Below are 56,163 nucleotides of genomic sequence, written 5' to 3'. Positions count from 1 at the left end.
TACCTGCGCGAACCCGGGCCGATGCCCGAAAGCTGGAGCGCCGGCGACGCCTTCGATGCCGGCGCGGTGGAGCTTGCCCGCCTGGGTCTGCTGCTGCCAGCGATGGTCGCGGTGCGCCTGGACGTCGATGACCACACTTTCGACGGTGCGGCCGAGGTGGCCCTGTGCGACCTGGCCGAAGGCGCAGCACATGCGGCCCACGACTACGAACTGGTGGCGCGTTCGCCGGTTCCGCTGCGCGACGTCGGCATGACCACCTTTGCAGTCTTCCGCGGCGGCGTGGCGCAGCGCGACCAGGTCGCGATCATCGTCGGCGAGCCGGACCTGTCGGCAGTGGTGCCGGTACGCGTGCATTCTTCGTGCCTGACCGGCGATCTGTTCGGTTCACTCAAGTGCGACTGCGGCGACCAGCTGCGGCGTGGCCTGCGCAAGCTGAAGGACCTGGGCGGTGGCGTGCTGCTGTACCTGGACCAAGAAGGCCGCGGCACCGGCATCGCCGCCAAGATGCGCGCCTATGGCTACCAGCACGACGGCCTGGATACCATCGACGCCGATGCGCAGCTGGGCTTCGGTGCCGACGAGCGGCGCTACGGCAGCGCGGTGGCGATGCTGCGTGGCCTGGGCATTTCGCGCGTGGCGCTGCTCAGCAACAACCCGACCAAGGCACAGCGCCTGCGCAATGCCGGTATCGAAGTGCTGGACTGCATTCCGGTCACCGGCGAGATCACTGCCGAGAACGAGAACTACCTGCGCACCAAGGCCGACCGTGCCGGCCACCTGCTGGATGTCGATGCGCTGATCCAGGCTGCCCAGTAACGCAGCCGACCTGCTACCGTCTGCGCGGTGCGGCCACGGCCGCTACCGCCCGCCCTGCTGCCTGACGGAGCCCGCGTGACCGACGCCACGATTCCTGCACCACCCGCCACCGACTGGCAGTCACTGCCGCAGCGCGCAGCCCGCCTGGCCGCACTGGAAGGTGCCTTTGGCGGCCTGTTCGTCCCGGGCCTGCCACTGGCGGCGGCGGCGTGGTTCTTCGATCTGCCCGGTGGCCTGTGGACCGCTGCAGCCGGGCTGCTGATGGGTGTGGCTTTTGGTGCGTGGCTGGGCCGTCGACGCCTGGTCCGCACCCGTTGGCGGCTGGACGCACAGGGTCTGGGCCTGCGCCGCGACCTCATGTGGCAGCTGGAGACGCGCATCCCGCTTTCGCGAGTGCAGCATCTCGATCTGCGCCGGGGCCCGCTGGAGCGCCGTGCCGGCCTGGCCACGCTGATCGTGCACACCGCCGGCACCCGCATGAGCGCGGTGACCGTGAGCGGCCTGGACGAGGCGGATGCCGAGCGCCTGCGCGACACCCTGTCCCACCAGCTCGACCAGGACGCCGACGCCCTGTGAGCCTGCCGCCGCCCCTGCCTGCACCGCCGCCCGCCGGTACCGAGGACCACCGCCTGCACCCGTGGTCGTGGCTGTTCGTGCTGCTGATGCAGCTGCGCCACTACTTCCTGCCACTGGTCGCGCTGCTGGTGTTCGGCCAGCGCGGCGACCGCGATCCGATGTGGGCGCAGCTGATTCCGCTGACGGCAATTGCCGCCCTGGTCCTGGTGTCGGTGCTGCAGTACCTCAGCTACCGCTACCGCATCGGCAGCGATGCGATCACCGTGCGCAGTGGCCTGTTGGCGCGCAACCGCCGCGAGATCCCGTTCGCCCGCATCCACAACGTGGAAGTGCGACAGAACCCGCTGCACCGCCTGTTCGGCGTGGCCGAGCTGCGCCTGGAATCGGCCGGCGGTGTGCGCCCTGAAGCGGAGATGCGGGTGCTGAAGCTGGACCAGGCACTGGCGCTGGAACGGCTGGTCCGCCAGCGCGGGCAGGCGCCGCAGGCCAACGACGCCGTCGATGCGCCGCCCGTTGCCGACGTCGACAGCGAACGCGTACTGCTGCGACTGTCCAGCTGGGACGTGGTGCGCATGGGACTGCTCTCCAACCGCGGCTGGGCACTGGCAGTCGCCGCGTTCGGCGTCCTGTTCCAGACAGTGCCGCGGCCGGTGATGGACGATGCCATCCAGCGCGGCGGCCGCGAGGCCTTCGGCTATGCCAGCCACCTGCATCCCGGCGTGACCGGCGCGTTGCTGCTAGCGGCGGCGGCCCTGCTGCTGGGCTGGCTGGCGCTGCGCGTGCTGTCAGTGGTGCTGACCCTGTTGCGTTACCACGGCTTCACCCTCGTCGAGCAGGACCGCCGCCTGACGGTGTCGGCCGGGATGCTCAGCCGCACCCGCAGCAGCGTGGCACGTCGCCGCATCCAGGCCTGGACGCTGCGCGAAGGCACCCTGCAGCGCTGGTTCGGGCTGCGCCAGCTGCGCATCGACAGTGCCGCCGGTGGCCCTTCGCGTGATGAGGACCGCGCCCTGCGCGAACTGGCGCCGCTGGCAACCCGCGAGCATTGCACGCAACTGGTGCAGCACCTGCTCCCCCAGCTGCACTGGCCACCGGCGCAATGGCAGTCCATCCCGCAGCGTGGCTGGTGGCGGCTGTGCCTGGGCGCGCTGCTGCTGGTGCCGCTGCTGGCCGCCGCCGCGTACTGGCGCTGGGGTCCGTGGGGCCTGGTCGTGCTGGCCTGGCTGCCGGTCGCGTTGTTGGTCGCACACCGGCAGATGGCACGCATGGGCTGGTATCTGGACGAGCACTATGTGGCCGTGCGCGGCGGCTGGTGGAAACGCTGGTGGCGCTGGGCCGAGCTGGACAAGGTGCAGGGCCTGCGCCTGCAGCGTTCACCGCTGGACAAGGTGCTGGGCACCAGCAGCCTGCAACTTGATACCGCCGGTGCGCATGGCGACGTGGCACTCACCCTGCACCATCTGCCGCAGGCACAGGCACAGCAGGCGATGGATCAACTGGCGGCCGCGCTGGCGCGGCGCAAACTGCGCTGGTGATGCGGGGTCTGATCCCGGCCTGAATCAGGTCGTGCCGGCCGCTGGCCGGCAACTGCACATCCCCCGGTTTGCCGGCCAGCGGCCGGCACTACCGCGAGCAGGGTCAGCGAGGCATCATCGCTGCGAGGGGCCCCAATAGCCCAGGTCCCTTCGGATCTGCAGATCGCGCACCCAGCTGCCGAGAGGCTTGCGGCGCAGCGCACCCATTTCACCGGACAGGAAATCCTCGGTGGCCGCGATTACCCGCTCGCTGGACAGGCCGTCGCGGTACGGATGGATGGCATCGGCGTAACGCACGATTTCCGCCTGCAGCGCGGCGTCCGGATGCAGCGCGCGCTGCAGCATCGCCGGCAGCTGTGCCGGGTCGTCGAAATCAATCATGTGCGGCTTCGGCACGCGGTTGCGGAAGGTCACCACCGGCTTGTGCTGGACGATGAACTCCGAAACGATCGACGAGGTGTCCGACACCAGCACATCGGCGGCGCGCTGCGCGGCCATCACCTGCTCCGGCTCGATGAAGCGGGCATTGGCACCGGCCAGCGCGCGGTAGCGCTCGAACAGTTCCGGCGGACATTTGGGATGCAGGGTCAGCAGCCAGTAACGTCCACCGGCAGCGATATCGGCGGCGATCTGCGCATGCAGGTGCGGTGCCGCACTCAGCCGCTCGGTGAAGGTGGAACCAAACAGGATCACCGGGCGATCGCCGGCCGGCGCGCGCAGTGCGGCGCTCTCGCCACCGTCATCGCGGAACAACGGGTCCAGCTTAGGCCAGCCGGTCTCGGCCACCGCGAAGTGGCCCTGCTGGGCCGCGATCTCGCGGAACGGTGTCGTGGTGGCCGGCCCCTGCGTGCAGTACAGGTCGAACATGCCGCGCACCCGGAAGTGGCCGCGCGCGCTGTCGCGCTTTTCCACGTTGAAGCCATGGAACAGCTGCACCTTGGCCCCCGAAAGGAAGGTCGGCACCCAGTTGGCCGCGCTGAACACCGCCCGCGGGCGCATTGCCAGGGCCTGCTTCAGGCCGACGTTGGCCACCCCCGGCAGGCTGCTGCCGGCCGCGCCGCCTTCGAACCAGGCCGCAACCTCCTGCCCGGACGCGTGCAACGCCTGCGCCAACGGGGCGAGAATAGGCAGCGCATAGCGCTCCGTCGCAAACAACAGGTACCCGGCCATCATGTCCTCCACGACCGCTCCCATCGAACGGCCTCGCATCTCGGCGTGCATTATCGCGTTCAACGAGGCCGGGCGCATCGGCGACTGCCTGGCCTCGCTGGCCTTCTGCGATGAGATCGTGGTGGTGGACTCGCAGTCCACCGATGCGACCGTGGCCATCGCCGAGGCTGCCGGTGCCCGCGTGCTGCAGCGTCGGTTCGAGGGCTTCCGCAGCCAGAAGGCGTTCTGCGTCGAGCAGGCCAGCCACGACTGGGTACTGTGCCTGGATGCCGACGAGCGCATCAGCCCCGAGCTGCGTGCGGCCATCGAACAGGCCCGTGACGGCGGCTTCGCCGGCCACGCCGGCTACCGCTTCGCCCGCCTGTCTGAGTACTTTGGCAGGTTCCTGCGCCACGGCAATGCCTACCCGGACCGGGTGATGCGCCTGTTCGACCGCCGCCAGGGCGGCTGGCGCGGCAAGCGCGAGATCCACGAGGCGGCCAGCGTCGACGGCAGCGTCGGCACCCTGCGCGGCGATCTCATCCACTATCCCTATCGATCGTTGCAGCAGCAGCTGGCCAAGACCGAGAAGTATGCGCGGATGATGGCCGAGCACGAGTTCGCGCGTGGCAAGCGCGCCACGCTGGGCAAGCTGGTGCTGGCGCCGGCCTGGCGGTTCTGGCGTGGCTTCCTGTTCCGCGGCGGCTTCCGCGACGGATGGCACGGCCTGGTCTATGCCTATGTGCGTGCCAACTACGTACGGCAGAAGACCATCATGCTGTGGATGCTGGGCAACGGCCAGGCGGTGGCCGATCCTCCAGCCCCTGAGGAACGGCCCTGAGCCGGCTGTGTCACACTTGCCGCGCGTTGCCTGAAGATCCCCCATGAAAATCCTGTACACCAACTTCCACTATGGCGACGGTGGCGGCCACACCACGTACATCGTGTCCCTGGCGCGCGCCCTGCATGGCCAGCACACGGTCCATGTCGCAGCCCCCGCCGACAGCCGCCTGCTGCGCACGGTGGCCGAGGAAGGAATCGCCACCCCGCTGCCGATGGCCTTTGGCAGCGGCCTGCCGACCTTGCCACGACAACTGGCCGAACAGCATGCGCTGCGCCGGCTGGTGCGGGACGAGGGCATCGACCTGGTTCACGTCAACGGTGCTCGTGATCACCGCTTCGTGATGCAGGGACTGCTCGGCATGCGCCGCCCGCCGATCATCCTGACCAAGCACAACAGCAAGCCCACCCGTACGCTTGGCAATGCCTTCAGGGCCCGCTGGGCCACCGACCGCGTGATTGCGGTTTCGGCACACACCGGGCGCCTGCTGGAGCAGGGCCCGTACCGGCGCTGCCCGATCGATGTGGTCCGCAACGGCGTCGACCTGGACCGCTTCGCGCCGCTGCCGGTCGACGCCGGCCAGGCAATGCGGCAGCAATGGACGCAGGATCCGGATGCGCTGCTGCTGGTCAGCAACGCCGGCACCGATGACTACAAGGGCTGGATCGACCTTGCGCAGGCCATTGCCCTGCTCCCCGACGCGATCCGGCCGCACGTACACATGGCGGTCGCAGGTCACCTGCCCAACGCGCAGCAACGCGCGCAGGTGCAGGCCCTCGGCGATGTCGCCGCGCAGGTCCACTTCACCGGACTGCTGGCCGATACGCGCCCACTGATCGCCGCCGGCGATGTCGGCTTCGTGCTGTCCAACGACATCGAGACAATTTCCTTCGCCTGCCGCGAAATGATGGCCAGCGCCAGGCCGATGCTGGTCAGCGACTACGCGGGGCTGCCGGAAAACATCGAGCAGGGAGTCGACGGCTGGGTCGTGCCCACCCGCAACGTGGCCGCCATCGCCGCACAGGTGCAGGCGATGTATGAACAACGCCAGGCGCTGCCGGCGATGGGCATGGCCGCCCGCCGCCATGCAGAGCGTGAGTTCGGCCTGCAGACCTTCGCCGGGGCGACCCTGGCCAGCTACGAAGCGGTGCTGGCCTCAGCCTGATCTGACCGGCGCGGCTCGGACAGGGCCAGCAGCAGGGCAACCCAGGCGGCATAGAACGAGGCGGTCCGCATGTCACGCAGCATCATTTCGGTAACCCCGAAGACGGCGAATGCCACGCAGATGCTCAACCCTGCCGCGGCATGCAACCGCGACCGTTCGTCGCCACGCCACAGGCGTGGCACGAACACCAGCGCCGGGGCCACGTACACCAGCACCAGGCCAAGTCCCCCCAGCACGCCGTAGGTGGCCAGGAAATACAGCAGGTCGTTGTGGGTCTCGCCGAAATCACGCGCGACCATCGCCGACACCTTTCCCTGTCCGGCAAGTCGTTCCAGTTCCTGGCGGAAGCGGTCGCCGCCACCGACACCGAACACCGGCTGCTCGCGGATCATGTAGCCAGCCGCGGTCCACAACTGAAGGCGGATGCAGACCGAGGTATCTGTCAGGTGGTCGGCACTGCAATCGCCATACTCGCTCACGCCCGCATCGATGCGATCGCGCAACGCACCATCATGGGTGGCGACGATGCCGACGCCGGCCGCGAGTACCAGGCCCAGCAGGATCTTCATCCGGCCAAGCCGGCGCCCCATCACCAGCAGGCCGATCAGCAGGAAGCAGGGAATCGCCAGCAGGCCACCGCGGGTCTGCGTCCACAGGAATGCGACCAGGCCAAGGATGCCGGTCAGCAGCTTCAGCGTGGCTTCGATGCGGGTGAAACGGGTCACCGGCAGGCCCAGCGACATCAGGCTCAGCACACCGAACAACAGGGTCAGGTCGCCGTAGGTCACCGCATTGAACTGCTGGGTGGCAGGCCGCACGCCGGTCTCCAGCGCCAACCAGCCAATGATGGCTGCTGCCGACCACACCGCGGGCAGGGTGCCAAGCATCGCCCGCGCAAGGATCCTGCGCGGCACCCGCAGCGCGGCGAACAGGATCAGCAGCATCGACAACAGGCGTGCGGCCTTTTCGACCTCCGATCCCTTCCAGATGCCATGCACGCCCAGGCTGATCAGCACGCCGACCAGCATCACGCCCATGCCGATGCCCATCCACGCATAGCGCCGGGCGGAACCGGGCAGCAGGCGCGGAGCGGCCGAGGGCACCAGCAGCAGGACGATCGACAGCAGGATCGCCAGGTAGAACCCCGCGCTGCCGCCCTCCATGGTGATCATCAGCAGCGTCGGCAACGCCCCCAGCACCACGGCGTAGGCGCCGGCCAGGAAGCCCGTCGTGCGGGAAGTAGGCAAGGAAAGCGGAGTCACGTGGTGCGGTCGGCAGGTCGATGGCGATAGACCGGCACGGTGCCGGGAGCGGCCCTCATTCTAGGACAGAGCAGGCCGCTGGTTGACGCAGACTGGCCATGTCCGTCGCTCATTCGTTCAGTCCGCATCCGGTGGCCCCTGCAGCCGGTACTCGCGCTCGAGCTCCTTCAGGTCAGGCACGCAGGCCCCGGACACCGCCCCGGCGGGAACCAGCCACCAGCGACGGCGGTTGGATATGCCGGCCATCTGCGCCTGCGAACGATCAATGCACTCCTGCATGGCATCGTCATTCACCAGCAACCAGCGATGCCGGGGGGACAAGCGCTGCCAGCGCACGGCCGCCTGCAGCTGTTCATGCCAGCGGTTCTCGAATCCAAAGGTCGCCGCGCGGCGGTCCGCCATCAGCAGATTCTGTTCCTTCCAGGCCACCAGCCCCAGTTCCGCGCCGGGCCCGAGACGCGCGCCGACGTCACGCATCAGACCACGCGCAGAGCTTGAATCATTCAGCAACGGGTAGCCGAACAGGCCGTAAAGCAACCAGGCCACGGCCAGGGTCGATAGCAGCGCCAGGTGGCTTCGACGCCAGCCGGTCACCACCAGGCTCAAGCCACCCCAGAGCCCCATCGCCAGGATCGTCCACGCCAATGCATCGGTCGCGCCCGGCGGCAATCCGCGTCCATGGGCAAGGTTCACCTCGAAGCGCGGATCACCCAGCAACGCGAGCGCCCCGACCAGGCTCAATCCCAGTGCCAGCAACGCGGCAAACCCTCCCAGCACGCGCTGCACATCGCGCCGCTTCAGCAGCCCGGGCAGCAGCGGCGCCAGCGCCAGGCAGAACATCGGCAGCGCCGGCAGGATGTAGACATCGCGCTTGCCCTGGGGAATCGAGAAGAACAGCACGACCAGCAACCACCAGGCCAGCGGCAGCAGGTAGCGAGGGTCACGTCGGCGCAGGCGCCTGCGCCATGCGGGAATCGCCCATGGCAGCACCAGGAACGCCGGGATCCACATCGACGGCATCACGCCGAAAAAGTACCACCACGGCTGGTGATGGTCCCAGGACTGCGTGTAGCGGCGGGCCGTCTGCCGCACCAGGATGTCGTTGATGTAGGCGCGGTACTCGTCCGACCCGGTGCCCAGCGCGGCCAGCAGCATCGGCGCCAGCCACAGCGATACCGCCAGCAGGAAGGCCAGCGGTGCCAGCCAGAAGCGGCCATCGCGCGCGTGCAGGGAAACACGGGGCCACTGCAGGGCTGCAGCGATGGCCGCCGGCACGATCATCAGCAGCGCCAGCATGCCCACGCCCTTGGTGATCACCCCGATACCGGCAAAGAACCAGCCCAGCCACCACCAGCGCCAGGCCGGGCCCAGCAGCAGGTGGCGCAGCAGGCCATAGTTGGCCAGGGTGATGAACAGCACCAGCAGCGGATCGATCTGCGCCTTCTTCGCCTGGAAGGTGAACTGCAGCGCGAACAGCAGTGCCCACCCCGCGCAGAGCCCGACCTGCCGCGTCCACAGCCGGCGCCCCAGATCGACCACGCACCACAGCGTGCCCAATGCGGCCAGCAGCGAGGGCAGCAGGAAGGCCACGCGCCAGTGGCCAACCAGGCCATACAGCGAGGCCTGCCACCACATCAGCATCGGCGGCTTGTCCGAATACAGCTCGGTACCGCGATGCGGGAACAACCAGTAACCGCTGTCGACCATCTGCCTGGCCACCAGCGCGAAGCGTGGTTCGTCAGAGGGCCACGGATCGCGGAGACCGAGCCCGGCCCCCAGCACCAGCAGGGCCACCACCACGAACAACCACGTCTGGCGCGACGCGTGGGTCTTCAGCATGGGACTCGAAACGGCAGCGGGGGTCAGGCTGCTTTTATCAGACGCGCGTAGAAGAAACCGTCAGCATCGTTGTCACCAGGCAGTCGCTGGCGTGCCACGCCTTCGCAATCCACGCCGAACGCATCGCCCAGCGGCTGCGCCACCGCGTCCGGATGCCACTTCAGGAACGCACGCACCTGATCGATGTTCTCGGCGCGCAGGATCGAACAGGTGGCGTACAGCAGCACGCCGCCCGGGCGCAGCATCGACCAGCAGGCTTCCAGCAGGCGCGCCTGCACGCCCACCAGTGCATCGACGTCCTCGGCGCGACGGTGGAACATCACATCCGGCTGGCGGCGGATCACGCCCGTGGCCGAACATGGCGCATCCAGCAGGATCGCGTCGAACGGCACGCCGTCCCACCACGAACCGGGATCGCTGGCATCGGCGACCAGGGTCTGCGCATGCTCGCCCACACCGGTGCGGGTGTAAGTGTCACGTGCCCGGGCCAGACGGCGCGCGTCGATATCCAGCGCCAGCAGGCGCAGGCTCGGGTCACGCTCCAGCAGATGCGCCGATTTGCCGCCCGGTGCCGCGCAGGCATCCAGCACGCGGGCACCGGTCGCGGGTGCCAACGCATCGGCCGCGCATTGCGCCGACAGGTCCTGCACCGACAGTGCACCATCGCCGAAGCCCGGCAGCTGGTTCACGGCAACGGAGGTCGCCAGGCGCAACGCATCGGCGCACAGTGCAGTGGCTTCAGCGGCAATGCCGGCCTCGGCCAGCGTCGCCAGGGCCTTGTCGCGACCGCCGTGCTGGCGGTTGGCACGCAGCCACAAGGGCGCGGGTTGCAGGCTGGCGCTGAAGATCGCTTCGGCCTGCGCCGGCCAGTCGCGCTCGATCGCATCAGCCAACCATTCCGGGAAGGCGTCGCGCGCAGGCTGTTCGGGGAACCCCTCGCGCTGGGCGCGGCGCAGGATCGCGTTGACCAGGCCTGCCTGGCGCTCACGGCCCAGCGCGCGCGCCGCATCGACCGTAGCCGAAAGCGCTGCGTGCGCAGGCAGTTCGAGCACGTCCAGCTGGGCGAAACCGACCATCAGCAGCGTGCGCAGGTCGGCATCGCGCGCCGACAGCGGCTTCTGCATCCAGGCCTGCAAGGCAGCGTCATAGGTGCTGCGACGGCGCAGCACAGCGAAACACAGGGCTTCCAGCAGCGCGCGGTCGCGGCTGTCGGCCAGCTTCGGCAGCGCCCAGGCCAGTTCGGCCTTCAGCGAACGGCCACGGGTGAACACCTGTGCCAGCACGCGTGCGGCCAGCATGCGCGTGGCCGCGCCCGGTGCCGCCTTGGCGACGGAGAAATCGTTCTGCTTGGACACCGCTTATGCCCCCACGCGCAGGTCGCGGCGAGCGTTGAGGTAATCGGCAGCGGTGATCGCCTTGCCGCCTTCACGCTGCAGCACGCGCAGGCGCAGCGCGCCCTGGCCACAGGCAATGTCGATGCCGTCGCGGCCGGCGGCCAGCACGGTGCCCGGCGCCTGGCCGTGGCCTGCCTCCAGTGCCACCGCGCCATGGATGCGCACGCGTTCGCCAGCCAGCGTTGCCTCGGCGATCGGCCACGGATTGAACGCGCGCACGGTACGCGCCAGCGCGTCGGCGTCCTGCGCCCAGTCCAGCCTGGCTTCGGCCTTGTCCAGCTTGTGCGCGTACGTCACGCCCTGTTCCGGCTGCGGTCGCGCGATCGGCTTGATGCCCGCGCGCAGCAGGCCCAGGCCATCGGACAACACCTGGGCACCAAGCTCGGCCAGCTTGTCGTGCAGCTGGCCGCCGGTATCGGTGGCGGCGATCGGCAGCTCCTGGTGCAGCAGCACCGGGCCGGTATCCAGGCCAGCCTCCATCTGCATCAGGCACACCCCGGTCTTCGCGTCACCAGCCTGGATCGCACGCTGGATCGGCGCAGCGCCGCGCCAGCGCGGCAGCAGCGAGGCATGCACGTTCCAGCAACCATGGGTCGGGATGGCCAGTACTGCCTTGGGCAGGATCAGGCCATAGGCCACCACCACCATCAGGTCCGGCTGCAGGTCGCGCAACTGCTGCTGGGCGGCCGCGTCCTTCAGCGACTCCGGCTGGTAGACCGGAATGCCACGGGCCACGGCTTCGAGCTTGACCGGCGAAGGCGCCAGGCCACGGCCTCGGCCGGCCGGGCGATCAGGCTGGGTATAGACGGCCACGACCTCATGGTGGCGCGCAGCCGCGCGCAGCGACGACACCGCGAATTCCGGCGTACCGGCAAAGACAATCCTCATGGCTACCCCACTTGCAGGATGGATTCGTGCAGGAAAGAAAACGGCGCCGTCGGCCGGCGCCGTAGAGCCCGCGCGAGCCGCGCAGGCACGGGCCACCCGAAGGGTGGCCCGGATTGGCGATCACGCCACGTGCTTGCGCTGCTTGGCCAGCTTCTTGCGCACCATCTCGCGCTTGAGCGGCGACAGATAGTCGATGAACAGCTTGCCGTCCAGGTGATCCATCTCGTGCTGGATGCAGGTGGCCAGCACGTCACCAGCCTCCATCTGCTGTTCCTGGCCGTTGCGGTCCAGGTACTTCACGGTGATGGTGTCGGCACGGGTCACGTCGGCGAAGATGCCCGGAACCGACAGGCAGCCCTCCTGGTACACCCGGCCCCCGTCCTTGGCGACGATTTCCGGATTGATGAACACATGCGGTTCATTCTTTTCTTCGCTGACGTCGATGACCATGAAGCGCTTGTGCACGTCCACCTGGGTGGCGGCCAGGCCGATGCCCGGGGCGTCGTACATGGTCAGGAACATGTTGTCGATCAGTTCCTGGAAGGCCGGCGTGGTGACTTCGGCAGCTTCGATCAACGCGGCCTTGGTACGCAGGCGCGGATCGGGGAACTCGAGAATGGGGAGAAGGGCCATGGCTGTTTCCGGATAGGGGGCCGGCACGCCGGCATACGTCGCAGATTCTAGCTCCAACGCTTGCCTTGCGCCCCGGTTTCTGGACTATAGTGCGCGGACCTGTTGGGGAATCAGGGCTTCACACCTATGTTGCTTCGTTTTCGTACGGTCGTCGCCGCGGCGATGCTGACCGTGGCTGCCTATGCTACCGCCGTGGAAGTGAATGGCGGGCACCCGGACACCTATGTGGTCCGAAAAGGGGATACGTTGTGGGATATCGCCGCACGTTTCCTGCAGAAGCCGTGGCTGTGGCCGGAGATCTGGCAGGCCAATCCGCAGATCGCCAATCCGCACCTGATCTATCCCGGTGACGTCCTGAGCCTGGCCTACCTGGACCGGGTGACCGTGGCGGCCCGGCCCGGCCCGCGCCAGGAGGCCCCGATCGACGCCATTCCGCTGGCCCAGGTCGAGCCGTTCCTGAAGCAGCTGAGCGTGGTCGACAGCATCGAGCAGCTGCCCTACGTGGCCGGCCTGGAAGAGGAACGCCTGCGCGCCACCAGCGGCCACGCCGTCTATGTGCGCCTGGCCGACGCCCAGGTGGGCCAGCGCTGGGCGGTTGTCCGCCCGACCGTGCGCTACGCCCAGCCCAAGCCGACCGAGGACCTGACCGCCAACGGCGACGTCACCCCGGGCAGCGGCAACCTGTGGCGCGCCTACAGCGCACCCAACCACCGCCGCGGCGTGCTCGGCTATGAGCTGGCCCAGGTCGCCACCGGCACCATCACCCATGTCGCCGGAGGCAAGGTCGAGGCGTCCACCCTGGTACTGGACAAGAACGAAGGCGGCCGCGAGGTGCGTGCCGGCGACCGCCTGGTGCCGATCGAGGCCAGGCCGTACGACCTGCAGTTCGTGCCCCATGTCCCCGCCGCAGGCGTCGAGGGCGTCGACGTACGCGTGCTGGCCGTCACCGACATGTTCACCGCCGGCGGCCCCCGCGACGTGATCGCGATCTCGGCTGGTCGCACGCAGGGCGTGGACAATGGAACCGTGTTCTCGCTGTGGCGCCCGGGCCGCCATGTGGCGCACCGCATGAAGTACCCGAACTCGTCGCGCACGGACGATTCGCTCAGCACCGGCGCCGGCCGGGTCTCGCTGCCGGACGAGTACGCGGCGCATGCCATGGTGTTCCGCACCTTCGACAATGTCAGCTACGCGCTGGTGATGCAGGGCGTGAAGCCGGTGCGCGTGGGGTACAACGCGCTGCACCCGGACGCGCGGTAGAGTCGACTGTTGGTCGACTGCTCTTCACCGCCCCCCGAAAGCGCCCGCGCTGCGCGCGGTAGTCGACTGACAGTCGACTCTACAGGGGCGGTCTCCGGCAAAACCTGACAGCCACATGCGAAGGCGCCCTAGGGCGCCTTTGTTGCATGCGCTCGATAGTGGGGGAATGACCAAGCAAGCTGATGAGGCGCTGCTGCGCCTGGTGATGGCAGGCGGCGCGCTGGCGCCACGGCGGACCCTGCTGCAGGCCGCGGGCAGCGCGGAGACCGCGATCGCGCAGGGCGCCGCGACCTGGCGCGCGCACGGTTGCACGCCAGAGCAGTGCGCTGCACTGGAACGCCCCGACGCCCGCGCCTGGACCGTGGCGCGGCACTGGCTGGAAGACGACGACCACCATCTGCTGTCCTTTGCCGATGCGGCCTTTCCGCCGCCCCTGCTGGACGTCCCGAACCCGCCACTGGCGCTGTTCGTGGCGGGCGATCCGAGCCTGGCCTGGCGCCCCTCGGTGGCGCTGGTCGGCAGCCGCTCGCCAACCCCGGGAGGACGCGCGCTGGCCGCGCGCTTTGCCGGCTGCTTCGTCGAGGCCGGACTGGCCGTAACCAGTGGCCTGGCGGCCGGCATCGACGCGGCCGCCCACCTGGCCACACTGGAGGCAGGCGGCTGCACCGTGGCGGTGATCGGAACCGGCCCTGATCGGGCCTATCCGGCCAGCCACCAACGGTTGCAGGGGCGGATCGCCGCCGAGGGCGCGGTGCTCAGCGAGTACCTGCCCGGCACACCGGCACGCCCGGGCCACTTCCCCGCGCGCAACCGCCTGGTGGCCGGGCTGGCGCTGGCGACGGTGGTGGTCGAGGCCGCGCAACGCTCCGGCGCCCTGATCACCGCACGGCTGGCTGCCGAGGCGGGCCGTGAAGTCTGTGCCCTGCCCGGCTCGGTACTCAACCCACGCGCAGCGGGCTGCCACCGGCTGATCCGTGAAGGGGCCGCACTGGTCGAGCGCCCCGAGGAAGTGCTGGAACTGCTGGCCCCCGCCCTTCGCCAGCAGCTGCCGGGCTTGCAATCACGGCTGGGCACCCCCACTGAACAGGCACCGCCGGCGCTCCTGCCGGCGCGCTGGGCCGACGACCCTGACTACCAGTGCTTGTGGCGGGCCCTGGACCACGACCCAAGCAGTATGGATTCACTGATCACACGCTGTGGATTGACGGCGCCCCAGGTGTCCTCCATGCTGCTGGCCATGGAACTGGCGGGAATCGTGGTGTGCGTACACGGCCGCTACTGTCGAACTCCCTAGTTTCTTCACCTCCACAGCGTCGCGCGACGCAGGCCGAGGGGCAATGAAAGAGAGCATCCTGGACGTACTGCTGTACCTGTTTGAACACTATTTCAGCGAAGACGCGGACCTGATCCGTGACCGCGATTCGCTCCAGAACGGCCTGATCCAGGCCGGTTTCAGCCCAACCGAGATCAACAAGGCGTTCGACTGGCTCGACGCCCTGGCCGCGCAGCGGCCGAGCGTGGCCCAGGCACGGGTCGACGGCCCCGTGCGCGTCTACCACGGCCCCGAGCTGGACAAGCTGGACGTGGAATGCCGCGGCTTCCTGCTGTACCTGGAACAGCACGGCATCCTCGACGCCGACCAGCGCGAACTGGTGCTGGACCGGGCGATGGCTCTGGACCAGGACGAACTGGACCTGGACGACCTGAAATGGGTCGTACTGATGGTGCTGTTCAACCAGCCTGGCTCCGAAGCGGCCTATGCCTGGATGGAGACGCAGATGTTCATGGACGAGCCAGAACCCCTGCACTGACCGTACACTTGGGGGCATAGCGCATTCAGGAGCGTCCCCGTGAGCGAGTGGTTCCATGCAGAAGGCAACCGGCAGCAAGGTCCGCTGCCGGCGGAACAATTGGTCGAGCTGTTCCGCAACAACCAGATCACCCTGGACACCTTGGTGTGGCGCGACGGACTGCCGCAATGGCAGCCGTTGCGCACCGTCGTGGACGAACTCGGCCTGATCGTGCCGGCGCTGGACGCCGCCGTACCGCCGGTCGAACCCGAACCGGAACCGGAACCCGTCGCACCGCCTCCGCCGCAGCCGCCGGTACTGCCGGCGTCCACGCCCTACGCCGCCAGTGCATCGGCCACCGTCCTGCCGGCACCGAAAAAGAAGCTGTCCGGCTGTGCGCTGACCGCCATCATCGGTGGTGCCCTGTTGCTGGTACTGGTCCCGATCGTGGCCATCCTGGCCGCCATCGCGCTGCCGGCCTACAACGACTACACCGTGCGCAGCAAAGTCGCCGGCGCCGTGGCCGCGCTGCAGCCGCTGAAGGACCAGGTGCAGCATTTCGCCGATGACGAAGGGCGCTGCCCGGGTGCCAATGACGCCGGCTTCCCGGCCCCGGGCGACTTCGCCAACGCGGGCCTGTCGGCGGTGAACATCGGCCGCTTCAACAACGGTCACTGCGGCATCGAAGCAACGCTGGCGGTACCAGGCAAGGGCATCGACGGCGACCTGCTGTGGCTGGAATACGATCGCGACAGCGGCCGGTGGGAATGCAGTGGCGAAAGCAACGACAAGTACCTGCCGCCGACGTGCCGCGGCTGAGCCACGCGCACGCCAGCACCTCCAAGGATGATTCAACAGGGAACATGCAATGACTGAGTGGTACTACGCCGAAGGACAGCAACGCCAGGGCCCGCTGCCGGTCCAGGAGATCCGCCAGCGCTTCCAGCGCGGCCAGTTGAACCTGGACACCCTGGTCTGGCGCGAGGGCATGACCCAGTGGGCTGCACTGCGCCAGGTGGTCGACGAGCTCGGCCTGCAGACGCTGGCCGATGCCACCACTGCCACCAGCAGCGGCGGGTTCGACCTGCGCAGCGACTATGCCGCCATCGACAGCGGTACCGCACCGCTGCCCGGCACCGGCGCGCTCAGCAGCTCGCCATACAGCGCTCCAGCCGCCGTCGGCAGCGGTGGCCACGCACAACCTGTGGTGGGCGGTGAAGTGGTCTACGCAGGCTTCTGGAAGCGCGTGGCGGCCTACATGATCGACTACTTCGTGCTGGTCATCCCCGGCAGCATCATCGGGGCCATCCTCGGTGCGATCCTGGGCGCCAGCATGGGCGCGGTGGGCAGTGGCGAATCGGCCATTGAGATCGTGGCCCAGCTGGCCAGCGCCCTGATCAACCTCTGCATCGGCATGGCGTACTACACCTGGTTCCATGCCTCGAAGGGCGGCGCCACGCTGGGCAAGATGGCGGTCGGCATCAAGGTCGTCCGCGGCAACGGCGAGCGCCTGACCAAGGCCCGCGCGTTCGGTCGTTACTGGGCCATGCTGCTGAGCAGCTTCACCCTCGGCATCGGCTTCCTGATGGCGGCCTTCACCGAGCGCAAGCAGGGCCTGCACGACATGATCTGCGACACTCTGGTGGTCGACCGCTGGGCCTACACCGACCAGCCCCACCTGCAGCGCCGCGAGCTGGGCACCGTCACCGTGCTGGTACTGGTGTTGACCGCAGTACTGTCGCTGGTGGGCCTGGCGCTGCTGGTGTTCGCGGTCGGCTTCATCGCCAAGATGGCCTCCTGAACGGCCATCCTCACGGCTGGCTGCTTGACACGGGCTGGCCGGGCGTGATTCCTCTAATAAGGTGAAACCTGAACGCCCGGCACATTACCGGGCGTTCAGTTTATGGATTTGCGCGTGGCCGCTTCACTAATGCGGCCATTTGCTCCACCCTAGCGGCCCCTTCCCCACGGTTCGCCCCACAGACCCTGCTGCCATGCCCAAGCACCTGCTCATCGTCGAATCGCCGGCCAAGGCCAAGACGATCAACAAATACCTCGGCAAGGACTACACCGTCCTGGCCTCGTATGGGCATGTGCGTGACCTGATTCCGAAGGAAGGCGCGGTCGACCCGGACAACGGGTTCGCCATGCACTATGACGTGATCGACAAGAACGAGAAGCACGTCGATGCGATCGCCAAGGCCGCCAAGGGCGCCGACGACATCCTGCTGGCGACCGACCCGGATCGCGAGGGTGAAGCGATCAGCTGGCATATCGCCGAGATCCTGAAGGAACGCGGGCTGGTCAAGGACAAGCCGATGCAGCGCGTGGTGTTCACCGAGATCACCCCGCGCGCCATCAAGGAAGCCATCAGCCAGCCGCGCGCGATCGCCAGCGACCTGGTCGATGCCCAGCAGGCGCGCCGCGCGCTGGATTACCTGGTCGGGTTCAACCTGTCGCCGGTGCTGTGGCGCAAGGTCCAGCGCGGCCTGTCCGCCGGCCGCGTGCAGAGCCCGGCGCTGCGCATGATCGTCGAGCGCGAGGAAGAGATCGAAGCCTTCATCGCCCGCGAGTACTGGTCGATCGCCGCCGAGTGCGCGCACCCGTCGCAGCACTTCAACGCCAAGCTGATCAAGCTGGACGGGCAGAAGTTCGAGCAGTTCACCATCACCGATGGCGACACCGCTGAAGCGGCGCGGATGCGCATCCAGCAGGCCGCGCAGGGCTCGCTGCACGTCACCGACGTGGCCAGCAAGGAGCGCAAGCGCCGCCCGGCGCCGCCGTTCACCACCTCCACCCTGCAGCAGGAAGCCTCGCGCAAGCTCGGCTTCACCACCCGCAAGACCATGCAGGTGGCGCAGAAGCTGTATGAAGGCGTGGCGATTGGTGACGAAGGCACCGTCGGCCTGATCTCGTACATGCGTACCGACTCGGTGAACCTGTCGCAGGATGCGCTGGCCGAGATCCGCGACGTGATCGCCCGTGATTACGGCATCGCCTCGCTGCCCGACCAGCCCAACACCTACCAGACCAAGTCGAAGAACGCCCAGGAGGCGCACGAAGCGGTGCGCCCGACCTCGGCCCTGCGCACCCCGGCCCAGGTCGCCCGCTTCCTCACCGACGACGAGCGCCGCCTGTACGAACTGATCTGGAAGCGTGCAGTGGCCTGCCAGATGATTCCGGCCACGCTCAACACGGTCAGCGTCGACCTGTCGGCCGGCAGCGAACACGTGTTCCGCGCCAGCGGCACCACCGTGGTCGTGCCCGGCTTCCTGGCCGTGTACGAGGAAGGCAAGGACAACAAGAGTGCCGAGGACGAGGACGAAGGCCGCAAGCTGCCGGCGATGAAGCCCGGCGACCGCGTGCCGCTGGAACGCATCCAGGCCGAACAGCATTTCACCCAGCCGCCACCGCGCTACACCGAAGCGGCGCTGGTGAAGGCGCTGGAAGAGTACGGCATCGGCCGTCCCTCGACCTACGCCTCGATCATCCAGACCCTGTTGTTCCGCAAGTACGTGGAAATGGAAGGGCGCAGCTTCCGCCCGTCCGATGTGGGCCGCGCGGTGTCCAAGTTCCTGTCCAGCCACTTCACCCAGTACGTGGATTACGACTTCACCGCCAAGCTTGAAGACGAGCTCGATGCCGTCTCGCGTGGCGAAGAAGACTGGATCCCGCTGATGTCGCGCTTCTGGGAACCGTTCAAGGAACTGGTCGAAGACAAGAAGGAATCGGTCGACCGCGCCGAGGCCAGTGGCGCGCGCGAGCTCGGCACCGACCCCAAGACCGGCAAGCCGGTCAGCGTGCGGTTGGGCCGTTTCGGGCCCTATGCCGCCATCGGCAGCACCGCCGAAGATGCCGAGGAGAAGCCGAAGTTCGCTTCGCTGCGCCCTGGCCAGTCGATGCACACCATTTCCCTGGAAGACGCGCTGGAGCTGTTCCTGATGCCGCGCGCACTGGGCGAGGACAACGGCGAGCCGGTCAGCGTCGGCATCGGCCGCTTCGGCCCGTTCGCCAAGCGCGGCAGCACCTATGCCTCGCTGAAGAAGGAGGACGACCCGTACACCATCGACCTGGCGCGCGCCGTGTTCCTGATCGAAGAGAAGGAAGAGATCGCGCGCAACCGGATCATCAAGGAGTTCGAGGGCAGCGACATCCAGGTGTTGAACGGCCGCTTCGGCCCGTACATCAGCGACGGCAGGATGAACGGCAAGATCCCCAAGGATCGCGAACCGGCGTCGCTGACCCTGGCTGAAGTGCAGCAGTTGATGGAAGAAACCGGCAAGCCGGTGCGCAAGGGCTTCGGTGCCAAGAAGGCCGCTGCGAAGAAAGCCCCGGCCAAGAAGGCGGCAGTGAAGAAGGAAGCGGCGCCGAAGAAGGCCGCTGCAAAGAAAGCGCCTGCCAAGAAGGCCGCGGCCAAGAAAGCAGTAAAGAAGGCCGCCGCGAAGAAGGCCCCGGCGAAGAAGGCCGTCAAGAAGGCCGCGAAGTAACTCCACGCCATACGTGGATGAGGGGTAGTGCCGGCCGCTGGCCGGCAGCCCCAGAAGCATCAGATGCCGGCCAGCGGCCGGCACTACCGGGTGCCAGGGTCCACCCCTTCTGCACGCATCAGGGGGATAATGAAGGCCCACGCCGGGCCGGTCGCCGCCATGAAAGAACTCACCCTGGACTCTGCTGTCGCCACGCTCCGCGCGGGCGGCGTGATCGCCTACCCGACCGAAGCGGTCTGGGGCCTGGGCTGTGACCCTTCGCACGAGGCGGCGGTGCACATGGTGCTGCGACTGAAACAGCGCCCTATCGAAAAAGGCATGATTCTGGTCGCGGCCGATCTGGCGCAGCTGGAAGGCTGGGTGCGCCTGCAGGCCCTGCCGGACGCACGCCAGCGCGCGGTGCTGGCCAGCTGGCCCGGCGCCAACACCTGGATCCTGCCGGCGGGACCCCGTGCCCAGCCGTGGGTCACCGGGGAGCACAGCGGCATCGCCGTGCGCATCAGCGCCCACCCGCTGGTGGCCGAACTCTGCCGTGCCTGGGGAGGCCCGCTGGTCTCCACCAGCGCCAACCTGGCCGGCGAACCACCGGCGCGCCGCCGCGAAGAACTGGATCCACGCCTGCTGCGCCTGCTTGATGGCATCCTGGATGGCGAAACCGGCGGCCTGGCCCAGCCCACCCCGATCCGCGACGCGCTCAGCGGCAACGTGCTGCGCTCCTGAGCGGCCGATTGCGCTGCCCCTGACAATCGCGCACCCTGCCGTCATGAACCTGCTGCGCACCGCTTTGGGCCTGTGCCTGCTGCTGCCATCGACGGCACCGGCAGCCGAGGATGTGCGGGTCTACCGCTGCGTCGCCAGCAACGGCGCCGTGGCCCTGCAGGACACGCCCTGCAACAGTGGCCGCCAGGAAGTCCGCGACCTGCAGCGCCCGCGCGATCCAGCGCCGCGGGTGGTGCGCAGCGATGCGGCCCCCGCACCGCCGGACGAATCTCCGGCGATGCGTGACCGCGAGGTCCGCCACGTCTACATCCAGCCGCCCCAGCCGCTGTACGAATGCGTGCGCGACGATGGCCAGCGCTATACCAGCGACAGCAACGAGGGCAATCCGCGTTGGGTGCCGTTGTGGACCAGCGTCTGGCTGCCACACGGGCATCGGGGCCCATCGTACCCGGGTCCACGCCCGGCCATCGGCACACCGATCGGTCCGCCCGTCGGCGAGGGTGCAAGTTACCGGCCGCCCACCGTCGGCGTAGGCGTGCAGGTCCCGGCCGGCAGCGTGCTGGTGCGCGACAGCTGCCACGCGCTGCCGCCACAGGAGGTCTGTGCGCGCCTGCGCGACCGCCGCTGGGAACTGGACCGTCGCTACAACAGCGCATTGCAGAGCGAGCGCACCGCCATCAACAACGAACAGCGTGGCATCGACGCGCGCCTGTCACGCGACTGCCAGCGTTGAGCGCAGCCTGTACGCTGTGAGCATGAACAGACTGATCTGGTTGCTTCTGGCACTGCTGCCCGGAAGCGCATTGGCCGAAGAGGGCGTGATCTACCGCTGTACCTCCAGCAGTAGTGACGTCCCTACCCTGCAGCGCACGCCGTGCCCCACCGGCAGCAAGCAGCAGGTGCTGCGCGTGCCCGGCCCGGCCAACCCGCAGCCGGCTGCCGCTGCACCTGTGGCTGCGGAACCTGCACCCGCCCCCGTCGAAACACCCGCGCCGGTGCCGGCCGGACCGGCCGTTGCCCCTGCGGCCCCAGCGAAACCACGACGCGCGGACGAAGGACGCACCATCATGGAAGCGGGAATGGTTGAACGCGAAGGTGCCAACCAGATTCTCGACAGTGCGACCCTGCGCCGTGATGCCGATGCCCGTGCCGAAGCAGGCAACGGTCCACCGAAGCCGCCGCTTCCCCCGATCTTCCAGTGCACCGACGGACAGGGCGGTGGTTATCTGCACGAGTACGAGGCATCACCTGGTCGCTGCGAACCGATGACGGTGCAGGGCCTGGGCGGGGTCACGCCGATGAACGCGGCCGGCTGCGAAGTCGTACGCGACCGCTGCGAGGAACTTCCCGAAGCACAGCGATGCGGCAGCTGGCAGCAGCGCTTCCGTGATGCCCGCGGCCGTGAACGCTTCGCCGCACCGGAAAACCGCGATACCGCGCGCGGTGAACGCGAGCGGCTGCAGGCGGTGTTGGAGGCCAGCAACTGCCCGGTACCGGGGTGACCGCCACCCGGTAGTGCCGGCCGCTGGCCGGCAACCACAGGATCTTCAGATGATTGCAGTTGCCGGCCAGCAGCCGGCACTACCCGCTGAAAGATCAGAACCCGTAACGCAGGAAGCCGCCATCCACCGCGATGCACTCACCGGTGACATAGCTGGCTGCCGGCAGGCACAGGAAGCCCACCGCGGCGGCCACTTCCTCCGGCTCGCCGATACGACGCATCGGCGTGCGGTTGATCACTTCCTCGTAGTAATCCGGGTCCGACAACGGACCGGAGGTCCGCCGCGTGCGGATGTACCACGGCGCCACTGCATTGACCCGGATGCCATCCTCGGCCCACTCGACGGCCAGGTTGCGGGTCATCTGGTGCATCGCGGCCTTGCTCATGCCGTAGACCACGCCGCTGCGCACATGGGTCAGGCCGGACACGCTGCCGACGTTGACGATCGACGACGATGCGTGGCGAGCCAGCAGCGGATGCGCGTAGCGCGACAGCTCGAACGCCGAGAACAGGTTGGTCTCGAAGATCTTCCGCCATTCGTCCTCTGAATACTCCGTGGCCGCCTTGGTGACGTTGCCGCCAGCGTTGTTGACCAGGATGTGCAGGCCATCACTGTGGTCTTCCACCCAGTCCAGGATCTGCCGGCGGTCCTCGTCGTCGGAGACATCGGCGGCCAGCGCGTGCACCTGCATCTGCGGATACACATCCAGCAGCTCGTCGCGCGCGGTCTCCAGCATGTCGATATCGCGCCCGACGATCATCAGGTCCGCGCCGAAGCCGGCCAGTTCGTGCGCGATGGCCAGGCCGATACCGGCGCTGGCACCGGTGATCAGGGCGGTCTGCCCGTCCAGGCGCCACCGTTGCTGGGTCATGTTTCCTCCGGGGCCGCGCCCGCTGCATTTCGATGCGGCAAGGATACGCGCTCACGGCGGCCCTCTGCCGAGGATGCGACACTGCACGTACGCCCACTGCGGAGAGCCGCCATGCGCATCCTGACCCTGTTCTCGTCCCTGCTGGCCGGCGTGCTGCTGGTGGCCTGCCAGCGGCCGCCGACGCCGGACCCGGAGAAGCCACCGGTGCCCAAAGCGATGTCGCGTGCGATGCAGGAACCGCTGGACCGCGCCAAGGGCGCGCAGAAAGCGGTGGAAGAGGCCGCCGCACGCGAACGCAAGGCCGAGGCCGACGCGACGCAGTGACCTGTGGGGTCAGAGCCCTTTGCGGGGCAAAGGGATCCGACCCCACCAACGAAAACGCCCGGCCAGGGCCGGGCGTTTTCATTCGTCACCGCTGCCGATCAGAACCCGCAGAAGCAGTAGGCCAGCGCCTTCACCGGCGTGCCGTTGCCCTTCTCGCGCGCCGCGTTCTCGACAAAGCGCAGCTGCGTATCCACTTCCGGCATCGTGCGCGCCAGCACCATCCGCGCCATGCCCGAGTCGGACAGCATCCAGGCGCCGGCGCGGCTGCCGGCGAAACCGCTGACGAACTGCGCGAACGGCGTCGCCGCCTTCTCGATGTAGCGCACGCGGTAGGCATCAGCCTTGCCCAGCTTGGCACGGCTGGCGGCATCGGCCACGGCATCCTTCAGGCCACCGAAGGCATCGACCAGGCCACGTTCCTTGGCCTGCGCACCGCTCCACACGCGGCCACGCGCCACTTCGTCGACGGCCTCGACCGGCTTCTTGCGGGCGTCGGCGACGCGACCGGTGAAGTCGGCGTAACCCTTGTTGATCACCGACTGGATGACCTGGCCCACGGCCGGATCCATCGGGCGGGTGACATCGAACGCACCCGCGAAACGGGTGGTGCCGACACCATCGGTGTGCACGCCGATCTTGTCCAGCGCGCGGCTGAAGTTCGGCACCATGCCGAAGATGCCGATCGAACCGGTGATGGTCGACGGATCGGCATAGATGCGATCGGCATTCATGCTGATCCAGTAGCCACCGGAGGCGGCCAGGTCGCCCATCGACACCACCACCGGCTTGCCGGCGGCCTGCAGGGCCACCACTTCGCGGCGGATCTGCTCGGAGGCGAACACTTCACCGCCCGGCGAATCCACGCGCAGCACCACCGCCTTCACGTTCTCGTCGTCACGCGCGGCACGCAGCAGCGCCGAGGTCGATTCGCCACCGATGCGGCCGGCCGGGAGATCGCCGCCGCTGATTTCGCCGGCGGCCACAACCACCGCTACCTGCGGACGGTTGTCCACCGGGTTGCGGCGCGCATCGAGCTGGCCCAGGTAGGTGCCGAAGTCGACGTTGCGGAAACCACCGTCGGCATCGTCGTCGGCCACGCCGCGCTCGATCATCAGATCCTCGAACTCCTCGCGGGTCTTCAGCGCGGTCACCAGCTTCTGCTGCAGGGCGAACTTGGCCAGGTCGCCACCGGCGGCAGCGATGCCTTCCGGCAGCGTGTCGATGCCGGCGGCCAGCTGTGCCGGGTCCAGGCGACGCGCCTTGGCGATGTCCGCCAGATAGCGCTGCCACACGTCGTTCATCCAGAACAGGTCGGCTTCCTTGGAGGCCGGCGAGGCCGCATCGAGCACGTACGGCTCGGCCGCGGACTTGTACTCGCCCACCTTGAACAGGTGCACGTCCACGCCCAGCTTGTCCTGCAGGCCGGTGCGGAAGTACTGGCGGTAGCGGCCCAGGCCCTCGAGCACCACCGACCCCATCGGATCCAGGTAGACCTCGTCGGCCTGTGCGGCCAGCAGGTACTGCGACTGGCCCATGCTCTCGCTGTAGGCCACCAGCTGCTTGCCGGAGGCACGCAGGTCCTGCAGCGCGGTGGCCACTTCACGCAGCGAAGCGAAGCCGGACGGCTGCAGCTTGTCCAGCTCCAGCACCACGCGCTCGATCTTCTTGTCTTCCTTGGCCGACTCGATCACCCGCAGCAGGTCGCGCAGCTGGATCTCTTCGGCGCCGTTGTCGCCCACCGCCTTGGCCAGTGCACGGCTGACCGGGTCGGCGCTGAACTGCTCGACCAGGCGACCTTCCGGGGCGATCACCAGGGTGGTGCGATCCTGCAGTGACTTGCTGGCACCGGCACCCATGCCCGCCGCGATGACGAACATCACCAGCAGCAGGAACAGCAGGCCGAAGAACAGCAGGTTGAGGATCAACCGGCGGGTGAAGTTCATGACGTCCCACAGCCCGATGAAGAAACTGGCGACGGGGTTGCGACGCGCCGGGGGCAGCGGGGGCACGGGTTGATTCATGGAACGCTCCGGATGGCTTCTTGCCGTGGTACCAGCATAGCCGGTGCCGCGTGATGCAGCATCGGACACAAGTCAGGGGATCGCCCGCCATGGGTCGGCATGGCGGGCGCAAAGGTCAGGACAACATCGACTGGCCGATGCGCAGGCTGCTGCGGCGCAGGCGCCAGCCCATCAGGATGGCAGCGGCGGTCAGGCCAACGATCAGGCCGATCCACATGCCCTGCGGGCCCATGCCCAGGCCCAGGCCGAGCCCGGCGCCGAGCGGCATGCCCAGGCCCCAGTACGCGAACATGGCGATGAACATCGGCACGCGGGTGTCTTTCAGGCCGCGCAGCGCGCCGGCCGACAGTACCTGGATGCCATCCGGGAACTGGAAGGTGGCCGCGTACAGCAGCAGCGTCGAGGCCAGGCCGGCCACCGCCAGGTCGTTGGTGTAGACACCGACGATGGCATCGTGGCCGAACAGCAGCACCGCCGCCGACAGCGTCTGCGTGCCCATGATGATCGCGTAGCCGGCCCAGGCCGCACGCCGTACGCCGAAGCCATCGCCACGGCCAACCGCATGGCCGACGCGCACGGTGGTGGCCTCGGCCACGCCCATCGGGATCATGAAGCACAGCTGCGCCACGTTGATCGCGATCTGGTGCGCGGCCGCTTCATTCGCACCCAGACGGCCGATCAGCAGCGCGGTGACGATGAACAGGCCGCCTTCCATCAGCACGGTAATGCCGATCGGCAGGCCGGTGCGCAGCAGCTCCCAGATTGCCTTCCAGCGCGGCCCCTCGAAGTGCGAGAACAGCTGCAGGTGGGCGAAGCGCTTGGTGAACCACAGGTAGGTGGCGAACGCGATGGCCTGCAGCCACATCATCACTGCCGAGGCGATGCCGAGGCCCTCGGCGCCCATTTCCGGGAAGCCGAGCTTGCCGTTGGCCAGCACGTAGCCCATCGGTGCCAGCACCAGCAGGCCGCCGAAGCCGAGCAGCATGGTCGGCAGCGTCCAGTGCATGCCCTCGCTGAGGTAGCGCATGCAGAAGTACAGGGTCAACGCCGGGCCACCCCAGCGCACCGCATGCAGGAACGCGGTGGCACCCGGCACGATGTCCGGCGCGATGCCGAAGGCCGGCAGCAGCGGCGGCACCACGGTGAGGAAGGTGAACATGATCAGGCCCAGGCCCAGCGCCAGCCACAGTGCCTGGCGGAACAGCGGGCCGATCTCGCGCTCGCGGCCGGCGCCATGCAGCTGCGACACCGAGGCGGTAAGCGAGATCAGGGTGCCGATCGGGATCAGCATCGGCAGCCACAGCAGCGCCGTGCCGATGGTCACCGCAGCCAGGGTCGCGGTGGCGTGGTGGCCGGCAATCACGTTGTCGACGAAGGAGATCAGACCGGTGGACACATGCCCGAGCACAAGCGGCAGGGCGAGCAGACCGGTGGCGCCGACTTCCTTGCTGAAGCGCGGCGTGGAGGTTGCAGTAGACATAAGGTGCTTGACGCGAACTACGGTTGCGCGCGAAGGGCACAGGCACCGGGTTGCGGCCGGTCATCTTACGCGCGCAGCGCGCGCATTCCCATGACATGGCGTGAATGCTGGGTTCCGGCAGGCCGCGGCATCACGCGTTGCGATCGCGTTACCGGGAAAACCGCCCGCCCTGTAGAGTCGACTGTCAGTCGACTTCCGCGCGCAGCGCGGGTTTTTCGCGGATCAGTATGAAGAGCAGTCGACCAACAGTCGACGCTACCCCTGGACGCTACGCCTTCCGGTTTACTGACCCGCCTGGCGCTTGAGCCAGGCGTCGCGCTCGGCGGCGGGCACGGCGAGGAACGCGCCTCGCACCGTGTCACGCTCCTGCGGTGGCGTGCGCTGCGCGACCAGGGTCAGCTGGGCCAGCTGCGCCGGGCTGAGCTGGCGCAGCACGGCCAGCGCGGCCTCGCGCTGTTCCGGTGGCACGAAGCCGAACAGGCCGTGCAGCTTGGGGAACTCCAGTCCCAGCTGCGGGCCCAGCCGCCAGCCCTCGCGGAAGGCCTGGTCCTGCGCCTGGAACTGCTCGCGCAGGCGCTGCTGCTGGTCCGCCGGCAGCGCATTGAACCGCGCCGCAGCCTGCCGGATGCGCTCCCGCTCGCTCTCCGGCAGGGCGCGCCAGGCCGCGTAGTCGGCACGGCGCTGACGCTGCTGCTGGGCGTCGAGCTGGGTGAACGCAGCGGGCGTCGTGTTTGTGGTGGCCGGAGCGGGAGCCGCCGGTGAACTGCCCGGCACTGGCGGCGGCAGCGGCACGCTCAAGGTCTGCGGCGCGGCGGACAGCGACAACGGCAGGGCCAGCAGCAGGCTGGCGAGCAGGGTCTTATTCATCGGCGGCAGCGGTTTCCAGCGTGGCGCTGGCGGGCTCGGGCCGGCTCGGCCTGGATTGCGATTCGTCCACCGGCAACGGGCCGCCGGCGGCGGTCCAGGCATACAGATCGGCATCGGCCACCAGCGGATAGTCGCGGTCGGCCAGCATCATGGCGTCGTCGGAGGCTTGGGCCGGGGTCGCATCCGGCGTGGCATTGACCTTGCTCGGCGGAAGAGCTTCCACCGTGACCGGGCCAGCTTCGCCCACTACCCCTTCCGGCAGTGGAGCGTCGCTACCGGATGAATGTCCTTGCCAGTAGCGCCAGCCCAGTGCCGCGGCCAACAGCACCGCGACCGTCACCAGCAGGATCACCGGGCCGCGCCAGCGCGGCCTGGCATTGGGACGCCGCCGCTTGCCCTGGGCGGCCGCACGATCATCGCGCTGCGGTGCGCGCCAGCCGGTCGCGGGAGCTTCATTGCTGGCGGCCGGCGCAGCCGGCTGCTGAAGCTGCTGCAGGCGCTTGGCCGGCAGGTCGCGGATGCGCAGCTGCACCTGTTCGGCCAGCTGGCGCCATGCCGACGCATCGGGCTGGCCGTGCGCATCACGGGGGCAGGCATCGGCCAGCAGGTGCTGGTAGCCCGCTTCGTCCTGGTCGAGCACGCGCATGGCGATACCCTCGTCCAGACTGCCGCCCACCCGCAGCAGGAGTGCCAAGCGCGGCAGCGGCCCCATTTCGCCCAGCGCGGCCAACGGCGGCAGCCACTGGCCGCCCACCGGCTCGCGCAGCGCCTGGCGCTGGCCCAGCAGGGTCCAGAAGCGGATCGGCCACTGCGCCATCGGCAGGTCGCTGGCGACCGCGGCGAAGGCGCGCATCACCGCCACCAGGGTCTGCTCGGCTCGCGCGGCATCGCCGCACTGCAGCTCAGCCACCACCAGGGCACGGCGCTCGACGCCGCGCAGGAACGCCGACAGCGCGCCGGCCGCGGTCGAGGAAACAGGGGCGGGCACAGCCGTCATCGGTCACTCCAAAGGTCTGCCGGCATGATAGCGGCAGCCCATCGGCACCCGTAGGACTTGCGCGCGCAGGCACTTCGTGCTGCAGGTTGTGCACAGCACCACGCCCGCCTCGGGGAAAACTGCGGCATCCAGCTGAATTCACTCTGTTTCAGCAATGTTTCACACTCAAGTTGTTGATTTTGAATGACTTTGAAGTGTGGCGATTTTTTGACCAACCCAAGCGTGAGCTCGTCGCCATCGGCCTCCTGCGTTCCCGTCGACCGGTAACGCACAACGTTATCCACAGAACATGTGGATAAGACTGAATCTCCAATGGACACCGATATTTAGGTGACATTTATGATTCGACGAGGGCCCCCCGGCAGTCTCTGGCCCCTGCCATCCGCGCGCGCATGGCCCGTTACACTGGCCCGATGCTTTCACCCATTCCGACCCTGCAGGTCGCCCTGCCCGTCCCGCTGCCGCGCCTGTTCGGCTACCTGTCACCAGAGGGCGATGGCCCCACGGTCGCGGTCGGCTGCCGCCTGAAGGTGCCGTTCGGCAACCGCGAGCTGGTCGGCGTGGTGGTGGGGCACGGCCAGACCGATGACGGCCAGGGACTGCGCCAGGCCTTGGCCTGGTGCGACCCGCAACCGCTGCTCCAGGGCGAGCTGTGGCACAGCCTGCAGTGGCTGGCGCGCTACACCCATGCGCCACTGGGCGAGGTGCTGAGCACCGCCCTGCCGGGCCCGCTGCGCCATGGCGACGCCCTGCCCGACACCCATCACTGGGGCTGGCAGCTGACCGCCGAAGGCCGCGCCCAGCGCGAAAAACTGCGCGCCGGCAGCCGCCCCCGGCAGCTGGCCGAGCTGCTGGCCGACGCCATCGTCGATGAGGACGTGCTGGGCGAACGCATGGACGACTGGCGCACCGCCGCGCGCAGCCTGGCCAAGCGCGAGCTGGCCGAACGCGTGGCGCTGCGCGTCGCTCCGCAGCACGCGCAGCCACTGCCTGGCCCCACCCTCAACACGGAGCAGGCAGAGGCCGTGGCGGCGATCAACGCAGTCGAGGGCTTCCAACCGTTCCTGCTGGATGGCGTAACCGGCAGCGGCAAGACCGAGGTCTACCTGCAGGCCATCATCCACTGCCTGGCCCAAGGCAAGCAGGCGCTGGTGCTGGTGCCGGAAATCGGCCTCACCCCGCAGACCCTGGCACGCTTCCGCGGCCGCCTCGGCATCGCCGTGCATGCACTGCATTCGGGGTTGAACGACAACGAGCGCGCCCGGGTCTGGGCGGCGGCTTCGCGCGGCGAGGCACGGGTGATCGTCGGCACCCGCTCGGCGGTGTTCACGCCGCTGCCGCAGGCCGGCCTGCTGATCGTCGACGAGGAGCATGACGGCAGCTACAAGCAGCAGGACGGCATCCGCTACCACGCACGCGATTTCGCTCTGGTCCGGGGCAAGGCGCTGGGCGTTCCGGTTCTGCTGGGCAGCGCTACGCCTTCACTGGAGACGCTGCACAACGCCTATGCCGGGCGCTACACCCACCTGCGCCTGAAGCAGCGTGCCGGTGATGCGCGGCCACCGCGCGTGCGCATCCTTGATGTGCGCAAGCGACCATTGCATGACGGCCTCTCGGCCGACGTGCTGGCCGGCATTGGCGAGCACCTGCAGCGCGGCCAGCAGGTGCTGGTGTTCAAGAACCGCCGTGGCTATGCGCCGGTACTGCTGTGCCACGACTGCGGCTGGACCGCGCCATGCAACCGCTGCGATGCACCGATGACCGTGCATGGCGGCGGTCGTCGCCTGCAGTGCCATCACTGCGGCGCGCGGCAACCGGCGCCGCTGGCATGCCCCGCGTGCGGGAGTCTGGCGCTGCAACCGCAGGGCATCGGCACCGAGCGCCTGGAAGAACATCTCACCGCCGCCTTCGCCGACTTCCCGGTGGTGCGCATCGACCGCAGCACCACCTCGCGACGCGATGCACTGGAACAACAGCTGGCGAAACTGGGCGACCAGCCCGGCATCCTGGTCGGCACGCAGATCCTGGCCAAGGGCCACGACCTGCCCAAGCTGACCCTGGTGGTGGTGGTCGGCATCGACGAGGGCCTGTTCTCGGCCGACTTCCGCGCCAGCGAGAAACTGGCGCAGCAGCTGATCCAGGTCGCCGGTCGCGCCGGACGCGCGCGCGACCCGGGCGAAGTCTGGCTGCAGACGCATCACCCGGGGCACCCACTGCTGGAGACCCTGGTCAGCGGTGGCTACCACCCGTTCGCGCAGGCCGAGTTGAACCAGCGCCAGGCCGCAGGATTCCCGCCGTTCGCGCATCTGGCGCTGATGCGCGCCGAAGCGCAGCAGGTGGAGCATGCCAATGCATTCCTGCTGGCAGCGCGACAGCTGCTGGGCGAGCAGGACGTGGTGGAAGCCTATGGACCCATGCCGGCGCCGATGCCACGGCGCGCCGGTTACCAGCGCGCCCAGCTGCTGCTGTCTGCCGCGCAGCGGCCACCGCTGCACGGGGTGCTTTCGCAACTGGTACCGCAGCTGTATGCGCTGCCGGAAGCACGCAAGGTGCGCTGGTCGCTGGATGTGGATCCGACGGATCTTTATTGAGGGGTCAGAGCCTACCCGTCGGGTGGGATCCGACCCCGATGCCCTGGGGTCGGATCCCTTTTCGCAGAAAAGGGCTCTGACCCCGGACGCTTTCGCTTACGTCAGCGGCGACATCACGCCGCGCTGGTAGGCGGGGCGCTCGCGAAGACGGGCGTACCAGTCGGCCAGGTGCGGCAGTTCCGGACGCTGGATCGGCAGTTCGAACCAGGCATAGATCAGCGAGCCCAGCGGGATGTCACCCATCGCGAATGTCTCGCCGGACAGCCACGGCTGCTTGGCCAGGGTGGCATCGGCCATCGCCAGGTAGTCGCCGGCGCGCACGATGGCGGCATTGATCCGCGCTTCGTCGCGGTCGGCCGGGGCGGTGCGCATGATGCCCCAGATCAGGTCGGTGTACAGCGGCGCCATGCGCGAGGTGCTCCAGTCCATCCACTTCTCGGCCTGGGCGCGTTCCATCGGGTCTTCGGCGTACAGCGTGCCCAGCGCGTAGCGCGCACTCAGGTAGCGCACGATGGCGTTCGATTCCCACAGCGGCAGGCCGTGGTCTTCGATCACCGGTACCAGGCCATTGGGATTCATCGCCTGGTATTCCGGCGTCTGCGTGCCGCCGTGGCTGCCACCGACCTCGATGGACTCGTACGGCAGGCCGATTTCCTCGGCACACCACAGCACCTTGCGGACGTTGCTGGAATTGCGACGGCCCCAGATCTTCAACATGCGGGTATTCCTTGCTGGCAATGCGGGCGGCAACGATACCCCTGATCGGGCGGGGTGTGTGCATGCGGGATGCGGAATCTGGCATCCGGGGATTGCCGGCCAGCGGCCGGCACTACCGGTTCCTCGCTGGCCAGCGGCCGGCATTACCGGTTCTTTTTCGGCAGCGCGCGCACGTAGGACGACTTGCCATCCTTCTTCAGTTCGAACAGGCCGATCGCTGCCAGCAGATCGCTGAGCTTGCCGTAGCCATAGTTGCGCGGGTCGAACGACGCCTGGTTGCCGATCTGGCTGCCGACCGGGCCGAGGTGCGACCAGCCATCCTCGCCCTCGGCCGCGGACACCGCGCGACGCAGCATCTTCACCAGCCGCGTGTCGCTGCGCATTTCCGCACCGCTCTTGCGCGGGCGCGCATCGTCGTTGGCCACCGGCTCGTTCGAGGCCTGTTCGCTGGATGCCTGTTCGGTATCCGGCACGCTGGCGTGGGTCTGGCCCAGTGCTTCCAGGTAGGTGAATTTCGAGCACGCGTTGACGAACGGCTCGGGTGTTTTCTTCTCGCCGAAACCGTACACCTTCACGCCATCGGTCAACAGGCGCATCACCATCGGGGTGAAGTCCGCATCGCTGGAGACGATGGCAAAGCCATCCAGGTTGCGCGCGTACAGCAGGTCCATGGCATCGATCACCATCGCCATGTCCGAGGCATTCTTGCCCTTGCTGTAGGCGAACTGCTGGATGGGACGGATCGCATACTCATGCAGCACCGCTTCCCACCCCTTCAGTCGCGGGCTCTTCCAGTTGCCATAGGCGCGGCGCACGTTGGCCACCCCATAGCGGGCCACTTCGGCCAACACCTCGTCGATCTTCGAGGCCGGCGCATTGTCGGCGTCGATCAACAGGGCGATGCGCTTTTCCGGTTCGCTCATGGACTCCTCGCGGGCGGTTGCCTGAACCCGAGTATCGCCGATCCACGCGGGCGCTGACGTGACAGGCGGCCGCCGTGCGAAGATGCCAGGCGCTTCCCCCAATGCCCCCACTGGAGTGAGTCGATGAGTCGCGAGCGCGTTCCCCACCTGGTTGTTGTCGGCGGCGGTTTTGCCGGTCTCTGGGCCACCCGTGCCCTGGCCCGCGAGCGCATACGCATCACCCTGGTCGACCGCCGCAACCATCATCTGTTCCAGCCGCTGCTGTACCAGGTGGCCACCGCCGGCCTGTCCGCGCCGGATATCGCTGCACCACTGCGCCATATCCTCGGCCACCAGCGCAACGTGGAGGTCCGCCTCGGCGAAGTGGTCGCCATCGACAAGCAGTCCCGGCAGATCCGCATGGCCGATGGCAGCACGCTGGACTACGACAGCCTGCTGCTGGCCACCGGCGCCACCCACGCCTACTTCGGCAACGACCAGTGGGCCGATGATGCGCCCGGCCTGAAGACGCTGGACGATGCGATCGCGCTGCGCCGCAAGCTGCTGCTGGCGTTCGAGCGCGCCGAGGCGGAACCGGACCCGGCGAAGAAGGCCGCATGGCTGAGCTTCGCGGTGGTCGGTGGCGGTCCCACCGGTGTTGAACTGGCCGGCACCCTGGCCGAGATCGCGCGGCATACGTTGCGCAACGAATTCCGCCACATTGATCCGGCCAGCGCCAAGGTGCGGCTGGTCGAAGCCGGCCCGCGCGTGCTGTCCTCGTTCCCGGAAGTGCTTTCGCTGAAAGCACGGCGGCAGCTGGAAAAGCTGGGCGTGGAAGTGCTGACCGGTACCCCGGTGAGCGACATCGACAGCCAGGGCTTCACGCTCGGTGACCAGTTCGTACCGGCCCGCACCGTGGTCTGGGCCGCCGGCGTGGCCGCTTCACCGCTGGCGCGCACGCTGGACGTGCCGCTGGACCGCGCCGGCCGCGTGCCGGTGCAACCGGACCTGACCCTGCCCGATCACCCGGAGCTGTTCGTGGCCGGTGACCTGGCCGCACTGAGCCAGGCCGACGGCAAGCAGGTACCCGGCGTGGCACCCGCTGCCAAGCAGATGGGCAAATACGTGGCCGAGGTGATCCGCGCACGCCTGCACGGCAAGCCCGAGCCCGGCCCGTTCAAGTACGCCGACTACGGCAACCTGGCCACCATCGGCCGCATGGCCGCGATCGTGCACTTGGGCCGGCTGCAGCTGTCGGGCGTGCTGGCCTGGTGGTTCTGGCTGGCCGCGCACGTGTTCTTCCTGATCGGCTTCCGCAACCGCATCGTAGTGCTGCTGAACTGGGCCGTGGCGTACTGGAGCTACCAGCGCAGCGCGCGCATCATCTTCGGTGATGACCAGGAAGACCGGCGACCCCGACGGTAGTGCCGGCCGCTGGCCGGCTGCCGCGCGGTCCGCCCCCTCTCCGCAGGAAAGGGCTCTGACTCCGTCAACATCATCCATGCATGGTGTGGATCTACCGCTTCATCGGGCCGCCGGGCGCCCGCCGTTTCGACCATGCGCGGCAGAAGTCCTCCTTCCTTGCGGTGTCGGCAATCTGCGCGGCACTCCAGTTGCGGGTAATCCAGATCGTCAGTGCCGTGCTGCTCAGATGCCAGCGCAGCATGTCGTGCCGTGGCTGCCGCCAAAGATGGCGGCGGGCAATCCAGAACGCCTCCCGTTCCAACTCTGGCACCTTCTTCTTCATCGCGTCGTCGTCGAAGAACTGCGCGGCGAAACTCCAGGGATTCATCGGCTGAAATCCTGTTCGCGGTTCACTGCTGCACGCAGCCACACCACTGGGCGCACGGTCTGCTGGCTTCGGCCAACCGCCCACCAGGGCAAGCCCGAGCAGGTACAGCAGGCCAGGCAGCAGTGCGATGCCGGCGGCCAATACGACGACGGAGACCCATGCCTTACCGGCGGCACGCATCGTGCTCACTTCGCCTTCGGTTTCGGGTACCACAACGCGTTGACGATGACCCAGCGCTGGTCGAAGCGCCCCATGTGGAAGTAATCGACGAACCACGGCGTTTCCAATCGCACCGAGGCGGCATTGCCGGTCACGTCCAGCACCGTGCAGCGGCGGTCCCATTGATCCTTCGGGGTTTTCAGCGCGCCCTGCTTCGTCAGCGCGACCAGTTCTTCCTTCGACATGCGGCGCAGGCCCAGCCGCTCGTCGGGCGTATCGCCGAGGACCGCGCGCTTGGCCAGGTCCGGGTGCAGGGAGCGGGCGACGCGCTGCGGGTCGGCCTCCAGCTGGCCGTCGACGTAGTCATGGCAGGTGGCTTCGATGGCCGCGAGGGTGGCCGGGTCGGCAGCGGGACTGGTTGACGCAGAGAGAGCGAACAACAGGGCGACGGTGGACATCCGGGTCTCCAGCGCTGAGGGCTGGGCGATCATCGCATGGCGGCACAGAGGCATCCATGTATGCCATGGATCTACAGGGACCCAGCATCCACCGCCTGCAACCACGCCAGCTTGCGCTCGCGCGGCAGCTGCTTGAGCTGCCACTCGGCCCGCGAGGCGGCGGCCCGGTCCGGGTATTCGCGCACGGCCAGCACGCGCAGCGGTGGCCGGGCCCGGGTGTAGCGCGCGCCCTTGCCGGCCTGATGGGCGGCGAAACGCGCGTCCACGTCGGTGCTGATGCCGGCGTAATAGCTGCCATCGCGACATTCGAGCAGGTACAGGAACCACGGGCGGAGGGACGGGGCCATGCCCGGATTATGCCGTGCTGCACTGCAGCGGATATACTGGCGCCCGAATGCAGGAGAGAGGCGCCGCGCTGGCGCCCGCCGAAGGCGCAGGCTCCCATGATCGCTCAGGCCGGTGGGCTGGAATCCCACCAACCATGCATTCGACTCGCCGAGCTGGAGAGAGGTCACCGGGCATGCCCGGGACGATCCGCCGAAGGGGCACGCGGCCCATGCCGCTGAACTCTCAGGCAAAAGGACAGCGGGAGCGGCACCGGTCATCGTCATTCCGTCATTGCGCAGGCAATGGCGGCGTCCGCGCATGGCCGGCCCCACCGCGCCCGGAGCCTGCCCCATGTTGCTGTCCATCATCTACCTGATCGCCATTTCCGCCGAAGCCATGACCGGCGCGCTGTCCGCCGGCCGCCGCCGCATGGACCTGTTCGGCGTGGTCATGATCGCCTGCGTCACCGCACTCGGCGGTGGTTCACTGCGCGACATCCTGCTCGGCCACTACCCGCTGGGCTGGGTGAAGCATCCCGAGTACCTGGGCTTCACCGTGTGCGCGGCGCTGATCGCCACCTGGGTGGCGCGCTGGATGCACCACTTCCGCCGCACCTTCCTGGTGCTCGATGGCCTGGGCCTGATCGCCTTCACCCTGATCGGCTGCTCGATCGCGCGCGAAGCCGGCCATGCGATGCCGATCGTGCTGATCGCCGGCATGCTGACCGGCGCGTTCGGCGGCGTGCTGCGCGACATCCTCTGCAACGAGGTGCCGCTGATCTTCCAGAAGGAGCTGTACGCGATCATCGCGCTGCTGACCGGCGCGGCCTACCTGTTGCTGCTGCACTGGGGCGTGGCCGACGCCACCGCGATCCTGTGCTGCCTCGGCGGCGGCTTCGCGCTGCGCCTGCTGGCGATCCACTACCGCTGGGAAATGCCGAAGTTCGTGTACCACGACGAAGTGCATTGAGGTTGGCGCGGCGGAATCCGCACCACCCCGGCGATGTACCTGGCGCTGTCGCTCATGCGCAGCGCCAGGCGCATCGCCGGTGCAGATGGGCCGGTCTCCAACTCCGACCGGCCCTGATCGCGGCCGCACCCCCGCAGGCGCTGGCCGCCATCCACACACGTGCCGCACTCAAGCGGCTTCGGACACCTTCACTTCGCGACGGGCGCGCACGGCCGCGGCCAGTCGCTCCAGCACCGTCACGGTGGTGTCCCAGTCGATGCAGCCATCGGTGATGCTCTGCCCGTAGACCAGCGGTTGGCCTTCCACCAGTTCCTGGCGGCCACCGACCAGATGGCTCTCGATCATCACACCGACGATGCGCTGTTCACCGTCTTCCAACTGAACGGCGATGTCCTCGATCACCTTCGGCTGGTTGTCCGGGTTCTTCAGGCTGTTGGCATGGCTGGCGTCGATCATCAGGCGCGTCGGCAGCTTGGCCTTGGCCAGCGCCTGGCAGGCCTCGGCGACACTGCCTGCATCGTAGTTCGGCTGCTTGCCGCCGCGCAGGATCACATGGCAATCCGGGTTGCCAGTGGTCGACACGATGGCGGTGCCGCCCTGCTTGGTGACCGACAGGAAGTGATGCGGATTGGAGGCCGCACCCACCGCGTCGGCGGCGATCTTCACGTTGCCATCGGTGCCGTTCTTGAAGCCGACCGGGCACGACAGACCCGAGGCCAGTTCGCGGTGCACCTGGCTTTCGGTGGTGCGCGCACCAATGGCGCCCCAGGCCACCAGATCGGCGATGTACTGCGGCGAGATCACGTCGAGGAACTCGACACCGGCCGGCAGGCCGAGCTTGTTGATGTCGCGCAGCAGGCCACGGGCGATGCGCAGGCCCTTGTCGATCCTGAAACTGCCGTCCAGGTCCGGATCGTTGATCAGGCCCTTCCAGCCCACCGTGGTGCGCGGCTTCTCGAAGTACACGCGCATCACGATTTCAAGTTCCCCGGCCAGCGCGTCACGCAGCGGCTTCAGGCGCTGGGCGTACTCGATGGCGGCCTTCGGGTCGTGGATCGAGCATGGGCCAACCACCACCGCCAAGCGGTCGTCACGGCCATGCAGGATCTGGTGCAGGGCCGCGCGCGATGCGCTGACGGTGTCGGAGGCTTCATCGTCACACGGCAGCATCGCCAGCAGCTGGGCAGGCGGTGTCAGCGGTTCGATGGTGCGGATACGCAGGTCGTCGGTGTGCGGGGGCATTGGGGGAGGTCTCCGGAACGTTGGGGGTCCCCAGCGTGGCGGCATGAAAAAAGCCGCCAGGTTCGCTGGCGGCTTTCGGGAATGCGTCTGAAGCTTTCTTCAGGGTGAGCGCAGTCCTTCCTCCGCCAGTGGCTTCGGAAAGTAATACCAGTAAAAGCGGGTGGCGGCTGCGTTCATGGGTTGTATTGATAGCACAGCTTTTGCGCAGTGCAAAATGTTTCATCCGCAACTGGGGACGCGGTTCAGCGAGATGCGCGCCGGCCCTGCCCACGCGGCGGCAACCACGCAACGTCGCTCATTTGCCATGCACTTCCACGTCCAGCAGCAGGCCCTCATGGATGTCGGCCCAGCGTTCCAGCACGCGATCCAGTTCCTGCCGGGCCTCGTCCAGCTGCTCGGGGTTGAGCAGGGAACGCGCGGTGTAGAGATCGGAAACCAAGCGCCGCAGGGCCGATTCCTGGATGGCCACCGACGGCCCCTCCAGCCCCGGCAACTGCAACGCCGGGCTGTCGCCAAGAGGGCCGAACAGCGTGACCTGGAGCGTGCTCTGCATGATCGACCTTCCTGCGGATGGACATGGGCAATGTCCTGTTTACCGCGTCTGGGTGACAGGCGCATGTGCCACCCATGCCCAGCACCGGGATCTGCCGGCGTCTGCCGCCCCGCTACAAGGCGGCCAGGTCGGCAAGGTGCTGGGCCATGCTGTCCATCGCGCCTACCGCCTGGGTGGTGGTGAAGTACTCATGCCAGCCGGTAGCGGCAATGCCGGCCATCAACGCATCGACCCCCTCGCGGCTTGCGCAGCGCCAGACCGCATAGAACTGCTCATCGCTGCCGTGCGGTACGCCCGAGGCAATGCGGCCCATCGCCAGCGGCGTGATGCGGACCGGATCGAACTGCTGCATGCCGGCGCCGATACGGGCGAAGAAGGCGTTCCGCTGCTCGGGCGGAAGTGTGGTCCAGGCAGGGGTGGCGGTGTAGAGCTCGATGAAAGTGTGCGACATGGTGGTTCTTCCTTGAGGGTTCGGGGGTTGCCGGCCAGCGGCCGGCACTACCGGAGCGAGCGCAGCGCGCGTTTGCGGATGTAGGCGTTGGCGTCGCTGTGGCGCTCATGCTGCCAACGCGTACACAGCTGGCGCAGCCACTGCGGCTGGGTCTTGCCGGCATCGTTGAGCCAGTTTCCGACCGAATCCTGCACATAGCGTTCCGGATCGTCGGCCAGTGCTTCCAGCAGCGCGGATGCATGTTCCGGGTGCTGCTTGAACAGTGCGATATGCGTGGCCCAGACACCGCGCGGACGCAGTGCTTCGCAGGCGAAGCGGCGCAGGTACGGCGATGTTTCCTGTGACCACGGTTGCAGGTGCTCCAGCGCCTGCAGTGGTGTGGCAACGATGTCCGTGCGTAGTGCCAGCCACGCCCATTCGCGCACACCGAAATGGGGGTCATCGGCCAGTGTGCGCATCTGCTGCAGCTTCCCTGCCAGCGTTGCGCGGGCATCGCTGCCGATCAGGTAGCAGGCCCAGCCGCGCACGGTATCGGAGCTGTGATGCTGCCAGAGCGCAGGCGCCCCCTGCCCCGCCTCACGCAGCAGTTGCGCAGCCAGGGCCATGCGCAGCGTGATGCCCTTGCCTGAGGCGTCCCGCATGCGTTGCAGCGCCTCCGGTGCAAGCGCAGGCGCCACCACCTGCAGCAGCGCGGCAAAATCCACTGCCAGGCATTCTGCCAGATGGGTGGCGGGGACGCGGCCGGTGTTGAGTGCTTGCCGGCGTTCCGCAGGAATGGCCGTGCTCATGCTGCGGATTCCCGCCCGGCGTCCGTGTGCTGCCAGACCTTGTGCAGCAGCTGTGACAGCTGCTGCTGTTCATCAGCATCCAGGCCGTTGAACAGCCCACCGATCCATTGCGTGTGCTGCTCGAACAGCGATTCGGCCAAACGCTTTCCCGGTGCGGTCAGCACGATCTGCAGGCGGCGGCCATCCCCGTCATCGTTGCGACGCTGCAGCAGGCCTTCGCGCTGCAGGCCGTCGAGCAGGCCGCTGATGGTGGCGCGGGTCACGCCGGCGCGCTCGGCCAGCACATGCGGCGGCAGTGCGCCACCGGCCCCGTGCAACAGGAACAGCACGATGAAGCGACCCTCGCTGAGCCCATGCGGTGCCAGCCGCACGGCGCAGTCGCGATCGATCGACGAGGACAGCGAGAGCAGCTGGAAACACAGGCGCAGCGGCGCGATGTTGGCGTGACCGCGTCGCTGCGCTTCCTCGATCAGGGCATGGTGCTTGGCTTCGATCATCTCACGCACGTGATATGGTTAGGCGCCTAATCATACAGCCGAACAGCCGCTGCCTGTAAACCACAGCCGATATCAGGTGAACTTTCCCAGCAGCAGGCACGCAACCAGCCCGCCGCCCTCCCGGTGCAGCAGCTGCAGTTCGCCCGCGTGCCGCCTCGCCACATTGGCGGCCACTGCCAGCCCAAGTCCCGCTCCACCGGTGGTGCGACTACGAGAACGCTCGCTGCGCTGGAACGGTTGCAGCAGGCGTACTCGGTCGCCCTCGGCGATACCTGGGCCCCGATCCATCACCTCCAGCTGGACCCCTCGCTCAACCACGGCAAGCCGCAGCTCCACCGCCCCGGCATAGCGATCGGCATTGTCGATAAGGTTGTCAAACGCGCGCCGAAGCAGCAGCGCGTCGCCGTGCCAGGGCAGACTGTCCGGCCCCTGGATGGAGATCTCGACACCGCGCAGCAACGCTGCCTGCACGCACTCCTCCAGCAGCGCGGCCAGATCCAGCGGGCGCATCTGCAACGGCTGCAGTTCACCGCGTGCGTAATCGAGCACCTGCTCGATCATCGTGTCCATGCGCTCGATGTCCGCCACCATCCGGGCCGCCTGTGGTGTGGGCGCGAACTCGGCGCGCAGTCGCAGGCCGGTCAATGGTGTGCGCAGGTCGTGCGCCACTGCAGCCAGCATATGGGTCATGTCCTGGGCCTGCGCACGCAGGCGCTCTCGACCGGTGCCGATCGCGGCGGCCAGCATCTGTACCTCGCGCGGGCCATCATCCGGCAGGGGCGTGTCGGCTTGCAGGTCCACGCGTGCACTGGCATCGGCCAAGCGTCGTAGTGGACGCCCCAGCCGGATCGATGCCCACGCCGCCAGCGGCGCCAGCAACACGGCACCGCCCAGCAGCGCCAGTATCACCTGTCGCCGCCAAGCTGCCAGATCACTGTGATCGCTGCCGACCACCCGCCAGCGGCCATCGGCCTGGCGCACGCCCAGTTCAAACGGCGGCCATTGCATCGCGGTCAGCAGCGCGGCCTGCGCCTTCAGTACACCGACCCGCGCCGTGCCGTCGAGCACCTCGCCGCCTTCGATGACCTGCACATCAGGCGCCTTGCCCTGTCCGCTCCAGACCAGGCGCACCTCCTTCGCCGGCAAACCCATCTGCAGCGCCGCCAACTGGGTGAGCCAGTCACTGGCACTGCCCTTTGGTGGCGCATCCTGCGTCGCCAGATGCAGGCCCAGTGGTGCCGCGGCCTGCTCCCCCCGCAGCACCTGCACGGCCTGGTCCAACCGCATCGGTGGCGGCGCGGGCCGAGGCATCCAGCCAACCACGGCCACGCTGACCAGTGTCGCCAGCAGCAGGCTGGCCAGGGCCAGCATCGTGATCCAACGCGCGGTCGGCCACCGGCTGTTCACAGCACCTGTACCTCGGCGTGGAAGCGATAGCCTTCGCCACGCGATGTCTGCACCAGGGCTTCCGCACCGGGTGAGGCCTGCCCGAGCTTGCGGCGCAGGCGGCTGATCGCCAGGTCGACCGCGCGGTCGACGCTGTCACTCGGCTCGCCACGGCTCAGCTGCAGCAGCTGCTCGCGCCCCAGCACCCGCCCGGGGCGTTCGGCCAGCGCCAGCAACAGGCTGAATTCACCACGGCTGAGCACCAGCTCGTTCCCATCCGGCGCCAGCAGGCGACGTTGTTCCGGCAGCAACCGCCAACCAGAAAAGCGCAGTTCACTGGCTACCTGCGCGCGCAGCTTGTCCTGCCGGCGCAGCAGCGCGCGTACCCGCGCCAGCAGCTCGCGCGGGTCGAACGGCTTGGCCAGGTAGTCGTCCGCGCCCATCTCCAGGCCGATCACCCTGTCCGGTGCGCTGCCCATCGCCGACAGCATCAGGATCGGAATGGCCCCTGCCTGCAGCCGGCGGCAGACCGACAGGCCATCCTCACCGGGCATCATCCAGTCGAGGATGATCACGTCCGGGCGATCGACCTGCAGCAGCACGTCCAGCGCCGTCGCGTCCGCTGCCACCCGTACCTGGTAGCCATGCAGCAACAGGCAATCGGCGATGGCATCACGGATGCTGGCGTCGTCATCGACAACGATGACACGGGCGGGAGTCGTCATGCAGGCAGTATCAGGCAGGTCTGTATCAGGACGGTATCAACGCCGATATTCCCGCGATACGCCGCTGCGCGCCAATGGTCACCCATGATCACTGCGGAGCCTTGCCTTGCGCCTCATCCCATTCGTCCTGCTTGCTGCCCCGCTGGCTGCGCTGGCGTCCGATTCCCCCGAACACATCCTGCCGATGTGGATGCAGGGCGGTCATCCGGCCGTGGCCGTGTCGCTGGACGGGCGTGCCGAACCACTGCGATTCGTGGTCGACAGCGCGGCAGGCGCCACGCTGGTCGATGACCGCGTCGTGCGGCGCTACGGTCTGGGAGATGCGGATGCAGAGGTATCACAGGCCCAAGGGGCAAGTGCAGCCTCCGCGCGACTGCAGCGCATACGCAGAACGTCCTGGCAGCTGGGCAGTTGGCAGCTGCAGGCCCAAGCCATGAAGGTCGATCTGTCGTCGTTGCCGAAGGACGATGATCCGGCCATTGACGGCTTGATCGGCAATGATCTGACCGGACGCTGGGACACCCGTTGGGACTTCGGCCGCAATCAACTGGCGCTGTGGACACCCGGCGGATTGAACCTGGAAGGACCGGGTTGCCAGCCCAATGCGCTGCCCGGACGCACTGACGGCCTGCGCCAGTTCGGTTTCATCATGCTTGGACTGGGCGCGCCCGCGGTGGACGCCATCGCCGTGGTCGACACCGGTGCCGCGCAGACCGTCCTCAACGCCGAAGCAGCCCGCGCACTGGGGCTGCGCACCGACGGCAGCGACGCACGGGTGCGGGTGCGTGAAAAGGGCACCGAAGGCCTGGGCGGCGGAAAGCAGGCAACCTGGCTGTACACCCTGCCCGGCATGGTCGGCAACGGCTGGCAGCACCCCTCGATGGAGGTCCGCATCAGCGAACTGCCAGTGTTCAAGGCGATCGGCCTGGAGGGCCGGCCGGCGCTGATCCTTGGTGCGGATGCAATGCGCGGCGGCCAGGTGGACATCGGTGCCGGCGCGTCCCGGATCTGCCTGCGCCGGCCGCAGGCCAGCTGACATCCGGCAATGACGCCAGCGGCAGCCTGGCGTAGCATCACCGTGCGCCCCACCAGGAGTTCCACGCATGTGCCGTGCTGCCCTGATGTTGCTGACGCTGTTCCCGCTGGCTGTGCTGGCTGCACCTCCCCCGGTACCCTCGCCGGCCCGCATCGATGCCGAAGCGCAGCGGTTGATGCAGGCCGCACAGGCGCGCGGCATGGCACTGGCGGTGATCGACGGCGGCAAGGTGGTGCACGTCGCCGCCTACGGCGAGCGCAATACCGCAGGCGAATCACTGCGCACCGATACGGTGATGTACGCCGCCTCGCTGACCAAGATGGCATTCGGCCATCTGGTCGCGCAGCTGGCGCAGGACCGCAGGATCGATCTGGATGCCAGCATCGCCACAGCGCTGGACAAGCCGTTGCCGGACTATCCGCCCGAAACGAAGAAGTACGCCGACTACAGCGTGCTGGCCGATGATGCGCGCTGGCGCCAGCTCACCCCTCGCCTGCTGCTCAACCACGCCAGTGGCTTTGCCAACTTCGGGTTTCTTGAACCGGACGGCCGGCTGAAGTTCCACTTCGATCCAGGCAGCCGCTACGGCTATTCCGGCGACGGGCTGATCCTGCTGCAGTTCGTGATCGAACGCGGACGGCTGGGCGAGGATGTAGGTGCGTTGATGCAGCAGCGGGTATTCGACCGCTTCGGCATGACCCGCACCAGCATGATGTGGCGCGGGGACTTCGCCACCAACCTGGCCGACGGCTGGACCATGGAGGGCACCGCCGAGCCGCACGATGAGCGCAGCCGCGTGCGCGCGGCCGGTTCGATGGATACCACCATCGCCGACATGGCCCGTTTCGCCGCCGGCTACGTGCGCGGCGATGGGCTGTCAGCGACGATGCGCAAGGAGCTGGTGCGGCCGCAGCTGCCGATCACCACCGCCAGCCAGTTCCCCACCCTGCAGCCGGAGCTGCCGAAGGCGCTGCAGCGCAAGGACCTGGCGGCCGGCCTGGGAGTGGTGACGTTCCGTGGCCCGCAAGGCGCGGGCTTCTACAAGGGCGGCCACGATGATGCGGTCGGTAATACGCTGGTGTGCGTCGAGCAGCAGCAGCGCTGCGTGGTGATCCTGGGCAACGATGTGCGCGCCGAGGCGACCTTCCCGGCGCTGGTGGCCTTCGTGCTCGGCGACATCGGCGTACCGTGGCAGTGGGAGTACGGCGCAGCGAAGGCATTCGTGAAGTAGATCCACGCCATGCGTGGATGACCTCCCTTCAACGCGCCTGCTCGAAGAACATCAGGTAGACCAGCCGCCCATTCTCCGGCCGGTCGCCGAAGGCCGGGCCGGCGGTATGCCAGAACCACGGGCGCAGCAGCACCAGGCGGTTGAAGCGCATCGGGATGCGCATGGTCATTTCCCACTGGCTGTCGTCGACGCTGTCGCGCTCGATGATGTCCCGATGCATGTCGCCGCCGTTGGCGTAGCCCAGCGCAGCCAGCTCGTGGGCGTTCAGCGCCATGCGCTCGGTGTTGGTGCGGCGATGGCGGAAGAACTCGGTACCCCCTTCGCAGTGCTCCGGGGCGCTGAGGTAGAGGATGCCGGACCAGTGCGAATGGTCGGTGTGCACCTTGGCGCGACCCACATCGCTGGCCAGGGTCAGCCGGAACTTGCCGTGCGACTGCAACGGATTGACCGGCCGCAGCGGCTCGTTGACCAACCGCGACGCGGCCTCGGACAGGCCGTCCAGCTCCAGCCGTTCGAGCGAATTACGCCCGGGGAATGCCCCCTCCTGCGCCGGGTAGGTCAGGCCCAGGCCGGCCTGGCGCAGGCCGTGTGCATCGGCTGGAGAGAGGAAGTCGTCGACGACGATGAACGAGGTAGGCATGGTCTGCGAGCGTAGCGACGCGGCGCCATGGCGGCAACCGGACAACAAAAAAACCCCGCCTCGCGGCGGGGTTTTTCCTTGCATCGGGGGAGACGCGCCGGCCAGGGCCGGCAACGTCCGACGCGGGCGTGGACCTTAGAAGTCCATGCCGCCCATGCCACCCATGCCGCCCATGCCACCGGCGCCGCCCATGGCCGGCTCGTCCTTCTTCGGAGCTTCGGCAACCATGGCTTCGGTGGTGATCATCAGGCCAGCGATCGAGGCCGCGTTCTGCAGCGCCGAACGGGTCACCTTGGTCGGGTCCAGGATGCCGAACTGCAGCATGTCGCCGAACTCGCCGGTGGCGGCGTTGTAGCCGAAGCTGCCGGTGCCTTCCTTGACCTTGTTGATGATGACCGACGGCTCGTCACCGGCGTTGGCAACGATCTCGCGCAGCGGGGCTTCCATCGCACGCAGGGCGATCTGGATGCCGTGGTTCTGGTCTTCGTTGGCGCCCTTCAGGCCGGCCAGCGCGGTGATCGCGCGGACCAGGGCAACGCCGCCGCCCGGAACCACGCCTTCTTCAACGGCCGCACGGGTGGCGTGCAGGGCGTCGTCGACGCGATCCTTCTTTTCCTTCATTTCGATTTCGGTCGAGGCGCCGACCTTGATCACGGCAACACCGCCGGCCAGCTTGGCCACGCGTTCCTGCAGCTTCTCGCGGTCGTAATCCGAGGAGGTGTCCTGGATCTGGGTCTTGATCTGCGCCACGCGTGCATCAACGTTGGCCTTGTCGCCGACGCCGTCGATGATGGTGGTGTTCTCCTTGGAGACCTGCACCTTCTTGGCGCGGCCCAGGTCCTTGATGGTGGCCTTCTCCAGCGACAGGCCGACTTCTTCGGAGATCACGGTGCCGCCGGTCAGCACGGCCATGTCTTCCAGCATCGCCTTGCGACGGTCGCCGAAGCCCGGAGCCTTGACGGCCACGACCTTGACGATGCCACGGATGGTGTTGACGACCAGGGTGGCCAGCGCTTCGCCTTCAACTTCCTCGGCCACGATCAGCAGCGGCTTGCCGGCCTTGGCGACGCCTTCCAGCACCGGCAGCAGGTCACGGACGTTGGAGATCTTCTTGTCGTGCAGCAGGATGAACGGGTCATCCAGGTCAGCGGTCTGCGACTGCTGGTTGTTGATGAAGTACGGCGACAGGTAGCCGCGGTCGAACTGCATGCCCTTGACCACGTCCAGCTCGTTGTCCAGGCCCGAGCCTTCTTCAACGGTGATGACGCCTTCCTTGCCGACTTCCTTCATCGCGTCAGCGATGATCTGGCCGATCGACTCGTCCGAGTTGGCCGAGATGGTACCGACCTGGGCGATCGCCTTGTCGTCGGCGGTCGGCTTGGAGATGTTCTTCAGCTCGGCGACGGCGGCCGAAACGGCCTTGTCGATACCGCGCTTGAGGTCCATCGGGTTCATGCCGGCGGCAACGGCCTTGGCGCCTTCGCGGATCAGGGCCTGGGCCAGCACGGTGGCGGTGGTGGTGCCGTCGCCGGCATCGTCGTTGGTGCGCGAAGCAACTTCCTTCACCATCTGCGCGCCCATGTTCTCGAACTTGTCAGCCAGTTCGATTTCCTTGGCGACGGAGACGCCGTCCTTGGTGATGGTCGGGGCGCCGAAGCTCTTTTCCAGCACGACGTTGCGGCCCTTCGGGCCCAGGGTGGCCTTGACGGCATTGGCGAGAACGTTGACGCCGCGCACCATGCGCGAACGGGCGTCTTCACCGAAACGAATATCCTTGGCAGCCATTGCATTTACCTCATTGGTAGCGCCGGACGATGCCCGGCGGCTGGGAGTTTGGGATCAGGTTGAAACAGGTCGCGCCGAGGCTCAGCCGATGACGGCGAGCACGTCGTCTTCGCGCAGGACCTTGTATTCGACGCCTTCGCTCTTGTACGAGCTGCCGGCGTACTGGCCATAGATGACCTTGTCGCCGACCTTCAGCGACGGCGCGCGCACGTTGCCGTTGTCCAGCGGCTTGCCCGGGCCGACGGCCACGACCTCACCCTTGGTGGACTTTTCCTTGGCCGAGTCGGGGATGACGATGCCACCGGCGGAGATTTCGTCGGCTTCGATCGGCTTGACCACAACGCGGTCGTGCAGCGGCTTGATGCTCATAGGAGACCTCTTAAGTGATTGATTGGTCTAAAAAAGTCCGGCGATGTTAGCACTCACCCCAGGCGAGTGCCAGAACCGCACGTGAAGAAACCCGACAACGTCGGGAGCAGGGCAGAGATGGAGCCCCGCCGCCCCCTTTCAAGGGCGGAATGAAAAAATTTTTTCCACCCGCGCGCCTCGGCCAAGGCGTCGGTCCTGGACAATTTCGGTGACAAGCGTCGCACTGTCAGATATCTGACGTTCATTTACGACAAAGTGTCACTGGATCGGCCTTAGGCTCGGTCACGCATTCCCAATCACAAGGAGTAGTCGATGCGATTGCTGTCCCCGCTTGCCGCCGCCTGCCTGCTGGCACTGGCCGCGGCGCCGGCCCAGGCCGAGGTCTTCATCAACGAACTGCACTACGACGACAGCACCGCCGCCGGTGACGTCGGCGAAGCCATCGAAGTGGTCGCTACCGCAGGTGAAGACCTGTCCGGCTACCGCCTCTACCTCTACAACGGCAGCAATCCTTCGGCCGCCACGGTCTACGCCAACAACCCGGTCCCGGCCGGCACCGCCGCCGGTTGCGGCAGCGCCAGCATCGCCGTGGTCAACTACCCGACCAACGGCATCCAGAACGGCCCGAACGACGGCATCGCCCTGGTCGACGCCAGCGGCAAGGTGGTCCAGTTCCTCAGCTACGAGGGCGCCATCACCGCCTCCGGTGGCCCTGCCGCCGGCATGACCAGCCAGAACATTCCGGTGGCCGAGACCAACAGCACGGCGCCGGGCACCTCGCTGCAGCTGACCGGCAGCGGCAGCCAGTACGCCCACTTCACCTGGGCCGAGTCGGCCAGGCAGACCTTCGGCAGCTGCAACAACGGCCAGACCTTCAGTGGCGGCGGCACCCCGGGCCCGAACACGCCGCCGTCGGTGTCCACCACCACCCCGGCGCAGGGCAGCAGCACCTTCCCGGCCGCGGCCGATCTGGAAGTGGTGTTCAGCGAGACGGTGAACCTGGCCAGCGGCGCGTTCGCGCTGAGCTGCGGTACCTCCGGCAGCGTGCCGCTGACCTTCCCGGCCAGCGGACGCAGCGTGAAGCTGTCCACCAACACCGCGCTGGTGGCCGGTGAAGCCTGCCGCTTCGACATCCGCGCCGCGCGCATCACCGACCTGCAGGGCGCACACCCGGCGGCCGACAGCCGCATCGCCTTCACCGTGGCCAGCACCGGCGGCAATCCGGACCCGGGCAACCCGGGTGTGCCGGCCGGCTACTACTCCAAGGTCAACACCTCCAGCCCGAGCCAGCTGCGCTGCTCGCTGCACGCAACAATCAAGGGCCACACCGCCTACCCGTACAGCGGCTCGGGCACCAGTACCTGGACCATCCTGGAGATCGCAGACGAGGACCCGAACAACCCGAACCGCATCCTTGACGCGTATCGCAACCGCAGCTACGCCAAGGTGACCGATCGCGCCGGCAGCGGCAGTGGCCTGAAGTACAACCGCGAGCACACCTGGCCGAACTCGCTGGGTTTTGCCACCACCACGGGTGACAAGGGCCTGCCGTACGCGCCGTATACCGATACCCACATGCTGTACCTGACCGATGCACAGTGGAACGCCGACCGTGGCAACAAGCCGTTCGGCAAGTGCGACGCCAGCTGCGGCGAGCGCGCCACCGAGGCCAACAACGGCCAGGGTGGCGGCAGTGGTGGCTATCCGGGCAACTCCAACTGGGTGCGCACGCCGGACGGCAACACCGGCACGTTCGAGGTGTGGGGCAAGCGCAAGGGCGACATGGCACGTGCGGTGATGTACATGGCGATCCGCTACGAGGGCGGCAAGGATGCAGCCACTGGCCAGTCCGAGCCGGACCTGGAGCTGACCGACGACCGCAGCAGGATCGTCAAGACCAGCAGCTCGCCGGCCTACATGGGCCTGCTGTCGACGCTGATCGACTGGCACCTGTCCGACCCGCCGGATGATGCCGAGCGTGCGCGCAATGACGTGATCTACAGCTTCCAGGGCAACCGCAACCCGTTCATCGACCACCCCGAGTGGGCGACCCCTGGCCTGTTCACCTCGGCCAAGCCGGCCAGCTGCCAGCTGGCCAACTGACCGCGCAACGCAGCGGTCCACGGCCGCCGCCGGGTCCTGACCCGGCGGCGGCCCTATACTCGACGGTCATGTCGACCGTCGATCCCGTCCTGCTGCTGTTGACCACCTGCCCGGACCGGGCCAGTGCCGAGCGCATCGCGCACGCGCTGGTTGGCGAGCGCCTGGCCGCGTGCGTGACCCGCCTCGATGGCGCGCAGTCGACCTACCGCTGGCAGGGCGAGGTGACCACCGACGCCGAGCTGCAGCTGCTGGTGAAGACCACCGCGAGTCGCGTCGATGACGCAATCGCCCGGATCGTCGAACTGCATCCGTATGAACTCCCGGAGTGCATCGCGGTCGAAACCCGGGCCGGCCTGCCGGCGTATCTGGACTGGATCCGGGCACAGACCCGGGAGGACACTGATTGAAGACTCTGTTTGCGCGTGGCGCCGCCCTGTGCGCCCTGATGTGGCTCTCGCTGCCCGCCTTCGCCCTGGATGAGAAGGACCTGCTGCCGGTGGACCAGGCGTTCGCGCTGACCGCGAGTGCCCCCGAACGTGGCCAGGTGCAGCTGCAGTTCAAGATCGCGCCCGGCTATTACCTGTATCGCCACCGCACCAGCGTCAAGGCCGACCCGGCCTTCAATGCCGGCGCGCTGCAGATGCCCAAGGGCGACAAGCACCACGACGATTTCTTCGGCGAGGTCGAAACCTATCGCGAGCGCCTGCAGGCCACCCTGCCCGGCACGCCGACCGAGGCCGCCGGCACCATCAGCCTGGAAGTGCGTTACCAGGGCTGCGCAGATGCCGGTGTCTGTTACCCGCCGCAGAAGCGCGTGGTGCAGGTCACCCTGCCCGGCAGCGGTGCACAGGCCGCGGCCCCTGCCGCGCGCGCCGGTGCGGCCAGTCCGTTCAACAACCCGCTGGCCGGTGCCGGCAACAGCGGCGGCCTGCGCCTGCCAGGTGCGGCCAGCAACAGCCAGGCGCTGCCGCTGCCGTCGGAGCAGGCGTTCGGCTTCGATGCCATCGCCAGCGACGGCAACACCCTGCTGCTGCGCTTCAGTCCGGCACCGGGCTACTACCTGTATCGCGACCGCACCTCGCTGAAGCTGGAAGGCAGCACCGGCGTGCAGGCCGGCACGCCGCGCTGGCCAGCCGCGCAGTCGCATCGCGACGAGCACTTCGGCGATGTCTCGGTGTACTTCAACCAGGTGGAAGTGCCGCTGCCGTTGCGGCGCACGGTTGCCGACGCGGTTGACGGCACCCTCGTGGTGACCTTCCAGGGCTGCCAGACCGATGGCATCTGCTACCCGCCAATGACCCGCCGGGTGAAGCTGTCGATCCCGGCCGGCAAGGTCAGCGCCAGCGCCGACCAGGCACCGCCGCGCAACGAGGTAATCAGCCCGTTGGCTGCGGCGCCACGCGAAGGCGCCAACGGCGCCCCCCTGCGCCTGCTGCCGACGGTGCCCAATACGGATGCCGCCCCCCCGGCCGTCGCAGGCCCCGTGGACGGCAATGAATTCGCCGCCGATGCGCGCGGTGACAACGCGCTGCGTACGCGCCCGCCGGCGACCACACCGAACCCGGACCGTTCGTTCGTCTGGGTGCTGCTGCTGGCGCTGGCCGGCGGCCTGGTGTTGAACCTGATGCCCTGCGTGCTGCCGATCCTGTCGCTGAAGGTCCTGAGCCTGGCGCAGAGTGGCGAAAGCCCGCAGCGCGCACGCAGCCACGCGCTCTGGTACACCTTGGGCGTGCTGGTCGCATTCGCGGTGATCGGTGCGTTGATGGTGGGCCTGCGCGCAATCGGCAACGCCGTCGGCATCGGCTTCCAGCTGCAGCACCCGGGCGTGGTGGCGGCGCTGGCCTACATCATGTTCGCGGTAGGCCTGAGCCTGTCCGGCGTGTTCACCCTGGGCGGCGGCATCGGCAACCTGGGCCAGTCGCTGGCCAGCCGCAGCGGCCCGGCCGGTGACTTCTTCACCGGTGCGCTGGCCTGCGTGGTCGGCAGTGCCTGCGTCGGCCCGTTCATGGGTGGCGCGATCGCCTACGCGTTCATTGCCCCGCCGCTGAAGGCGATGACCGTGTTCCTGTTCCTCGGCCTGGGCCTGGCGCTGCCGTTCCTGCTGATCGGCTTCGTGCCGGCGCTGGCGCGCCGCCTGCCCAAGCCCGGCCCGTGGATGGAAACGCTCAAGCACGTGCTGGCCTTCCCGATGTACGCCACCGCGCTGTGGCTGCTGTGGGTGCTGGGCAAGCAGCGCGGCGTGGACGGCATGGCGCTGGTGCTGAGTGGCCTGTTGCTGTTCGCCTTCGGCCTGTGGCTGTTCGAGCGCAACCGCTGGACCGGTTCGCGTGCAGTAACCCTGCTCGGCGTGCTGCTGGCGATCGGCGCATTGGTACCGGCCTGGGGCGTGACCCAGCTGGCAGCGCCGGCTCGCGCCGCACAGGCCGCCAGCGACAACGTGGTGGAGTATTCGCCGCAGTTGCTGGACCGCCTGCGCGCCGACAACCGCGTGGTGTTCGTCAACATGACCGCCGACTGGTGCGTGAGCTGCAAGGCCAACGAGCGCGCCGTGCTGTCGCGGCCGGAGTTCAAGGACCTGCTCAAGCGCACCAACGCGGTGTACATGCGCGGTGACTACACCAACGTCGATCCGCAGATCACCACATTCCTGGAAGAGCACAAGGCCGTCGGCGTACCGCTGTACGTGGTGTACGGCCCCGGCGCGCCGCCGACCGTGCTGCCGACCCTGCTGACCCAGGCGGTGGTGGAGGAAGCGCTGCTGCGCACCGCACGATGAAGTGGCAACGGCCAGCGCTGCTGTGGACTGCGGTGCTGGCCGCCGGCCTTGGCCTGTGGGCCGGCCATCGATTGGCTCCTGCGCCGGTTGGGCCTGAGGCCATGCCAGCGGCGCCTGCTGTGGCTGTGGCGGCTGCGGCACCTGCCCTGCAGGTCGGCGGCAGCCTGCCCGCGCTGTCGCTGCCCGATCTTGAAGGCCGGCCGCTGGACCTGCGCCAGCACGCTGGCGGTCGCCCGCTGTTGATCAATGTCTGGGCCAGCTGGTGCGCGCCCTGCGTGGAAGAAATGCCCGAACTGGCGCGTTTCGCACATATCCAGGGCGAGCACGGTGTGCAGGTGCTGGGACTGGCGCTGGATACGCCGGAGGACGTGCGCGGTTTCCTGCAGCGGGTACCGGTGGATTATCCGATCGTGATCGAGACCCCGGGGCCGCGCGATGCCAGCGTGCAGCTGGGCAATACACAGGGCCTGCTGCCCTACAGCGTGCTGTTCGATGCGCAGGGGCGGCTGGTGAAGGCAAAGCTGGGACCGTTCGCCCACGGCGAGATCGACAGCTGGGTGAAGTGAGGGTGTTTTTTGCAGGGCTTGCAGCCCTGCACCCTGCTCGATGCAACGGCAACAGCCAAAGCCAAAGCGGGCATTCCGTGGGATGGCGGGGCAGTGTCGGAGTGCGGGGACGCTGCAAGTACGTCCCTGTAAGCTTGGCAGCCGCATCCATGCGGCTGACACCCCGCACTCCGACACCGCCCCGCCTCTGACAGATCTTCGCGGCTGTTGGTAGGTGTCGACCTTGGTCGACACATCTGTCAGATATCGATATTCAGAACGGAATCAGACCCCGTGCCGACCAACGGTCGGCACCTACCAAAGCAGAACGCCGTTCCGACAGATCGCAGGAAACTGTCGAAGGCGGGGTGGGTCCGGTTGAGGGGGCGTGAGCCGCATGGATGCGGCGACCGAGCTTACATGGGTGAGGGCGCTTTGCTTGCAAAGCACTGCTTCGCAAGCGCCCGAACGCACAGCCGCCAGCGGCTGGGCCGGGCCCCGGAGGGGGACTTGCAGCGTCCCCCTCAACCGGACCCACCCCGCCAACCCACGGAAAGCCAGCTTTTGACGTTGACGTTGCTCCGGCTTGTAGCGGGTGCAGGGCTGCAAAGCCCTGCAACAAAACCCTCCTTGACCGTAGCCCGTCCGCCACGGAGAATTCCGCGACTAATTCTCATTTGCTGTTGCGCAGGATGCGGGCGGCAGCCTTCCAGGCCCTCCTCCTTCCATGTTCAAGAACGTCCTGTTCCAACTGCACTGGCTGCTGGGCATCACCGCCGGTGCCGTATTGGCCGTGATGGGCCTCAGCGGCGCCGTGCTGTCCTTCGAGGACGAACTGCTGCGGGCGGCCAACCCCGGCTTCGCCGAAATCGCCGAGCATCATGCCGACGGCCAGCTTCCGCTTGAACTCAGCGAACTGGTGCCGCTGCTGCAGGCCGGCGGTGATCGCCCCCTGCAGCGCCTGCGCGTGGACGCCACCGGGCAGCGGCCTTCGGTGGCACGCTTCGCTGGTGGCAAGGAGCACTGGGTCTACTTCGACCCGTACAGCGGCGAGCGCTTCAGTGCCTTGCGTGGGCAGGCGTTCTTCGATTTCGTCGAGGACCTGCATCGCCACCTCGCCGCCGGCGAGCGCGGCAAGTGGATCACCGGCAGCTGTGCGATCGCGCTGCTGTTCTTCACCCTGTCCGGTCTTTACCTGCGCTGGCCGCGCCGCTGGTGGCACTGGCGCAGCTGGCTGGCGGTGGAATGGAAACGCAGCGGCCGTGGCCTCCTGTGGAGCCTGCACTCGGTGGTCGGCACCTGGATGCTGCTGATCTACCTGATGAGTGCGCTGACCGGCCTGTGGTGGTCCTTCGACTGGTATCGCAGTGCCGCCAATACGCTGCTTGGCGTCGCACCGGCCGCCAAGCACAAGGTCGCCACCGGCGCCACCCTGAACCTGGAGCGCATCGAAGCCACGCTGTATGCCCTGCCCGGCGTGCACACCGGCTACATCGACCTGCGCCTGCCGGAAAAGCCTGGCCAGGCGCTCAACGTGCGGGTGATGGCTGGCGATCCGTCACAGCGCGGTGGTCACCATGACCGTGCACATGATCTGCTGCAGCTGGATCCGGCCAGCGGGGCAATCCTCGATTCGCGCCCCTACGCGCGCCAGGGCGCCGGCGCGCAGCTGGCCACCAGCGTGTTCGCATTGCACTCGGGCAGCTACTTCGGCATGCCCGGGCGTGTCGTGGTGATGCTCAGCAGTCTGGCCATGAGCCTCTTCTTCATCACCGGCTGGATGCTGTACCTGGACCGCCGCCGCAGCCAGCGTGCCGCGCGCGGGCTGCGCCGGTCGCTGCCGGTTGCCACCGATGATGGCCGCGCACCTTGGCTGGTCGTGCATGCCAGCCAGAGCGGGCTGGGCGAGCAGCTGGCCTGGCGTGCCGCCGCGCAGCTGCAGGCCGCTGGCCATGGCGTGCAGGTACTGCCATTGGCCCGGGTCGATGCCCCGCAGCTCGCGCGCACTGCGCAGGCATTGTTCGTACTGAGCACCTTCGGCGATGGCGAACCGCCGGATGCGGCACGGGGCGCTGCGCGGCGGCTGCTGGCACAAGCGCCCGATCTGTCGGGCCTGCAGTTCGGCCTGCTCGCCCTGGGTGACCGCCAGTACCCGCATTACTGCGGCTTTGGCCGCCAATTCGATGGCTGGCTGCTGGGCAACGGCGCACGTGCGCTGTTCGAGCGCATCGATGTCGATGCCGCCGCGATACCGGCGCTGCGCCAGTGGCAGCAACATCTCGGCGCGCTGACCGGCATCGCCACCGATGACAGCGTGTTGCCGGCCGCGACGCAGATGCACGAGTGGCGCCTGCTCGGCCGTGACCGCCTCAATCCAGGCAGCATGGGCGGCGCCATCTGGCGCATCCGTCTTGCGCCACCGGCCGATGTGCAGTGGCAGGCGGGCGACATCCTGCACATCGCGCCCCGCCACAACGCGCGGCACGCCGCTGCGGTGCTGAAGGCACATGGGCTGGATCCCCAGCAGCCGCTGCTGATTGACGGCCAGCCGCGCACGCTGTTGGCGCTGGCCAGCGAGCGCGAGCTGCCCGATGCCGATGCTGCGCTGGCGGTGCAGGATGCGTGCCTCTGGCTGGCAGGGCTGCCACTGCTGCCGGGGCGCGAGTACTCCATCGCATCCTGTACGGATGACGGTGCGGTCGAACTGGTGGTGCGGCTGGTCCATGACGAAACCGGACGCACTGGCCTGGGTTCGGGCTGGCTGTCGCTGCATGCGCCGGTCGGTGCCAGCATCGTGGCCCGCGTGCACCGCAACCCCGGTTTCCATCGCGTTGGCGGTGCGCCGATGGTGCTGATCGGCAATGGCACCGGCATCGCGGGCCTGCGCAGCCTGCTGCGCGAAGCCGCGCATGCAGGTGAACACGGGCACTGGCTGCTGTTCGGCGAACGCCAGCGCGCGCACGACTTCCTGTTCGCCGATGAGATCGAAGCGTGGCAGGCCGATGGCCATCTCGCGCGGGTGGACCTGGCGTTCTCGCGCGATGGTGAGGGCGGCTATGTGCAGGATCGCCTGCGTGCAGCAGCCGATGCCCTGCGCGACTGGATGCAGCGTGGTACGGTCATCCACGTCTGCGGTTCGCTGCTGGGCATGGCCGAAGGCGTGGACCAGGTGCTGCGCGAAGCACTGGGTGATGAAGAAGTGGAAACGCTGCTGGAGACCGGGCGCTACCGTCGCGACGTGTATTGAGCCACAAGGGTAGTGCCGGCCAGCGGCCGGCACTACCGGAGCACGATCAGGCCGCAGCGCGCGCCTGTGGCATCGACTGCAACTGGAACGCGCCCACCGCTTCGGTCAGCGCGTGTACCTGCGCCTGCATCTGCGCGGTGGAGGCACCAGCCTCTTCCACCAGGCTGGCGTTGCGCTGGGTGCTGGCTTCCATCTGCACGATGGTCTGCTTCACCTGCGCGATGCCGGCATGCTGGTCCTGCGATGCACTGCGGATACCGGCCAGCAGCTCGGCCAGCTGCTGCACGCTGCCAACGATCTCGCCCATCGTGATGCCCGCCTGCTCGGCCTGCTGGTTGCCCTGGCCAACACGCGCCACCGAATCCTCGATCAGTCCTTTGATCTGCTTGGCCGCTTCGGCACTGCGCTGGGCCAGCAGGCGCACTTCCGCAGCCACCACGGCGAAGCTGCGGCCCTG

General features: G+C 68.0%; 52 protein-coding genes and 2 riboswitches (2 of these 54 cut by a window edge). Of the genes, 25 read left to right on the top strand and 27 right to left on the bottom strand.

From position 1 onward, the window contains the following. From ribA to AC5P5R_RS09090, 3 genes are all read left to right on the top strand, one after another. Positions 1–816 carry the 3' portion of a GTP cyclohydrolase II RibA gene (ribA, locus tag AC5P5R_RS09100; RefSeq protein ID WP_033834003.1) on the top strand. Its footprint begins 321 nt before the window's first position, so the window shows 816 of its 1,137 coding nt (coding positions 322–1,137); its start codon lies beyond the left edge, outside the window; its stop codon occupies positions 814–816. A gap of 75 nt (positions 817–891) precedes the next feature. Then, positions 892–1,392 carry a PH domain-containing protein gene (locus tag AC5P5R_RS09095; RefSeq protein WP_005411183.1) on the top strand — a complete coding sequence of 167 codons (501 nt, stop codon included), beginning with the start codon at positions 892–894 and terminating at the stop codon, positions 1,390–1,392. Continuing rightward, positions 1,389–2,927 (top strand): PH domain-containing protein, encoded by a 1,539-nt coding sequence (locus tag AC5P5R_RS09090; RefSeq protein ID WP_100438922.1) that lies wholly within the window; start codon positions 1,389–1,391, stop codon positions 2,925–2,927. The genes AC5P5R_RS09095 and AC5P5R_RS09090 overlap by 4 nt, the downstream gene beginning before the upstream one ends. 114 nt (positions 2,928–3,041) lie before the next feature. Here the strand turns inward: AC5P5R_RS09090 and AC5P5R_RS09085 are convergent, their stop codons facing one another. After that, on the bottom strand, positions 3,042–4,100 hold the full coding sequence (locus tag AC5P5R_RS09085; RefSeq protein WP_012481363.1) for a CDP-glycerol glycerophosphotransferase family protein: 1,059 nt from the start codon (positions 4,098–4,100) through the stop codon (positions 3,042–3,044). Between AC5P5R_RS09085 and AC5P5R_RS09080 the strand changes: the two genes are divergently transcribed. Next, entirely contained in the window at positions 4,099–4,917 is an 819-nt protein-coding gene (locus AC5P5R_RS09080) for a glycosyltransferase family 2 protein (RefSeq protein ID WP_012481364.1), read from the top strand. The two genes, AC5P5R_RS09085 and AC5P5R_RS09080, sit on opposite strands and share 2 nt — an antisense overlap. Before the next feature lie 43 nt (positions 4,918–4,960). Then, positions 4,961–6,082, top strand: a complete 1,122-nt coding sequence (locus AC5P5R_RS09075; protein ID WP_109336978.1) for a glycosyltransferase family 4 protein — start codon at positions 4,961–4,963, stop codon at positions 6,080–6,082. Here the strand turns inward: AC5P5R_RS09075 and AC5P5R_RS09070 are convergent. From AC5P5R_RS09070 to def, 5 genes are all read right to left on the bottom strand, one after another. Further along, positions 6,055–7,329, bottom strand: a complete 1,275-nt coding sequence (locus AC5P5R_RS09070) for an O-antigen ligase family protein (RefSeq protein WP_217279025.1) — start codon at positions 7,327–7,329, stop codon at positions 6,055–6,057. The genes AC5P5R_RS09075 and AC5P5R_RS09070 overlap by 28 nt on opposite strands. A gap of 132 nt (positions 7,330–7,461) precedes the next feature. Beyond that, positions 7,462–9,183, bottom strand: coding sequence for an ArnT family glycosyltransferase (locus tag AC5P5R_RS09065; protein WP_100438924.1), 1,722 nt, complete (start codon positions 9,181–9,183; stop codon positions 7,462–7,464). A gap of 23 nt (positions 9,184–9,206) precedes the next feature. After that, positions 9,207–10,538 (bottom strand): 16S rRNA (cytosine(967)-C(5))-methyltransferase RsmB, encoded by a 1,332-nt coding sequence (gene rsmB / locus AC5P5R_RS09060; RefSeq protein WP_005411190.1) that lies wholly within the window; start codon positions 10,536–10,538, stop codon positions 9,207–9,209. Positions 10,539–10,541: 3 nt separating this feature from the next. Then, entirely contained in the window at positions 10,542–11,465 is a 924-nt protein-coding gene (gene fmt, locus AC5P5R_RS09055) for a methionyl-tRNA formyltransferase (RefSeq protein WP_043034575.1), read from the bottom strand. Positions 11,466–11,585: 120 nt separating this feature from the next. Then, positions 11,586–12,098, bottom strand: coding sequence for a peptide deformylase (def, locus tag AC5P5R_RS09050; RefSeq protein ID WP_005411192.1), 513 nt, complete (start codon positions 12,096–12,098; stop codon positions 11,586–11,588). Positions 12,099–12,224: 126 nt separating this feature from the next. On the opposite strand from def, the gene AC5P5R_RS09045 reads away from it, so the two are divergent. The 9 genes from AC5P5R_RS09045 (at position 12,225) to AC5P5R_RS09005 (ending at position 21,857) form a co-directional block, all read left to right on the top strand. After that, a complete protein-coding gene (locus AC5P5R_RS09045) occupies positions 12,225–13,358 on the top strand; it encodes a LysM peptidoglycan-binding domain-containing protein (RefSeq protein WP_005414604.1) in 1,134 nt (377 codons plus the stop codon). Between the two features lie 166 nt (positions 13,359–13,524). Beyond that, positions 13,525–14,652 carry a DNA-processing protein DprA gene (gene dprA, locus AC5P5R_RS09040; protein WP_100438925.1) on the top strand — a complete coding sequence of 376 codons (1,128 nt, stop codon included), beginning with the start codon at positions 13,525–13,527 and terminating at the stop codon, positions 14,650–14,652. A gap of 43 nt (positions 14,653–14,695) precedes the next feature. After that, a complete protein-coding gene (locus tag AC5P5R_RS09035; RefSeq protein WP_005411195.1) occupies positions 14,696–15,169 on the top strand; it encodes a DUF494 family protein in 474 nt (157 codons plus the stop codon). Positions 15,170–15,208: 39 nt separating this feature from the next. Beyond that, complete coding sequence (locus tag AC5P5R_RS09030; protein WP_005414606.1) at positions 15,209–15,967, top strand: pilin; 759 nt, start codon at positions 15,209–15,211, stop codon at positions 15,965–15,967. Positions 15,968–16,016: 49 nt separating this feature from the next. Beyond that, entirely contained in the window at positions 16,017–16,949 is a 933-nt protein-coding gene (locus AC5P5R_RS09025; protein ID WP_100438926.1) for an RDD family protein, read from the top strand. A 193-nt stretch (positions 16,950–17,142) separates the two neighbouring features. Continuing rightward, entirely contained in the window at positions 17,143–19,635 is a 2,493-nt protein-coding gene (locus tag AC5P5R_RS09020) for a DNA topoisomerase I (protein WP_005411198.1), read from the top strand. A gap of 129 nt (positions 19,636–19,764) precedes the next feature. Beyond that, positions 19,765–20,355, top strand: coding sequence for an L-threonylcarbamoyladenylate synthase type 1 TsaC (gene tsaC, locus AC5P5R_RS09015; RefSeq protein ID WP_005411199.1), 591 nt, complete (start codon positions 19,765–19,767; stop codon positions 20,353–20,355). A 43-nt stretch (positions 20,356–20,398) separates the two neighbouring features. Beyond that, the gene (locus tag AC5P5R_RS09010) at positions 20,399–21,088 is read left to right on the top strand and encodes a DUF4124 domain-containing protein (protein ID WP_100438927.1); all 690 of its coding nucleotides are present in this window, start codon (positions 20,399–20,401) and stop codon (positions 21,086–21,088) included. 22 nt (positions 21,089–21,110) lie between these two features. Beyond that, entirely contained in the window at positions 21,111–21,857 is a 747-nt protein-coding gene (locus AC5P5R_RS09005; protein ID WP_005411201.1) for a hypothetical protein, read from the top strand. Positions 21,858–21,951: 94 nt separating this feature from the next. Here AC5P5R_RS09005 and AC5P5R_RS09000 read toward each other — a convergent pair whose 3' ends face one another. Continuing rightward, positions 21,952–22,728 carry an SDR family oxidoreductase gene (locus tag AC5P5R_RS09000; protein ID WP_005411202.1) on the bottom strand — a complete coding sequence of 259 codons (777 nt, stop codon included), beginning with the start codon at positions 22,726–22,728 and terminating at the stop codon, positions 21,952–21,954. A 111-nt stretch (positions 22,729–22,839) separates the two neighbouring features. On the opposite strand from AC5P5R_RS09000, the gene AC5P5R_RS08995 reads away from it, so the two are divergent. Next, the gene (locus AC5P5R_RS08995) at positions 22,840–23,052 is read left to right on the top strand and encodes a hypothetical protein (protein ID WP_099484468.1); all 213 of its coding nucleotides are present in this window, start codon (positions 22,840–22,842) and stop codon (positions 23,050–23,052) included. A 98-nt stretch (positions 23,053–23,150) separates the two neighbouring features. Here AC5P5R_RS08995 and sppA read toward each other — a convergent pair whose 3' ends face one another. From sppA to AC5P5R_RS08975, 4 genes are all read right to left on the bottom strand, one after another. Continuing rightward, complete coding sequence (gene sppA, locus AC5P5R_RS08990) at positions 23,151–25,073, bottom strand: signal peptide peptidase SppA (protein ID WP_005411204.1); 1,923 nt, start codon at positions 25,071–25,073, stop codon at positions 23,151–23,153. Positions 25,074–25,188: 115 nt separating this feature from the next. After that, positions 25,189–26,553 (bottom strand): MATE family efflux transporter, encoded by a 1,365-nt coding sequence (locus tag AC5P5R_RS08985; RefSeq protein WP_014038646.1) that lies wholly within the window; start codon positions 26,551–26,553, stop codon positions 25,189–25,191. 282 nt (positions 26,554–26,835) lie between these two features. Beyond that, positions 26,836–27,420: a DUF3106 domain-containing protein gene (locus tag AC5P5R_RS08980; RefSeq protein WP_043034569.1), complete on the bottom strand. Its 585-nt coding sequence runs from the start codon at positions 27,418–27,420 to the stop codon at positions 26,836–26,838. Then, positions 27,413–28,417 carry a hypothetical protein gene (locus tag AC5P5R_RS08975; RefSeq protein ID WP_049460254.1) on the bottom strand — a complete coding sequence of 335 codons (1,005 nt, stop codon included), beginning with the start codon at positions 28,415–28,417 and terminating at the stop codon, positions 27,413–27,415. Before AC5P5R_RS08975 ends, AC5P5R_RS08980 begins: the two co-directional genes overlap by 8 nt. Before the next feature lie 413 nt (positions 28,418–28,830). On the opposite strand from AC5P5R_RS08975, the gene AC5P5R_RS08970 reads away from it, so the two are divergent. After that, a complete protein-coding gene (locus tag AC5P5R_RS08970; protein ID WP_164281574.1) occupies positions 28,831–31,008 on the top strand; it encodes a primosomal protein N' in 2,178 nt (725 codons plus the stop codon). 96 nt (positions 31,009–31,104) lie between these two features. Here AC5P5R_RS08970 and AC5P5R_RS08965 read toward each other — a convergent pair whose 3' ends face one another. Further along, entirely contained in the window at positions 31,105–31,725 is a 621-nt protein-coding gene (locus AC5P5R_RS08965) for a glutathione S-transferase family protein (protein ID WP_005414615.1), read from the bottom strand. A gap of 143 nt (positions 31,726–31,868) precedes the next feature. Next, positions 31,869–32,648, bottom strand: coding sequence for an NYN domain-containing protein (locus tag AC5P5R_RS08960; RefSeq protein ID WP_005411210.1), 780 nt, complete (start codon positions 32,646–32,648; stop codon positions 31,869–31,871). A 123-nt stretch (positions 32,649–32,771) separates the two neighbouring features. On the opposite strand from AC5P5R_RS08960, the gene AC5P5R_RS08955 reads away from it, so the two are divergent. Beyond that, a complete protein-coding gene (locus AC5P5R_RS08955) occupies positions 32,772–34,052 on the top strand; it encodes an NAD(P)/FAD-dependent oxidoreductase (RefSeq protein WP_100438928.1) in 1,281 nt (426 codons plus the stop codon). 91 nt (positions 34,053–34,143) lie between these two features. Here AC5P5R_RS08955 and AC5P5R_RS08950 read toward each other — a convergent pair whose 3' ends face one another. The 3 genes from AC5P5R_RS08950 to AC5P5R_RS08940 all read right to left on the bottom strand — a co-directional run bounded on the left by AC5P5R_RS08950 (position 34,144) and on the right by AC5P5R_RS08940 (position 35,383). Further along, positions 34,144–34,599 (bottom strand): hypothetical protein, encoded by a 456-nt coding sequence (locus AC5P5R_RS08950; protein WP_032965972.1) that lies wholly within the window; start codon positions 34,597–34,599, stop codon positions 34,144–34,146. 5 nt (positions 34,600–34,604) lie between these two features. After that, on the bottom strand, positions 34,605–35,036 hold the full coding sequence (locus tag AC5P5R_RS08945) for a nuclear transport factor 2 family protein (RefSeq protein ID WP_005411213.1): 432 nt from the start codon (positions 35,034–35,036) through the stop codon (positions 34,605–34,607). A 71-nt stretch (positions 35,037–35,107) separates the two neighbouring features. After that, the gene (locus AC5P5R_RS08940; protein ID WP_024957887.1) at positions 35,108–35,383 is read right to left on the bottom strand and encodes a GIY-YIG nuclease family protein; all 276 of its coding nucleotides are present in this window, start codon (positions 35,381–35,383) and stop codon (positions 35,108–35,110) included. Between the two features lie 40 nt (positions 35,384–35,423). Beyond that, positions 35,424–35,513: riboswitch (glycine riboswitch) on the top strand. Between the two features lie 13 nt (positions 35,514–35,526). Further along, a riboswitch (glycine riboswitch) is annotated at positions 35,527–35,632 on the top strand. A gap of 82 nt (positions 35,633–35,714) precedes the next feature. Between AC5P5R_RS08940 and AC5P5R_RS08935 the strand changes: the two genes are divergently transcribed. Further along, positions 35,715–36,332 carry a trimeric intracellular cation channel family protein gene (locus AC5P5R_RS08935; RefSeq protein ID WP_005411215.1) on the top strand — a complete coding sequence of 206 codons (618 nt, stop codon included), beginning with the start codon at positions 35,715–35,717 and terminating at the stop codon, positions 36,330–36,332. Between the two features lie 168 nt (positions 36,333–36,500). Here the strand turns inward: AC5P5R_RS08935 and AC5P5R_RS08930 are convergent, their stop codons facing one another. The 7 genes from AC5P5R_RS08930 to AC5P5R_RS08900 all read right to left on the bottom strand — a co-directional run bounded on the left by AC5P5R_RS08930 (position 36,501) and on the right by AC5P5R_RS08900 (position 41,974). Continuing rightward, positions 36,501–37,574: a 3-deoxy-7-phosphoheptulonate synthase gene (locus tag AC5P5R_RS08930; protein ID WP_049460250.1), complete on the bottom strand. Its 1,074-nt coding sequence runs from the start codon at positions 37,572–37,574 to the stop codon at positions 36,501–36,503. A 295-nt stretch (positions 37,575–37,869) separates the two neighbouring features. Further along, a complete protein-coding gene (locus AC5P5R_RS08925) occupies positions 37,870–38,127 on the bottom strand; it encodes a hypothetical protein (RefSeq protein ID WP_005411217.1) in 258 nt (85 codons plus the stop codon). A gap of 112 nt (positions 38,128–38,239) precedes the next feature. Further along, positions 38,240–38,578: a DUF6616 family protein gene (locus AC5P5R_RS08920; protein WP_100438930.1), complete on the bottom strand. Its 339-nt coding sequence runs from the start codon at positions 38,576–38,578 to the stop codon at positions 38,240–38,242. 47 nt (positions 38,579–38,625) lie between these two features. Continuing rightward, positions 38,626–39,366 carry a DNA alkylation repair protein gene (locus tag AC5P5R_RS08915; protein WP_100438931.1) on the bottom strand — a complete coding sequence of 247 codons (741 nt, stop codon included), beginning with the start codon at positions 39,364–39,366 and terminating at the stop codon, positions 38,626–38,628. Continuing rightward, a complete protein-coding gene (locus AC5P5R_RS08910) occupies positions 39,363–39,863 on the bottom strand; it encodes a MarR family winged helix-turn-helix transcriptional regulator (protein WP_049450327.1) in 501 nt (166 codons plus the stop codon). Before AC5P5R_RS08910 ends, AC5P5R_RS08915 begins: the two co-directional genes overlap by 4 nt. A 72-nt stretch (positions 39,864–39,935) precedes the next feature. Further along, entirely contained in the window at positions 39,936–41,234 is a 1,299-nt protein-coding gene (locus AC5P5R_RS08905) for a sensor histidine kinase (protein ID WP_100438957.1), read from the bottom strand. A gap of 32 nt (positions 41,235–41,266) precedes the next feature. After that, the gene (locus tag AC5P5R_RS08900; RefSeq protein WP_049460246.1) at positions 41,267–41,974 is read right to left on the bottom strand and encodes a response regulator; all 708 of its coding nucleotides are present in this window, start codon (positions 41,972–41,974) and stop codon (positions 41,267–41,269) included. 106 nt (positions 41,975–42,080) lie between these two features. Here AC5P5R_RS08900 and AC5P5R_RS08895 point away from each other — a divergent pair, with 106 nt between their 5' ends. Together AC5P5R_RS08895 and AC5P5R_RS08890 are read left to right on the top strand one after the other, a co-directional pair. After that, positions 42,081–43,010 (top strand): aspartyl protease family protein, encoded by a 930-nt coding sequence (locus tag AC5P5R_RS08895; RefSeq protein ID WP_100438932.1) that lies wholly within the window; start codon positions 42,081–42,083, stop codon positions 43,008–43,010. Positions 43,011–43,077: 67 nt separating this feature from the next. Beyond that, on the top strand, positions 43,078–44,241 hold the full coding sequence (locus AC5P5R_RS08890; protein ID WP_100438933.1) for a serine hydrolase domain-containing protein: 1,164 nt from the start codon (positions 43,078–43,080) through the stop codon (positions 44,239–44,241). A 28-nt stretch (positions 44,242–44,269) separates the two neighbouring features. Here AC5P5R_RS08890 and AC5P5R_RS08885 read toward each other — a convergent pair whose 3' ends face one another. The 3 genes from AC5P5R_RS08885 to AC5P5R_RS08875 all read right to left on the bottom strand — a co-directional run bounded on the left by AC5P5R_RS08885 (position 44,270) and on the right by AC5P5R_RS08875 (position 47,035). Beyond that, positions 44,270–44,881, bottom strand: coding sequence for a DUF6445 family protein (locus tag AC5P5R_RS08885; RefSeq protein ID WP_005411225.1), 612 nt, complete (start codon positions 44,879–44,881; stop codon positions 44,270–44,272). Between the two features lie 135 nt (positions 44,882–45,016). Then, a complete protein-coding gene (gene groL / locus AC5P5R_RS08880) occupies positions 45,017–46,666 on the bottom strand; it encodes a chaperonin GroEL (protein ID WP_005411226.1) in 1,650 nt (549 codons plus the stop codon). 81 nt (positions 46,667–46,747) lie between these two features. Continuing rightward, entirely contained in the window at positions 46,748–47,035 is a 288-nt protein-coding gene (locus AC5P5R_RS08875) for a co-chaperone GroES (RefSeq protein ID WP_005411227.1), read from the bottom strand. A 312-nt stretch (positions 47,036–47,347) separates the two neighbouring features. On the opposite strand from AC5P5R_RS08875, the gene AC5P5R_RS08870 reads away from it, so the two are divergent. From AC5P5R_RS08870 to AC5P5R_RS08850, 5 genes are all read left to right on the top strand, one after another. Continuing rightward, on the top strand, positions 47,348–49,138 hold the full coding sequence (locus AC5P5R_RS08870; protein ID WP_043034559.1) for an endonuclease: 1,791 nt from the start codon (positions 47,348–47,350) through the stop codon (positions 49,136–49,138). Between the two features lie 68 nt (positions 49,139–49,206). After that, positions 49,207–49,545: a divalent-cation tolerance protein CutA gene (cutA, locus tag AC5P5R_RS08865; RefSeq protein WP_010481118.1), complete on the top strand. Its 339-nt coding sequence runs from the start codon at positions 49,207–49,209 to the stop codon at positions 49,543–49,545. Further along, entirely contained in the window at positions 49,542–51,914 is a 2,373-nt protein-coding gene (locus AC5P5R_RS08860) for a protein-disulfide reductase DsbD family protein (RefSeq protein WP_100438934.1), read from the top strand. Before cutA ends, AC5P5R_RS08860 begins: the two co-directional genes overlap by 4 nt. Further along, entirely contained in the window at positions 51,911–52,480 is a 570-nt protein-coding gene (locus AC5P5R_RS08855; RefSeq protein WP_100438935.1) for a TlpA family protein disulfide reductase, read from the top strand. Before AC5P5R_RS08860 ends, AC5P5R_RS08855 begins: the two co-directional genes overlap by 4 nt. A 706-nt stretch (positions 52,481–53,186) precedes the next feature. After that, a complete protein-coding gene (locus AC5P5R_RS08850) occupies positions 53,187–55,706 on the top strand; it encodes a PepSY domain-containing protein (protein ID WP_100438936.1) in 2,520 nt (839 codons plus the stop codon). A 46-nt stretch (positions 55,707–55,752) separates the two neighbouring features. Here the strand turns inward: AC5P5R_RS08850 and AC5P5R_RS08845 are convergent, their stop codons facing one another. Then, positions 55,753–56,163, bottom strand: the final stretch of a protein-coding gene (locus AC5P5R_RS08845; RefSeq protein WP_044570947.1) for a methyl-accepting chemotaxis protein. It continues 2,127 nt past the right edge of the window; 411 of the gene's 2,538 nt are visible here — the last part of the coding sequence; its start codon lies off the right edge, out of view — the gene reads right to left on this strand; its stop codon occupies positions 55,753–55,755.

The sequence above is a fragment of the Stenotrophomonas sp. YJH_SMC_19 genome, from assembly GCF_059367915.1.
Note: the sequence above shows the minus strand (reverse complement) of the source record. Positions and strands in the feature narration are given on the sequence as shown.

Excerpts from the sequence above, each read along its gene's own strand:
- AC5P5R_RS09080 (WP_012481364.1), top strand. The coding sequence starts at position 4,099 with ATGTCCTCCACGACCGCTCCCATCGAACGGCCTCGCATCTCGGCGTGC.
- AC5P5R_RS09085 (WP_012481363.1), bottom strand. The coding sequence starts at position 4,100 with ATGATGGCCGGGTACCTGTTGTTTGCGACGGAGCGCTATGCGCTGCCT.
- AC5P5R_RS09075 (WP_109336978.1), top strand. The coding sequence starts at position 4,961 with ATGAAAATCCTGTACACCAACTTCCACTATGGCGACGGTGGCGGCCAC.
- AC5P5R_RS09065 (WP_100438924.1), bottom strand. The coding sequence starts at position 9,183 with ATGCTGAAGACCCACGCGTCGCGCCAGACGTGGTTGTTCGTGGTGGTG.
- fmt (WP_043034575.1), bottom strand. The coding sequence starts at position 11,465 with ATGAGGATTGTCTTTGCCGGTACGCCGGAATTCGCGGTGTCGTCGCTG.
- def (WP_005411192.1), bottom strand. The coding sequence starts at position 12,098 with ATGGCCCTTCTCCCCATTCTCGAGTTCCCCGATCCGCGCCTGCGTACC.
- AC5P5R_RS09045 (WP_005414604.1), top strand. The coding sequence starts at position 12,225 with ATGTTGCTTCGTTTTCGTACGGTCGTCGCCGCGGCGATGCTGACCGTG.
- dprA (WP_100438925.1), top strand. The coding sequence starts at position 13,525 with ATGACCAAGCAAGCTGATGAGGCGCTGCTGCGCCTGGTGATGGCAGGC.
- AC5P5R_RS09035 (WP_005411195.1), top strand. The coding sequence starts at position 14,696 with ATGAAAGAGAGCATCCTGGACGTACTGCTGTACCTGTTTGAACACTAT.
- AC5P5R_RS09025 (WP_100438926.1), top strand. The coding sequence starts at position 16,017 with ATGACTGAGTGGTACTACGCCGAAGGACAGCAACGCCAGGGCCCGCTG.
- AC5P5R_RS09020 (WP_005411198.1), top strand. The coding sequence starts at position 17,143 with ATGCCCAAGCACCTGCTCATCGTCGAATCGCCGGCCAAGGCCAAGACG.
- tsaC (WP_005411199.1), top strand. The coding sequence starts at position 19,765 with ATGAAGGCCCACGCCGGGCCGGTCGCCGCCATGAAAGAACTCACCCTG.
- AC5P5R_RS09010 (WP_100438927.1), top strand. The coding sequence starts at position 20,399 with ATGAACCTGCTGCGCACCGCTTTGGGCCTGTGCCTGCTGCTGCCATCG.
- AC5P5R_RS09005 (WP_005411201.1), top strand. The coding sequence starts at position 21,111 with ATGAACAGACTGATCTGGTTGCTTCTGGCACTGCTGCCCGGAAGCGCA.
- AC5P5R_RS09000 (WP_005411202.1), bottom strand. The coding sequence starts at position 22,728 with ATGACCCAGCAACGGTGGCGCCTGGACGGGCAGACCGCCCTGATCACC.
- AC5P5R_RS08995 (WP_099484468.1), top strand. The coding sequence starts at position 22,840 with ATGCGCATCCTGACCCTGTTCTCGTCCCTGCTGGCCGGCGTGCTGCTG.
- sppA (WP_005411204.1), bottom strand. The coding sequence starts at position 25,073 with ATGAATCAACCCGTGCCCCCGCTGCCCCCGGCGCGTCGCAACCCCGTC.
- AC5P5R_RS08985 (WP_014038646.1), bottom strand. The coding sequence starts at position 26,553 with ATGTCTACTGCAACCTCCACGCCGCGCTTCAGCAAGGAAGTCGGCGCC.
- AC5P5R_RS08980 (WP_043034569.1), bottom strand. The coding sequence starts at position 27,420 with ATGAATAAGACCCTGCTCGCCAGCCTGCTGCTGGCCCTGCCGTTGTCG.
- AC5P5R_RS08975 (WP_049460254.1), bottom strand. The coding sequence starts at position 28,417 with ATGACGGCTGTGCCCGCCCCTGTTTCCTCGACCGCGGCCGGCGCGCTG.
- AC5P5R_RS08970 (WP_164281574.1), top strand. The coding sequence starts at position 28,831 with ATGCTTTCACCCATTCCGACCCTGCAGGTCGCCCTGCCCGTCCCGCTG.
- AC5P5R_RS08965 (WP_005414615.1), bottom strand. The coding sequence starts at position 31,725 with ATGTTGAAGATCTGGGGCCGTCGCAATTCCAGCAACGTCCGCAAGGTG.
- AC5P5R_RS08960 (WP_005411210.1), bottom strand. The coding sequence starts at position 32,648 with ATGAGCGAACCGGAAAAGCGCATCGCCCTGTTGATCGACGCCGACAAT.
- AC5P5R_RS08955 (WP_100438928.1), top strand. The coding sequence starts at position 32,772 with ATGAGTCGCGAGCGCGTTCCCCACCTGGTTGTTGTCGGCGGCGGTTTT.
- AC5P5R_RS08950 (WP_032965972.1), bottom strand. The coding sequence starts at position 34,599 with ATGCGTGCCGCCGGTAAGGCATGGGTCTCCGTCGTCGTATTGGCCGCC.
- AC5P5R_RS08945 (WP_005411213.1), bottom strand. The coding sequence starts at position 35,036 with ATGTCCACCGTCGCCCTGTTGTTCGCTCTCTCTGCGTCAACCAGTCCC.
- AC5P5R_RS08940 (WP_024957887.1), bottom strand. The coding sequence starts at position 35,383 with ATGGCCCCGTCCCTCCGCCCGTGGTTCCTGTACCTGCTCGAATGTCGC.
- AC5P5R_RS08935 (WP_005411215.1), top strand. The coding sequence starts at position 35,715 with ATGTTGCTGTCCATCATCTACCTGATCGCCATTTCCGCCGAAGCCATG.
- AC5P5R_RS08930 (WP_049460250.1), bottom strand. The coding sequence starts at position 37,574 with ATGCCCCCGCACACCGACGACCTGCGTATCCGCACCATCGAACCGCTG.
- AC5P5R_RS08925 (WP_005411217.1), bottom strand. The coding sequence starts at position 38,127 with ATGCAGAGCACGCTCCAGGTCACGCTGTTCGGCCCTCTTGGCGACAGC.
- AC5P5R_RS08920 (WP_100438930.1), bottom strand. The coding sequence starts at position 38,578 with ATGTCGCACACTTTCATCGAGCTCTACACCGCCACCCCTGCCTGGACC.
- AC5P5R_RS08915 (WP_100438931.1), bottom strand. The coding sequence starts at position 39,366 with ATGAGCACGGCCATTCCTGCGGAACGCCGGCAAGCACTCAACACCGGC.
- AC5P5R_RS08910 (WP_049450327.1), bottom strand. The coding sequence starts at position 39,863 with ATGATCGAAGCCAAGCACCATGCCCTGATCGAGGAAGCGCAGCGACGC.
- AC5P5R_RS08905 (WP_100438957.1), bottom strand. The coding sequence starts at position 41,234 with ATGCTGGCCCTGGCCAGCCTGCTGCTGGCGACACTGGTCAGCGTGGCC.
- AC5P5R_RS08900 (WP_049460246.1), bottom strand. The coding sequence starts at position 41,974 with ATGACGACTCCCGCCCGTGTCATCGTTGTCGATGACGACGCCAGCATC.
- AC5P5R_RS08890 (WP_100438933.1), top strand. The coding sequence starts at position 43,078 with ATGTGCCGTGCTGCCCTGATGTTGCTGACGCTGTTCCCGCTGGCTGTG.
- AC5P5R_RS08885 (WP_005411225.1), bottom strand. The coding sequence starts at position 44,881 with ATGCCTACCTCGTTCATCGTCGTCGACGACTTCCTCTCTCCAGCCGAT.
- groL (WP_005411226.1), bottom strand. The coding sequence starts at position 46,666 with ATGGCTGCCAAGGATATTCGTTTCGGTGAAGACGCCCGTTCGCGCATG.
- AC5P5R_RS08875 (WP_005411227.1), bottom strand. The coding sequence starts at position 47,035 with ATGAGCATCAAGCCGCTGCACGACCGCGTTGTGGTCAAGCCGATCGAA.
- AC5P5R_RS08870 (WP_043034559.1), top strand. The coding sequence starts at position 47,348 with ATGCGATTGCTGTCCCCGCTTGCCGCCGCCTGCCTGCTGGCACTGGCC.
- cutA (WP_010481118.1), top strand. The coding sequence starts at position 49,207 with ATGTCGACCGTCGATCCCGTCCTGCTGCTGTTGACCACCTGCCCGGAC.
- AC5P5R_RS08855 (WP_100438935.1), top strand. The coding sequence starts at position 51,911 with ATGAAGTGGCAACGGCCAGCGCTGCTGTGGACTGCGGTGCTGGCCGCC.
- AC5P5R_RS08850 (WP_100438936.1), top strand. The coding sequence starts at position 53,187 with ATGTTCAAGAACGTCCTGTTCCAACTGCACTGGCTGCTGGGCATCACC.